The organism is Chryseobacterium sp. WX (assembly GCF_029542485.1).
Lineage (GTDB): Bacteria > Bacteroidota > Bacteroidia > Flavobacteriales > Weeksellaceae > Chryseobacterium > Chryseobacterium cucumeris.
In genome coordinates, this window is record NZ_CP120710.1 from 3,573,880 (window position 1) to 3,631,550 (window position 57,671).

General features: G+C 37.4%; 47 protein-coding genes (2 of these 47 only partly in view). 25 read left to right on the plus strand and 22 right to left on the minus strand.

Going from position 1 to position 57,671, the window contains the following annotated elements:
- Positions 1–388, plus strand: the final stretch of a protein-coding gene (locus PZ898_RS16140; RefSeq protein WP_120232453.1) for a Na+/H+ antiporter. Its footprint begins 1,196 nt before the window's first position; 388 of the gene's 1,584 nt are visible here — the last part of the coding sequence; the start codon falls outside the window, past its left edge; its stop codon occupies positions 386–388.
- Between the two features lie 91 nt (positions 389–479).
- Here PZ898_RS16140 and PZ898_RS16145 read toward each other — a convergent pair whose 3' ends face one another.
- Positions 480–1,268, minus strand: a complete 789-nt coding sequence (locus tag PZ898_RS16145; RefSeq protein WP_120232454.1) for a LexA family transcriptional regulator — start codon at positions 1,266–1,268, stop codon at positions 480–482.
- A gap of 61 nt (positions 1,269–1,329) precedes the next feature.
- Here PZ898_RS16145 and dinB point away from each other — a divergent pair, with 61 nt between their 5' ends.
- The 3 genes from dinB to PZ898_RS16160 all read left to right on the plus strand — a co-directional run bounded on the left by dinB (position 1,330) and on the right by PZ898_RS16160 (position 5,916).
- On the plus strand, positions 1,330–2,478 hold the full coding sequence (dinB, locus tag PZ898_RS16150; protein ID WP_277693757.1) for a DNA polymerase IV: 1,149 nt from the start codon (positions 1,330–1,332) through the stop codon (positions 2,476–2,478).
- Between the two features lie 18 nt (positions 2,479–2,496).
- Positions 2,497–5,553: a DNA polymerase III subunit alpha gene (gene dnaE / locus PZ898_RS16155; protein ID WP_277693758.1), complete on the plus strand. Its 3,057-nt coding sequence runs from the start codon at positions 2,497–2,499 to the stop codon at positions 5,551–5,553.
- Positions 5,554–5,640: 87 nt separating this feature from the next.
- Positions 5,641–5,916 carry a hypothetical protein gene (locus PZ898_RS16160; RefSeq protein ID WP_062673200.1) on the plus strand — a complete coding sequence of 92 codons (276 nt, stop codon included), beginning with the start codon at positions 5,641–5,643 and terminating at the stop codon, positions 5,914–5,916.
- A gap of 21 nt (positions 5,917–5,937) precedes the next feature.
- Here the strand turns inward: PZ898_RS16160 and PZ898_RS16165 are convergent, their stop codons facing one another.
- Together PZ898_RS16165 and PZ898_RS16170 are read right to left on the minus strand one after the other, a co-directional pair.
- Positions 5,938–6,549 (minus strand): YdeI/OmpD-associated family protein, encoded by a 612-nt coding sequence (locus PZ898_RS16165; protein WP_277693759.1) that lies wholly within the window; start codon positions 6,547–6,549, stop codon positions 5,938–5,940.
- A gap of 5 nt (positions 6,550–6,554) precedes the next feature.
- Entirely contained in the window at positions 6,555–7,688 is a 1,134-nt protein-coding gene (locus tag PZ898_RS16170) for a serine hydrolase (protein ID WP_277693760.1), read from the minus strand.
- Positions 7,689–7,787: 99 nt separating this feature from the next.
- Between PZ898_RS16170 and PZ898_RS16175 the strand changes: the two genes are divergently transcribed.
- Entirely contained in the window at positions 7,788–9,116 is a 1,329-nt protein-coding gene (locus PZ898_RS16175; protein ID WP_120232458.1) for a M48 family metalloprotease, read from the plus strand.
- Between the two features lie 204 nt (positions 9,117–9,320).
- The gene (locus PZ898_RS16180; protein WP_062673206.1) at positions 9,321–9,956 is read left to right on the plus strand and encodes a hypothetical protein; all 636 of its coding nucleotides are present in this window, start codon (positions 9,321–9,323) and stop codon (positions 9,954–9,956) included.
- 90 nt (positions 9,957–10,046) lie between these two features.
- Here PZ898_RS16180 and PZ898_RS16185 read toward each other — a convergent pair whose 3' ends face one another.
- The 3 genes from PZ898_RS16185 to PZ898_RS16195 all read right to left on the minus strand — a co-directional run bounded on the left by PZ898_RS16185 (position 10,047) and on the right by PZ898_RS16195 (position 14,168).
- Positions 10,047–11,576, minus strand: a complete 1,530-nt coding sequence (locus PZ898_RS16185) for a hypothetical protein (protein ID WP_277693761.1) — start codon at positions 11,574–11,576, stop codon at positions 10,047–10,049.
- A 108-nt stretch (positions 11,577–11,684) separates the two neighbouring features.
- Positions 11,685–12,518 carry a hypothetical protein gene (locus PZ898_RS16190; RefSeq protein ID WP_062673210.1) on the minus strand — a complete coding sequence of 278 codons (834 nt, stop codon included), beginning with the start codon at positions 12,516–12,518 and terminating at the stop codon, positions 11,685–11,687.
- 108 nt (positions 12,519–12,626) lie between these two features.
- On the minus strand, positions 12,627–14,168 hold the full coding sequence (locus PZ898_RS16195; RefSeq protein WP_277693762.1) for a glycine--tRNA ligase: 1,542 nt from the start codon (positions 14,166–14,168) through the stop codon (positions 12,627–12,629).
- A gap of 285 nt (positions 14,169–14,453) precedes the next feature.
- On the opposite strand from PZ898_RS16195, the gene PZ898_RS16200 reads away from it, so the two are divergent.
- Positions 14,454–15,161: a pseudouridine synthase gene (locus PZ898_RS16200; RefSeq protein WP_062673214.1), complete on the plus strand. Its 708-nt coding sequence runs from the start codon at positions 14,454–14,456 to the stop codon at positions 15,159–15,161.
- 332 nt (positions 15,162–15,493) lie between these two features.
- Positions 15,494–16,531 (plus strand): quinone-dependent dihydroorotate dehydrogenase, encoded by a 1,038-nt coding sequence (locus PZ898_RS16205; RefSeq protein WP_123278614.1) that lies wholly within the window; start codon positions 15,494–15,496, stop codon positions 16,529–16,531.
- Positions 16,532–16,561: 30 nt separating this feature from the next.
- Here PZ898_RS16205 and PZ898_RS16210 read toward each other — a convergent pair whose 3' ends face one another.
- Together PZ898_RS16210 and PZ898_RS16215 are read right to left on the minus strand one after the other, a co-directional pair.
- A complete protein-coding gene (locus PZ898_RS16210) occupies positions 16,562–17,452 on the minus strand; it encodes a hypothetical protein (RefSeq protein WP_277693763.1) in 891 nt (296 codons plus the stop codon).
- A gap of 29 nt (positions 17,453–17,481) precedes the next feature.
- Positions 17,482–18,726: a DUF445 domain-containing protein gene (locus tag PZ898_RS16215; protein ID WP_277693764.1), complete on the minus strand. Its 1,245-nt coding sequence runs from the start codon at positions 18,724–18,726 to the stop codon at positions 17,482–17,484.
- A gap of 142 nt (positions 18,727–18,868) precedes the next feature.
- On the opposite strand from PZ898_RS16215, the gene msrB reads away from it, so the two are divergent.
- Both msrB and PZ898_RS16225 read left to right on the plus strand, forming a co-directional pair.
- A complete protein-coding gene (gene msrB, locus PZ898_RS16220) occupies positions 18,869–19,315 on the plus strand; it encodes a peptide-methionine (R)-S-oxide reductase MsrB (RefSeq protein WP_238349664.1) in 447 nt (148 codons plus the stop codon).
- 127 nt (positions 19,316–19,442) lie between these two features.
- Positions 19,443–20,198 (plus strand): murein L,D-transpeptidase catalytic domain family protein, encoded by a 756-nt coding sequence (locus PZ898_RS16225; protein WP_120232464.1) that lies wholly within the window; start codon positions 19,443–19,445, stop codon positions 20,196–20,198.
- Positions 20,199–20,229: 31 nt separating this feature from the next.
- On the opposite strand, the gene PZ898_RS16230 is transcribed toward PZ898_RS16225, so the two are convergent.
- Together PZ898_RS16230 and PZ898_RS16235 are read right to left on the minus strand one after the other, a co-directional pair.
- Positions 20,230–21,603, minus strand: coding sequence for a HAMP domain-containing sensor histidine kinase (locus PZ898_RS16230; protein WP_277693765.1), 1,374 nt, complete (start codon positions 21,601–21,603; stop codon positions 20,230–20,232).
- Entirely contained in the window at positions 21,600–22,286 is a 687-nt protein-coding gene (locus PZ898_RS16235; protein ID WP_062673226.1) for a response regulator transcription factor, read from the minus strand. The genes PZ898_RS16230 and PZ898_RS16235 overlap by 4 nt, the downstream gene beginning before the upstream one ends.
- 237 nt (positions 22,287–22,523) lie before the next feature.
- Here PZ898_RS16235 and PZ898_RS16240 point away from each other — a divergent pair, with 237 nt between their 5' ends.
- From PZ898_RS16240 to PZ898_RS16250, 3 genes are read left to right on the plus strand one after another with little or no spacing between them, the layout of a single operon-like run.
- Positions 22,524–23,852 carry a porin gene (locus tag PZ898_RS16240; protein WP_277693766.1) on the plus strand — a complete coding sequence of 443 codons (1,329 nt, stop codon included), beginning with the start codon at positions 22,524–22,526 and terminating at the stop codon, positions 23,850–23,852.
- Positions 23,853–23,863: 11 nt separating this feature from the next.
- Complete coding sequence (locus PZ898_RS16245) at positions 23,864–24,283, plus strand: Dabb family protein (RefSeq protein ID WP_065119613.1); 420 nt, start codon at positions 23,864–23,866, stop codon at positions 24,281–24,283.
- Positions 24,284–24,304: 21 nt separating this feature from the next.
- Positions 24,305–24,784, plus strand: coding sequence for a hypothetical protein (locus tag PZ898_RS16250; RefSeq protein WP_228412054.1), 480 nt, complete (start codon positions 24,305–24,307; stop codon positions 24,782–24,784).
- A gap of 83 nt (positions 24,785–24,867) precedes the next feature.
- Here the strand turns inward: PZ898_RS16250 and PZ898_RS16255 are convergent, their stop codons facing one another.
- From PZ898_RS16255 to PZ898_RS16285, 7 genes are all read right to left on the minus strand, one after another.
- On the minus strand, positions 24,868–25,992 hold the full coding sequence (locus PZ898_RS16255; RefSeq protein ID WP_277693767.1) for a TlpA disulfide reductase family protein: 1,125 nt from the start codon (positions 25,990–25,992) through the stop codon (positions 24,868–24,870).
- 179 nt (positions 25,993–26,171) lie between these two features.
- Complete coding sequence (gene fabF, locus PZ898_RS16260; RefSeq protein ID WP_062673235.1) at positions 26,172–27,413, minus strand: beta-ketoacyl-ACP synthase II; 1,242 nt, start codon at positions 27,411–27,413, stop codon at positions 26,172–26,174.
- Positions 27,414–27,415: 2 nt separating this feature from the next.
- A complete protein-coding gene (locus PZ898_RS16265) occupies positions 27,416–27,841 on the minus strand; it encodes a PaaI family thioesterase (protein ID WP_277693768.1) in 426 nt (141 codons plus the stop codon).
- A 10-nt stretch (positions 27,842–27,851) separates the two neighbouring features.
- On the minus strand, positions 27,852–29,120 hold the full coding sequence (locus PZ898_RS16270; protein ID WP_216443495.1) for an acetyl-CoA C-acetyltransferase: 1,269 nt from the start codon (positions 29,118–29,120) through the stop codon (positions 27,852–27,854).
- A 10-nt stretch (positions 29,121–29,130) separates the two neighbouring features.
- A complete protein-coding gene (locus tag PZ898_RS16275) occupies positions 29,131–29,736 on the minus strand; it encodes a TetR/AcrR family transcriptional regulator (protein WP_120232470.1) in 606 nt (201 codons plus the stop codon).
- A gap of 178 nt (positions 29,737–29,914) precedes the next feature.
- On the minus strand, positions 29,915–30,334 hold the full coding sequence (locus PZ898_RS16280; protein ID WP_002982623.1) for an OsmC family protein: 420 nt from the start codon (positions 30,332–30,334) through the stop codon (positions 29,915–29,917).
- An 89-nt stretch (positions 30,335–30,423) separates the two neighbouring features.
- The gene (locus PZ898_RS16285) at positions 30,424–31,290 is read right to left on the minus strand and encodes an AraC family transcriptional regulator (protein ID WP_277693769.1); all 867 of its coding nucleotides are present in this window, start codon (positions 31,288–31,290) and stop codon (positions 30,424–30,426) included.
- 201 nt (positions 31,291–31,491) lie between these two features.
- Here PZ898_RS16285 and PZ898_RS16290 point away from each other — a divergent pair, with 201 nt between their 5' ends.
- The 12 genes from PZ898_RS16290 to PZ898_RS16345 all read left to right on the plus strand — a co-directional run bounded on the left by PZ898_RS16290 (position 31,492) and on the right by PZ898_RS16345 (position 52,209).
- Positions 31,492–32,370 carry an AraC family transcriptional regulator gene (locus PZ898_RS16290; RefSeq protein ID WP_062673244.1) on the plus strand — a complete coding sequence of 293 codons (879 nt, stop codon included), beginning with the start codon at positions 31,492–31,494 and terminating at the stop codon, positions 32,368–32,370.
- Between the two features lie 387 nt (positions 32,371–32,757).
- Complete coding sequence (locus PZ898_RS16295; RefSeq protein ID WP_277693770.1) at positions 32,758–35,724, plus strand: SusC/RagA family TonB-linked outer membrane protein; 2,967 nt, start codon at positions 32,758–32,760, stop codon at positions 35,722–35,724.
- A 17-nt stretch (positions 35,725–35,741) separates the two neighbouring features.
- Entirely contained in the window at positions 35,742–37,367 is a 1,626-nt protein-coding gene (locus tag PZ898_RS16300; RefSeq protein ID WP_277693771.1) for a SusD/RagB family nutrient-binding outer membrane lipoprotein, read from the plus strand.
- Positions 37,368–37,540: 173 nt separating this feature from the next.
- A complete protein-coding gene (locus PZ898_RS16305; protein ID WP_062673248.1) occupies positions 37,541–38,842 on the plus strand; it encodes an MFS transporter in 1,302 nt (433 codons plus the stop codon).
- A gap of 31 nt (positions 38,843–38,873) precedes the next feature.
- Positions 38,874–39,845 (plus strand): glycoside hydrolase family 130 protein, encoded by a 972-nt coding sequence (locus tag PZ898_RS16310; RefSeq protein WP_047376309.1) that lies wholly within the window; start codon positions 38,874–38,876, stop codon positions 39,843–39,845.
- Between the two features lie 128 nt (positions 39,846–39,973).
- Positions 39,974–42,205 (plus strand): GH92 family glycosyl hydrolase, encoded by a 2,232-nt coding sequence (locus PZ898_RS16315; RefSeq protein WP_277693772.1) that lies wholly within the window; start codon positions 39,974–39,976, stop codon positions 42,203–42,205.
- 31 nt (positions 42,206–42,236) lie between these two features.
- On the plus strand, positions 42,237–43,664 hold the full coding sequence (locus PZ898_RS16320) for a glycoside hydrolase family 125 protein (protein ID WP_277693773.1): 1,428 nt from the start codon (positions 42,237–42,239) through the stop codon (positions 43,662–43,664).
- 108 nt (positions 43,665–43,772) lie between these two features.
- The gene (locus PZ898_RS16325; protein ID WP_065119597.1) at positions 43,773–45,923 is read left to right on the plus strand and encodes an endo-beta-N-acetylglucosaminidase H; all 2,151 of its coding nucleotides are present in this window, start codon (positions 43,773–43,775) and stop codon (positions 45,921–45,923) included.
- Between the two features lie 58 nt (positions 45,924–45,981).
- Positions 45,982–48,390, plus strand: coding sequence for an endo-beta-N-acetylglucosaminidase H (locus PZ898_RS16330; RefSeq protein WP_277693774.1), 2,409 nt, complete (start codon positions 45,982–45,984; stop codon positions 48,388–48,390).
- A 132-nt stretch (positions 48,391–48,522) separates the two neighbouring features.
- Positions 48,523–49,383: an ROK family protein gene (locus PZ898_RS16335; protein WP_277693775.1), complete on the plus strand. Its 861-nt coding sequence runs from the start codon at positions 48,523–48,525 to the stop codon at positions 49,381–49,383.
- A 21-nt stretch (positions 49,384–49,404) separates the two neighbouring features.
- Entirely contained in the window at positions 49,405–51,687 is a 2,283-nt protein-coding gene (locus tag PZ898_RS16340) for a GH92 family glycosyl hydrolase (protein WP_277693776.1), read from the plus strand.
- Positions 51,688–51,711: 24 nt separating this feature from the next.
- Entirely contained in the window at positions 51,712–52,209 is a 498-nt protein-coding gene (locus PZ898_RS16345) for a phosphoheptose isomerase (protein WP_062673259.1), read from the plus strand.
- A gap of 163 nt (positions 52,210–52,372) precedes the next feature.
- Here PZ898_RS16345 and PZ898_RS16350 read toward each other — a convergent pair whose 3' ends face one another.
- The 5 genes from PZ898_RS16350 to PZ898_RS16370 form a co-directional block, all read right to left on the minus strand.
- Positions 52,373–55,078 carry a TonB-dependent receptor gene (locus tag PZ898_RS16350; RefSeq protein ID WP_277693777.1) on the minus strand — a complete coding sequence of 902 codons (2,706 nt, stop codon included), beginning with the start codon at positions 55,076–55,078 and terminating at the stop codon, positions 52,373–52,375.
- Between the two features lie 69 nt (positions 55,079–55,147).
- Positions 55,148–55,390 (minus strand): hypothetical protein, encoded by a 243-nt coding sequence (locus PZ898_RS16355; protein ID WP_277693778.1) that lies wholly within the window; start codon positions 55,388–55,390, stop codon positions 55,148–55,150.
- Positions 55,391–55,529: 139 nt separating this feature from the next.
- Positions 55,530–56,174, minus strand: a complete 645-nt coding sequence (locus tag PZ898_RS16360) for a hypothetical protein (protein WP_238590606.1) — start codon at positions 56,172–56,174, stop codon at positions 55,530–55,532.
- A gap of 78 nt (positions 56,175–56,252) precedes the next feature.
- Entirely contained in the window at positions 56,253–56,939 is a 687-nt protein-coding gene (locus PZ898_RS16365; protein ID WP_002982671.1) for a response regulator transcription factor, read from the minus strand.
- A gap of 162 nt (positions 56,940–57,101) precedes the next feature.
- Positions 57,102–57,671, minus strand: partial view of a HAMP domain-containing sensor histidine kinase gene (locus PZ898_RS16370; protein ID WP_123278598.1) — the end only. 975 nt of this gene lie beyond the right edge of the window; only the last 570 of its 1,545 coding nucleotides appear in the window; its start codon lies beyond the right edge, outside the window — the gene reads right to left on this strand; its stop codon occupies positions 57,102–57,104.

Sequence of the window (57,671 nt, forward strand, 5' to 3'; positions counted from 1 at the left end):
ACTCGTACAAGGACTTACCTTGCCATACTTCATCAAATATGGACATGTATTTGATGATTTTACAGATGAAGAGAAAGATAAAAAGGCAAGGGAAGAAATAAAACATCAACTGAAACAGCATGTTTATCATTTTCTTAAAAATAAGCATGAAAATGAACTGAACAGCCATGCAGGATTAGAAAGAATGCTCAAACAATGGGAGGAAAAAATCCAGGCCAATAATACTGAATGGATGAATGAAAAGACCAAAGATATTTTTTTTGAAATGCTGGAAAGCCAGAGACAGTTTCTTTCAGAATTGAATAAAGATATTTCCGTTAATGAAGAAATTATCCGCCATCAGCTCTATCAGCTCGACCTTGAGGAAGAACGGTTAAGAATGATTTAATCTATATCATAATTTGTTTTTTGAAAACAAAATTACAGCGCTAATGCGACAAAATATGTCGTATTATGAAATTTTATTCATTAAGAATCAACTACATTGTTTGATTTTTTATAATAAACACTTTATTTTCTAATTCCGTAATAGTATTTCTCAATTCTGAAAACATATCTTTAAGATTATAATTTTCAAAATTGGTTGAATCAAAATCTTCAGGAAAAATTCCTGATGCATATTGCCATATTTCTACAACTTCTCCCAATGGAATATCATAAGGTTGGTAAAATGAATTATCGGCAGCAACAGTTATTGATTTTTTGTTTCCAGATATGAATCGTTTATAAGAAATGCCATCATTCAAAGTCACAAAAACATAACTTTTATTCGGTTTCAGATCATCAATATTTTCAACATATTTCCCGATAATATAAGAGCCATCTTTAAAAGGCGGCATTGAATCTCCCTGGGCCGGAAAGGCACGGTACTTTCCATTGGTTAAAAAAGGAAGTGAGATTCTTTGCAGACTTTCAATATATTCCGGATCACTGTAGCCGGATAAATAACCCATTGATGCTTTTTGCGGAACGATTTCTATACTGTTATTTCCTAGTTGATCCACAATAACAGGTAAGACAATTCGATTGTCGGGAAGCTTCAGAATATCCTCCAGCGGATACTTCCGGATGTCAACAGATACAAGAAGGTCAATACTAAGATTGAAAAACTTAGAGATTTTGATTAATATTTCGATAGGCGGCTCTGATCTGCCATCTTCATAAGAAACGTATCTGGAACGGGTGAGTTTCAAAGTATTCGCTAACTCCTGTTGAGTTTTTTCTCTCTTGCCTCTTAAAAAGCGTATGTTGTCTGAAAAAATTGACATTGTTATAAATTGTAACAACAAAAATACGAATTTTGTTTAAAAACGTAACTAAATTTGTAACGTGAATCGTGCAATTGTACATATGGATTTGGATACATTTTTTGTGTCCTGCGAGAGACGTAATAACTCGCAGCTTCAGGGTATTCCTCTCATCATAGGAGGTGGAGACCGTGGAGTGGTAGCCTCATGTTCTTATGAAGCCAGAAAATTTGGGGTTCGCTCTGCAATGCCTATTCGTATGGCACTGAGACTTTGTCCTGATGCAAAAGTAATCCGGGGTGATTATGAAATGTATTCAAATTTATCTCATACTGTAACCGAAATTATACAGGGAAAAGTTCCGGTGATGGAGAAAGCAAGTATTGATGAATTTTATTTGGACTTATCAGGGATGGATAAGTTTTTTGGCTGCTATCAATGGACCAAAGAAATTGCTGAAACTGTTACTAAAGAGACAGGCCTTCCTATAAGCTTTGCACTGTCAACGAATAAGACCGTTTCAAAAATTGGTACGGGAGAAGCTAAACCTTTAGGGAGAATGGAAATCAAGGAACTGGAAGTACAGCCATTTTTAAATCCTTTATCCATCAAAAAAATTCCAATGGTAGGTGAAAAGACTTTCCAGTTGTTATCAAGAATCGGAATCCGGACCATTCATACCTTATCTGAAATGCCGGTACTTGTTCTGCAGCAAATGATCGGACTCAACGGAAAAGAACTTTGGAAAAAAGCCAATGGAATTGATGAGAATCCTGTGGTTCCTTATTCTGAAAGAAAGTCTATCTCAACCGAGAGAACCTTTACCAACGATACTATGGATATTATAGAATTAAAACGGCTGATATCGGGAATGGCAGAGCAATTGGCTTATCAACTGAGACAAGAAAAATGGCTTACTTCAACTGTGGTAGTAAAAATCCGATATGCCAATTTCGATACGGAAACTAAACAGTATAAAGTAGCTTATACTTCAGCTGACCATACACTTTCAAGAGTGGCATTGGAACTATTCAACCAGGTATATACAAGAAGAATGAGACTGAGATTGGTAGGATTACGGTTTACCGGACTCGTGCATGGCAACCATCAGATGAATCTGTTTGAAGATACAGAAGAACAGATGAGCCTATACCAGACAATGGATTATCTGAAGAACCGGTTTGGTGTTGATGCAGTTGGCAGGGCATCCGGTTTTGATTTTGGAAAATAATATATAAAACTTTTGATCATGTTTCTGAATTGTCATTCTTTCCACAGTCTTCGTTACGGTACCTTATCGGTAGAAGAATTGGTACGGCAGGCACATTCTTTGGGTATTAAAGAGTTGGCATTAACAGATATCAATACGATTACTGCTATTTATGATTTTAAGAAAGAATGTGAAAAGGCAGGCATTAAACCTATTGCCGGAATTGAGGTCAGAAAAGAAGACAGGCTGCTTTATATTGCTGTGGCAAAAGAGTTCTCCGGGATTGGTGAAGTTAATAAAATATTGACAGATCATAATTGTTATGGAGGTGAACTTTCTGAAGCAGCTCCTGTATTTAAAAATGTTTTTATTGTTTATCCGATAGATAACATTCCTTCAAAGCTAAAAGAAAATGAGTTTATTGGAATCCGGGAAGAAGAACTGAACTTATTGATCCGTCCTGAATTTAAAAGGTTGGTTCCGAAAATGGTGGTTCTTCATCCGGTTACATTCAGCACTAAAAAAGAATATAATCTTCATAAAATATTAAGGGCTATTGACAAAAATACCCTGTTGTCGAAACTGAATGAACAGGATGTTTGTGGGAAATCGGAATATTTTAAATCCGAAAATTTAATCATCAGTACTTTTCAAAGGTATCCTGAGATGATAAAGAATACCAGAAATTTGCTGGAAGCCTGCAGTTTTGAATTTGATTTTGAAAAAGTTAAGAACAAACAATACTATACTAAGTCCAAAGAATCTGACGTTAAACTTTTAAAAAGGTTAGCCTATTTAGGACTTGAAAAGCGTTATGGTAAAGATCATGAAATAGCAAAAATAAGAGTGGAAAAAGAACTGAAAGTAATTGATGAACTCAACTTCTGTTCTTATTTCCTCATTACCTGGGATATTGTACGATACAGTAACAGAATGGGGTTTATGCATGTAGGACGTGGAAGCGGAGCTAACTCCATTGTCAGTTATTGTATCGGTATTACAGATATATGTCCTTTGGAGCTTGACCTTTATTTTGAAAGATTTCTCAACCTTAACAGGAAAAGTCCTCCAGATTTTGATATCGACTGGAGCTGGCAGAACAGGGATGTAATCCTGGAATATATTTTTAACAGATATGGGAAAGATCACGTTGCTTTTTGTGGAACAAACGTTGAATTCAAATACAAATCGAGATTCAGAGAGGTCGGGAAAGCTTTTGGATTGCCTAAAGATGAGTTGGATGAACTGACGAAAAAGCCAATGGAAGTTCACGAAACGAATTCTGTCGTACAAACGATCCATAAATATGTCAGGCTGATGGAAAGGTTTCCCAATCAAAGGAGTATGCACGCCTGCGGAATTTTAATCTCGGAAGAACCTATTACAAACTATTCTGCCCTTGAAATGCCACCGAAGGGATTTCCAATTGTTCAATTTGATATGAATGTGGCAGAAGATGTTAAATTAGAGAAATTTGATATTCTGTCTCAAAGAGGTCTGGGAACAATAAAGGATACCGTAGATCTTATTAAAAAAACAAGAGGAATTGATGTTGATATCCGTGATACAAGCATTTCCAAAGATGAAGAAAAAGCCAATGAATATCTGGCCATAGGAAAAACGATCGGCTGCTTTTACATAGAATCTCCCGCCATGCGTGGGCTTTTAAGAAGATTACAATGTGACAATTACAGAATCCTCGTTGCTGCTTCTTCTATTATCAGACCTGGAGTAGCACAAAGTGGTATGATGCGGGAATACATTTTCAGGCATAATCATCCGGATCAGTTTGAATATTTTCATTCTGTTTTTGAGGAAAATCTAAAAGAAACGTATGGCATTATGGTATATCAGGAAGATGTAATTAAAATTGCACAATATTTCGGAGGACTTACTCATGCTGACGGTGATATTCTGCGTCGTGCGATGAGTGGAAAAGAGCGATCAATTGAAAAATTGAATGAAGTAAAGGCCAACTTCTTTAAATCCTGTCAAGAGCAGGGGCATTCTGAAGCGCTTACTGCTGAGGCTTTTCGTCAGATTGAGTCTTTTGCAGGGTATTCTTTCTGTAAAGCACATTCAGCTTCATATGCGGTGGAAAGCTACCAAAGTCTTTATCTGAAGGTATATTATCCATTGGAGTTTATGGTTTCTGTGATTAATAATCAGGGAGGATTTTACCGCACCGAAGTCTATATACATGAAGCAAAAATGTCAGGTGGAAACGTTCAGGTTCCTTGTGTGAATTCAAGTGAATTCCAGACTACGTTAAAAGGGAAAGATATCTTTTTGGGATTAATGCTTTTGGAAGGATTAGAAACAAGAATTGCCCACGGAATTGTGGAAGAACGCGAAAGAAATGGAGATTACAAATCTCTGGAAGATTTTATCAGACGAATTCCCATTGGTATTGAAACAATACAGATATTAATTTTTATTGGAGCATTCAGGTTTACGGGGAAACCTAAAAATGAATTGCTGGTGGAAGCCAGGCTGTTATTGGTCAATTTTAAACCGGAACAAAGAGGGCTTATGCTGATTGAAGAACCCGTTCATGAGTTTAAACTTCCGCAGTTAAAAAGAGAACAGTTTGAAGATGCTTTTGACGAAATTGAACTCATTGGCTTTCCTGTTTCATGTAGCCCCTTCGACTTGTTACAGACCCAATATAGAGGCTCTGTGTTTGTAAAAGATTTATTGAAATTTCATAAAAAGCAAGTGAAAATGTTGGCTTATCTGATTGCCAGAAAACATGTCCCAACGAAGAAAGGAGAAATGTATTTCGGGACGTGGATTGATGCAAATGGAGATTATTTTGATACCGCACATTTTCCGGACAGTCTGAAACAATATGGTTTTCAGGGAGGAGGATGCTATTTACTTTTGGGAACAGTAGAAGTAGATTATCATTTTCCCACAATTACTATCCATAAAATGGCCAAAATGCCGATGATTCCTGATCCGCGGTACTCTTATAATAAAGAAAGACAATATGATATCCATCAACAGATTAAGGAAGATGTAAGCATGACTCATAGGAAGCCTTATCCACAGGCCCATGAGATTGGACTGCCCAGACATCGGATAGTAAAATAGTATTTTTTATATTAACTTTAGATTTCATTGATGTTATTTTAATTCAAAAATTCTGCTTATTTTTCCCTTTTCACGATTTCTTGCCGAATGGAAAATAAATGTACTGATATCAATAATTTATTAGAAAAACTATCTCTGGAAGGTTTTTCCGGATATGAATTTGTAGATTACTGGGATGCAGATACTATGGCTGTAGGAATGAAGAAGGGGAATGTTCTCATCTATATTTCTGCATATGACTATTCTAAAACCAATGGCTATGATGTGATTATGGAGGAATTTGAAACAGGAATAATATTGAAATCAGAGTACAAGAGATCATACCATGAACTTATTAATGATCTTCTATATTTTTTGAAATAATTTTTTCTTAATTGGGTGTATTTATTTCCTTTCATACTTCCAGTTTCTTCCTTTACCTTCAGCAATCCATTCCAGAGCCTGATCCATTCTTTTATTTCGGGTAGTTTCTGTTTTAGCTTCTGCAATCCATGTAATATATTCTTTTCTAAAGGACGGAGAAGCCTTTAAAAATAGGTCAAGAGCTTTCTGATTGGCATTTAATGCATTCTGAAAATAATCAGGAATTTCCATTTCTGTTTTGGAAGGAGCCGCTTTTTTCATGGTAACGCCCATATCAGTAAGCTCCATCGCTTCTTTAATTGCTTTTTTCAGCTGTGGTTTGGAAGGAAGATCTCCGACCTGCGTAATTTTTCCTAAACTGAACATCGAGTTTTTCTCAATATTCTGAGTGATCTCCTGCATGGTTTTCATTTCTTTTTCCAGCCAGAACCCAAAAGTACAGTGCTGTTTGAAAGAAGCCATAGCACAAAGATTTTTCCCTTTATAGATAAAATGGGGAAAGCTCCACTTCATGGTTTCTTTAGCATCAGGGCAGAATTCATGAACGGTTTCACGGATATAATGCAGGATAGGTTTCGCAAAATCCTGTGATTTTTCAATATAGGCATCAATTTTGGGACTGTATTTCTCCATCGTTTTTATTGGAATAATTGTACAATTTCATTAACAAGAAATTTTACCTGATCAGGTCTTCCTCTGTCATTTTTAGGGTTGTTGGAATAGCTTCCGGTTTTTACAATAACCATATTGTGCTCCGGAACCATAATGATATATTGACCCTGTAATCCCAGGAAATAATAATGTTTGATGGGGTTGTCATGATTAATCCAAAGTCCCATTCCATAAATGTTTTCAGACTTTTCAGTAGGAGTTCTCATCTGTTCAATGAAATCTTGATTGAGGATTTGCAGGTCTCCCGCTTTTCCATCATCCAGAAAAAGCTGTCCAAGTTTGGCAAAATCTCTTGCATTGGAATGAATACAGCAATAGGCTTTTTCCATACCATGATTATCTGTAGTCCATTTAGCATTTTGCTCCATTCCCAAAGGAGCCCAGAACTTTTCTGATAAATAATTTGCCAATGGTTTATCCAGTGCTTTTCGAAGAGCAAAACCAAGAAGTTGTGTAGAACCGCTTTGATATTCAAATCTGACTCCTGGTTCTTCTTTGAATTTTCTTGTGAATACAGCTTTTACAAGGCTTTTTCCATAATAGGCTTTAGCATTGGGCAGAAAAGGATTGTTGTAGTCTTCATTCCAGTCCAGTCCGGCTTCCATTTGAGCTAAATTTTTAAGGGTAACCTTATTTCCAAAGGGTTTGTTTTTAAATTCAGAATAAAAATCTGAAAACTTTTCATCAATAGATGGAATAATTCCTTCTTCCAGTGCTTTACCCAAAAGCATCACAGTCACTGCTTTTGCCATAGAAAAAGAATTGGTTTGGGATAGCTGGTTATAGCCTTCCCAGTATTGTTCATGAAGAATTTTTCCGTTTCTTATCACTACCAAAGCTGCTGTTCTGGAGTGTTTTAAGTTTTCAACTAAGTATTTAGGTAAATCTTTTTTGTTGTAGTCAGGATCTTCTTCCCATAGCCTGGGCTCTTCCGTCGCAATAGGGTTGCTGGGGAAAAGATCTCCGTCGTCGATGTATGCACTTGATTTTCCTTTAAGGTAGGTTTTGGAAATACCACTAAATAAATAATCATATCCCAAAAAATAAGCCGCTGCTGCACCTGCTACAGCTCCACCTATCATATACTTTAGTATTCTCATTTTTTCACGAATGGGTCTTTAACAAATTTAGAATAATTTGGTTATAAAATTTAAAATGAATCAGCAAATAAGTTATTTTTGTTCTTATTGAAGAAAACTATGACCAGAAAACTTTTTGTATTGGGGTACTTCCTATTTTCAATTATGGGAATAGCCCAGATTTATAAACCAATAGATACCGCAGATTATATACAGAGAAAAGCGTTTTTAAAGAGTTTTGAAGGAAATAATGAAGCCACTGTAAAGAGATTAAAGTCCCAATATTCCGGAAAAACAGGTTCTGAATTATCCAAAATTTATAAAGAATTCGGAACTGATTTTGAAAAGCAGGTGAAGAATAAGGATTTTATCTTTAAATCTGAATTTGAAACCAGTATACAGTCTATGATTCTACGTCTTAAAAAGAATAATCCTACAATTCCTCAGGACCTGAAAATTCTGATTGCAAAAGACAACACACCCAATGCTTATTGTCTTGCTGATGGAACCTTTGTCATCAACATGGGGCTTTACAGCTGGCTGAATAATGAGGAACAGATTGCCGCGGTGATTGCCCATGAGCTGGGACATAAAATCGAGGAGCATTCCCTGAAGACTTTTTTGAAAATTATCGAACAGGATAAACAGGATAAAGTGGTGGTGCAGAACATAAAATCTACTACAACAAGCAGAAGTCAGGACCAGAACCAAAAGGCTTTCGATATTTTTAAAAATACAGCCTACAAGAAAGGAGTAGAAAGAAGGCAAAGCGAAATGCAGGCAGATTCTTTGGGATATGTTATTTTTAAAAACAGTGATTTCAAGAAAGCAGAATTCATCAATGCTCTTCAGAGATTGCAGGATTTTGATACCATTTCACCAAGAGAGTTGAAGGTAGAAACATATAAAAAACTATTTAATCTTCCCAAGCAGGCATTCAATGAAAAATGGATGAAGAAGGAAGATTTCTCTCTGTACAATTATAATTTCTATAAAGAAAAGCTGAACAAAGACTCTCTTGCTTCTCATCCTGAAGTTTCCAGAAGATTAGAAGTGCTTAAAAAGACATTTACAGAGCTTAAAACTCCTGTTAGTCCGGAAAAACCCTCAGATCTGTTTTTAACATTAAGAAAAACTGCAAGGATGGAGATTTTACCCAATTATTTCCATTCGGAAGATTATGGACTGGGAATCTATGCTGCCATGCAGTTTTTACAGGATGAAGAGGAGGAAAAATACTATAAAAGCTGGTTGGGAAGATGCTTTACCAAAATATATGAAGCAAGAAAAAATTATAATCTGAACCGGTATCTGGATAGAATAGAACCTAAAAATCAAAGTGAAAGTTATCAGCAGTTTCTGAACTTTATGTGGAACTTAAGCCTTGATGAAATAAAGAATATAGCAGATTTTTATCAGACGAATGAGACAATCGCTAAAATAGATTGATTAAGCAGATTAAAAAACTAATTACAGTTTTAGCTGTTAAACCTTAAATACAGCAAGTTATTACGTGTTTTCTGGTGATTATGGCGGCGATATAAATGGAATATTCCAAAAGATCGGAGTTCAAACCCTATTGTAAATACTGAAGTAAATTGATTCCCATGAAATAATAAAAAAAATAAATTTTTAATAATAAAGTAAAATACCATGAAAAAATTCATTTTAACTATCATAGTTTTATCTTCAGTTGTAACAAGTTGTTCTAAAGAAGAAGGTACAACAGAAAATGATAAAGTATTATCCAAATCATCCATTTTAAATAACAACAATTCATCTGGAAAGACAGCCGGAAAAGAGTATACGCAGCAATTGCCTTATCTTGATGCTCATACAGATTTTATGGTTTTCAATGTTGAAAATGATCTTGCCCATAAGATGAATGACCCCAAAGTTGACTGGAAAACCATCAATGCACTTTATAGTGCAGATTTAAGTACGGCTTCAAAACAATATCTGATTTATATATTATTTGCGAAAAAAGATTTACTGGGTATTCAAAATACTGCACCCACTACAGATCAAGCTAAATTAATAGCACAATATGCTCAGGAATTGGTCAATACAAAGTATCCTGGATATTGCCTTCTATATAATACATTATTAACCTTGAATTCTACGGAATATGCACCGTTATCGGAAACGCTTGCATCCCAAATTGTTTTCAACTCAAAAACGGAGGTTTTCCACTCAAATTTTCTGAACAGGCCAGAAGGAAGAGATCCTTATGTAGCAAAGGTTAAAGAAGATTATACCTACCTAGATAAAATTAAAACCGAATTTTAAATAAAAGAATTTAGAGTAAAGGAAATATTATTAGTGCTGTATTCAAAAGTCAAAGAAAAACCCTGATGTTTAGTCAGGGTTCTTTTTGTATTAATAATTTAATTTCTCCAGACGGATCTTGTTAAACTTTTCTTTTTCATTATACTCCCGAAGCAGAATGTAGCCTTCTTTTCCAACGTATGGCGTTACTGCATAATTATCTTTTTCAGAGATCGGAATAATCTCCTGTTTGAATTTTCCATCAATAATGGTATTGATAAACAAATTCCATCTTTTCTGCCTGGTTACTTCGTCTTTTTGATAGTCACGATAGAAAAACACTACGTCTTTTCCGCCGTTGAGGTATTGTGAGAAGAGATAATCACTGTTGACCCATTTTGATTTTTCCTTTTCAAAAACCTGAACATTTTTCACTTTGAAATCTTTATCTGTGTAGATATACACAAGATCTGTAGTCTTTGGAGCGTTGTATTGCCCTGCCGGTTTATATTTTTCGCATAAAATACCCACACTTCCATCGTTCATAAAGTACATATCTTTGGTCTGAAGCATATAACCGCTTTCTACCATTCCATATTTGTTGACCTTGGGAAGAAAAGCAGAAATATTGGGTTCATAATTGATCGCTTTCATATCTACCGAAAAATCAGATTTGTTGAGGATCATTCTTGCAAATCCTACTGATTCTGAATCATCATAGTTTCTTCCCAGCAGAACTATTTTATCATCAAAAGTTTTATCATTATCAAGCTTTCTGTAGTTGGAGTAGAATGATTCAATATTGTCTATTGTATCATCAGATAATCCGGTAATCGGTTTGTTGGATGTTTCTTTTCCGGTTTTCATGTCAAGAACCATCAGATTGAATGTCTTCTGTTTGTCATTCACTTTCTTCAGGATACAGTACATATAATTTTCGTCTCTTTCCAGAACGGATAAAGTCGTGTACAATTTTTTACTTCCGTCAGTGTTGTATTTGTATCTCCAGATTTCCTTTTTGTTGTCATCAAACCTCATGAGGCTGTTGCTGTTTTCATACTTCCCATAATCTTTGTATTCAACAGCAAAATAACCACCTTCTTTCAGTTCTCCTACCGCAGAAACGTAGTTGTAGCCTTTCTCTTTTTTCTCATCACGGTTTTCCTTACGTTGTTCCTTCCAGCTCTTCGGTTCGTTGATCTCTTTGAAAGTACCGTTTTCCAGATAATCATAATATATTTTTCGGGTAATAGAGTTGGTTTTCGGATCGATTACCATAGAAACCGGAGTAAAGACTTCTTTGCTCTTCACAAGAGAATAATCCATCATGGAAGGCTTTAAAATAATCTGACCTTTAAAATCAACATATCCCAAATAAGAAGCAGCCGTAATATCTCCTTCAAACTCTTTATTGGCAACAGGGTTGAGGTTTTTATCGAGGATAACATACTCAAACTTCTTGGTCTTATCACCGGATTTACCGTAAGAGTATAGAGAAACGTAGCCGTAAAGATTGTCTTTATCATCGAATAGAGCATTCATTCCCACGTGATCACCTGCAGCGAGAGTTGTCAGGTCCTGAGTTTGAGAAAATGTAAATGTCTGGATCAGTCCAAACATCATCAGCGTTATTTTTTTCATGGTTAAAATTTGAGCGATAAAAGTAATAAATTAACCCATATGTTGCGAAAAATAAAAAAGCCCTGGAAATATTTCCAAAGCTTATGATCTAAAAAGGCAGAACAATTACTAATAGTATTCGTAAAGCCAGTTATGAGTGCTTGTTCCATAACCCGAGCTTTCATAAGTGGTAACGGCTTTGGTAGGATAGTTATCTCCGTTAAGCGTGTAAACGGCTGTAATTTTGTTGGTTCCGTTAGATGAACCGGAATAACTCTCGGTTTGATTCAATAAATTATTATAACCTATTTGACCATCACTCACGTCAAATAAATTGATCTTAACAAAACCTTTAATCCCTTTCATAGGGCTATTGAAAGTGTCATAAGTATTGGTGATATTGTAGGTAACTCCGTTATAAGTATATTTAGCTGAAGCCACATTTCCGGCATTGGTTAAATTAACATCCACCTGTGCAAATACAAGATTGGAATATGTTCCTGTTGCAGGATTATAAGTTCCGCTTTTATACTCATCAAACTGAACATGGGTATCACTGAGATACTGATAGATTTTGGTATAGGTAAGCGTTCCCTGTTCTTTATCAGTAATTTTCTCCGTTGAAAGCCTTCCATTAGAATAGGTGAATTCTCTCATCAGAACCAGAGCGCCACCAATGAACTCTTCTGTTTTAGCAATATAATCTCCACTGTAAGTATAAACAACTCGATCATCATCCAGTGCATTATATGTTTCTACAAGTTTATCTCCATTATATTTGAATTCCACCACATAGGGCTGACCACCCGGGTTGACGTCTGTTGCTTTTTTTAAGAGATGAAAAGGCCCGTTATTATTGTTCTGAGAATTATTGCTGTTGTCTCTGTGGTCGGCCGGATTATCATTAGAAACACAACTTGAGAGCAATGCCACAGCAAGTGATGAAAACATCAGTTTTTTCATGGTTATTATTAGTTTAGTTTTTAGTCCGCTAAAAATAATCATTTTTGTGGTAGGTTGTTCCGGAATGTATGAAAAATAAAAAAGCCCTGAAAAAACAGGGCTTTTAAACTATAATTGAGAAAGTAAATTTCTGAAGTTCGTTTTTTCATCAATGATTCTTCTCAGCTCTGAAACAGGAACTCTTTCCTGCTGCATCGTATCTCTGTCTCTGATGGTTACCGTGTGATCTGTAAGAGAATCGTGATCCACAGTGATACAGTATGGAGTACCAATGGCATCCTGTCTTCTGTAACGTTTTCCGATCGCATCTTTCTCTTCGTAGAACAGATTGAAATCATATTTCAGATCATTGAAAATCTTTTCTGCATATTCTGCTAAACCATCTCTCTTCATCAATGGAAGAATAGCTGCTTTAATGGGTGCCAATGCCGGAGGTAACGATAAAACTGTTCTTTCTGAACCGTCTTCTAACGTTTCATCTCTTAAACAATGAGAGAATATGGAAAGGAATAATCTGTCTAAACCTACAGAAGTTTCCACTACATAAGGAACATAGTTTTCGTTTCTCTCAGGATCAAAGAACTGAAGTTTTCTTCCTGAGAATTCTTCATGCGCTTTTAAGTCGAAATCTGTTCTTGAGTGAATACCTTCCAGCTCTTTAAATCCGAATGGGAAGTTAAACTCAATATCAGCGGCAGCATTCGCATAGTGAGCAAGCTTTTCATGATCGTGGAATCTGTAGTTCTCATTCCCCAGACCTAAAGCTCTGTGCCAGTTCAGACGTTTCTGCTTCCACTGTTCGTAGAATTCGAGTTCTGTTCCCGGAGCTACGAAAAACTGCATTTCCATTTGTTCGAACTCACGCATTCTGAAAATGAACTGTCTCGCAACAATCTCATTTCTGAATGCTTTACCGATCTGCGCAATACCGAAAGGAAGCTTGTGACGTGAAGTTTTCTGTACGTTTAAGAAGTTAACGAAAATACCCTGAGCCGTTTCAGGTCTCAGATAAAGATCCATAGCACTGTCAGCAGAAGCTCCCAGCTTTGTCCCGAACATCAGGTTGAACTGTCTTACTTCAGTCCAGTTTTTAGAACCTGTATCAGGATCTGCAATTTCAAGCTCTTCAATCAAAGCTTTTACATCAGCAAGGTCTTCATTTTCCAGAGATTTTGCCAGTCTTGAAAGAATAGCCTCTCTTTTTGCTCTGTATTCAATAATTTTTGGATTGGTAGCTACAAACTGATCCTTATCGAAAGCATCCCCGAATCTTTTCGCTGCTTTTTCGATTTCTTTATTCTCTTTATCTTCAATTTTAGCACAATAATCTTCCACCAAAACGTCTGCTCTGAAACGTTTCTTAGAATCTTTATTATCAATCAATGGATCGTTGAAAGCGTCTACGTGGCCCGATGCCTTCCAGGTTGTTGGGTGCATAAGGATCGCCGAATCAATGCCGACAATATTTTCGTTAAGCTGTACCATAGCTTTCCACCAATATTGTTTGATATTATTTTTTAGTTCGGCACCGTTCTGTCCATAATCATAAACAGCGGATAAACCATCATAGATCTCACTCGATGGGAAAATAAAACCATATTCTTTAGCGTGAGAAATCACTTTCTTGAAAACATCTTCTTGCTTTGCCATAATTTTTTTACGTCTGAAATGCAAAAATAGCAATTTGGATCCAAAATCATGAGATTCAATAAAAAAAGCAGTTAATAAAGAGACAAATATTGACAATTTAATTTTTCAGGAGCCGGGAACCCGCTCTCCGTTGCAATTCCTTGCTCGGCGGCTCTGCTTCGCGCCGCCGCCTCGCTGCGGGATTTTCTCTCAGATCGGGGCTATTGATAAAGGAATGTCTAACCCTGTTAGGTTTACAAAGATGGTAGCATATAATATCAATCGAAAAATCTTTACTTTTGCCGGATGTTAGAAATTCTTTATCATGACGAGCATCTTATTGCCATCAACAAACCCAGCGGATTACTGGTTCATAAATCTTTTTATGCCGGAGAAGCTGATACCTATGCTATTCAGGAGTTGAAGAAACAGATCGGGCAAAAAGTGTATCCCGTACATCGGTTAGACCGGAAAACTTCGGGGGTTCTGCTTTTTACTCTGGATAAAGATACTCTTAGAATCATGAGCGAGCAGTTTGCATCACGCGATGTAGAGAAGAAATATCTGGCCATTCTTCGGGGTTGGACAAAAGAAGAAGAAACGATTGATTATGACTTGGTTAATGAAAATGAAGTTAAGCAAAATGCCGTTACAAACTATCGCCGTTTGCAGACTTCAGAAATAGATTTACCTTTTCTAAAGCATCAGACTTCGAGATATTCTTTGGTAGAAGCCATTCCTGAAACGGGAAGATTTCATCAGCTGAGAAAACATTTTAAACATATTCTCCATCCTATTTTAGGTTGCCGGAAACATGGTTGCAACAAACAAAATAAGTTGTGGCTTCAGACATTTGACATCAACAAAATGACGCTTCACGCACACCAGCTGATTTTTAATCATCCCATTTCTAACGAAAGAATTACAGTAAATGCTACTATAGATGAAGAGTTCAAAAGAGTAGGGGATATTCTGAAATTCGATCTGAGTGAGTACTCTTCATTAAAACCTTGACTTATCACAAGCATGGTGTTTCTAAGTATCTCAAAAGGTATTTAATAGTACTTTTCCCTGTGCCCATTGTTTTAAAGCAATGTTCGCAAAGTTTAATTATGTCTGCTTTTTATTTCCGATCGCAAGAGCACTTCGTTCCCCCTTGCGAACCAAAATGTTTTCAGGATAATCATCTTTCTTTGCGGTCGCCGCATTAAAAAAATCCCACTGAGTTGTTGAGTATACAGTTGTTTTCCAGTTTATAGATACTATAGATGAGCCATTTCGATAAAATATCATACATCAATCTAGCATTAATTTTAAAATGAGTAATTTTGTAAAACTTTTTTTCAATGTACAAATCGCTCATTCGTCCGATCCTTTTCAAATTTGATCCTGAAGAAGTTCATCATTTTACATTTTCAATGCTTAAAAATTTTGGATTTCTTACCAAACTGTTTTTACCAAAACCTATTGAAGACAAGCGTCTGGAAAGAGAAGTTTTCGGATTAAAATTTAAAAATCCTGTAGGACTGGCTGCGGGTTTTGATAAGAATGCAGTGTTATTTAACGAATTGGGAGATCTTGGTTTCGGATTTGTAGAAATCGGAACGGTAACTCCAAGAGCTCAGGCCGGAAATCCTAAGAAAAGATTGTTCCGTCTGATTGAAGATGGTGGGATCATCAACAGAATGGGATTCAACAACGATGGTCTTGAAGCTGCTATTGAAAAGCTGAAATCTAACAAAGGAAAAATAATCATCGGTGGAAACATCGGGAAAAATACAGATACAAGCCCGGAAAATTATACCCAGGATTATCTGGACTGTTTTGAAGGTCTTCATCCTCATGTAGATTACTTTGTCCTAAATGTAAGCTGCCCGAATGTTGGAAGCCACGCCAAGCTGGAAGACGTAGACTATCTGAAAGAGCTGATTACGGAAGTGAAAAAGATAAACCAGTCAAAATCTGTACAGAAACCTATATTACTGAAAATTGCACCGGATTTGAATAATAATCAATTGGATGAAATTATTGAACTGATTGCAGAAACAAAAATCGATGGAATTGTAGTGTCCAATACTTCTGTGAACAGAGAAGGGCTGAAAACCTCCCCCGAAGTTTTAGAACAGATAGGAAATGGTGGATTAAGTGGAAAGCCCATCCGTGAAAGAAGTACAAAAATGATCAAATACCTTTCTGATAAAAGCAACAGGGCATTTCCAATCATTGGAGTAGGAGGAATTCATTCTGCTAAAGATGCGATGGAGAAGCTGGATGCAGGAGCTGTATTGGTTCAGTTGTACACCGGATTTATTTATGAAGGCCCGCAACTGATCAACGACATCAATCAGGAATTACTAAAAAGAGCCAGCAGATTACCGAGATAAAATAAAAGAGAGTTGATATGACTCTCTTTTTTATTTTGACTTTACAACAGATGCGTTTTTAATATTTACTGTAAGCGTATGGGGCGGAGTGCTTTCGGATTTGCCTATTTTATAGGTAATTGTTTGTTTGTCTTTGGATTTCGTTTTGGTAACGTCATATATATTCTCCCGGCAGCTCTCAGTAAGGAATTCTTCATAGTTTTTATAATTCCAGTCTTTTGTGAAGTACAGTACTCTATAGCCTTTTTCTCCTTCACTTGCCCCGCACTGTCCACAGGCATTAAAATTCGATGTCTGCTCAAAGTACAATAAAACCCGGTTCCCGTTTTCTCCTGAAGAATAGGAAATTAGCTCGTTTCCGCCTGCTTTATTGATAAAATCATAGGTGTTGATTTTTTTATTATTCGGTAAGTACAGATAATTGTTGAGGCGGTAGATCATAGCATTGCCCGTAAATAATTTTGCAGGCAGAACTTTTTTCCCAAAATAAAAAGACCCCGTCACCGGATTTTTATCCGTATTGATCTTTTCAAATATAAGATATTCCTGCGGCGAAAGCTTTTGTGCCATCTCATCCGTTTTTTCAACTTTCTGCAGCGAGGTGATCTGCTCTTTCAGAAGCTTTGATTTCTGTTTTTGTTTCGTCCCAAAATTATACAGCGACAAACTTCCATAATAGTCATATATTCCGGTAAGCGGGATTTTCTTTTTGTATTTGTCATAATAATACCATCCATCCACATAATGCTGGTATTGATCACAATCGACAATGCCTGTGTAGCTAAGTTCAACAGTAATTGGTATTCCTCCGATTTCCCCGGTAAAAGTCTGGGAAGAATCTGTTACTTTCTTTAATTCAACTTTTTGACCGATAAAAAAAGTGAGGAAAAAGAAAAAGAAGACACTGAAAATTTTTTTCATGGTTGAGTTGTCGTGGATTTTAGTTTTTTTTAAATGAAGAAGTGTGCGATGGTATAGATGATCAATCCTACCAGCCCACCGACCAGCGTCCCGTTCACTCTGATAAACTGCAGATCTTTTCCCACTTCCAGTTCCAGCTTTTCACTGAGTTCTTTTCCCTGCCAGTTTCCAACGGTAGTACTGATGAGATTCCCGAATTGATGAGTGTTTTTCAGAATATATTTATAAGCTGTCACCCGAACCCAATGATCAATTTTGTTCTGAAGATTTTCATCTGTTTTTAAATTCTGGGCAAACTCATTCAAATTTTTAGTAAGATAGTTTTTCAAAGCCGAGTTTTCATCCTGAAGTTCTTTCATCAATGTTTTTTTTATGGAAACCCAGATATCATTGGAATATTCATCCAGTTTATCATTTTTTAGAAGACCGTTTTTAATGGTTTTAAACTCTTCATCCCACTTTGGATCTTCTTTCAGGTCAACTGAGAATTCATGAATTTTTTGGGTTATCAATGCTCTTACTTCATGTTGGGGATCTTCTTCTATTTCCTTGAAAAACTCAGAAAGCCCATCGGCAATTTTATCAGCGATTTTATTATCTACGAAAGATGGAATGAACGAATAACTGCCTTTTTTTACCCGATCCTGAATCATTTCATCGTTTTCAATGATGTATTCTTTGATCTGTTTTGAAAGATTGGTGATGATTCTCTGATGGTCATTTTTTTCCAATATGTAGCCAATTCCGTTTCCCACCACTTTGTTAAGCTTGATATCATCGGTCATTTCAGAAACCTTTTTGCTGATAAACTGGCTTACCGTAGAATCATCCAGTTTATTGAGGATATCAAGAACGATATCTGACAGGTTTTTAATCAAAATCTCCTGGCTCTTTTCCTTACCCAGCCATTCACCGACAAAGTTGGAAACTTTAAGTTTTTGGATATAAGGACGTATATTTTGAGGAGAAAGAAAGTTACCCACCACAAAACTTCCAAGGTTGTCTCCCAATCTCTGTTTACTGTTTTCAATCAGATTGGTGTGGGGAATGGGAAGGCCAAGAGGATGCCGGAATAATGCAGTGACCGCAAACCAGTCCGCAAGAGCACCCACCATTGCCGCTTCGGAAAAGGCCCGGACATAGCCAATCCAGTGAGAGTTATCAGACTTCTGTAAAATAGTGGTAACAATGAAAATAACAGCCATCAGGACAAATAATCCGGTGGCAAATGCTTTATATTTTCTAAGTTGTTTTCTTTTTGCTTCGTCATTCATATTCTCAAATTTACTAAATTTGGTTATGAAACCATTCGTGGTTAAAGAATTAAAATTTACTATGAAATTTTTAATTTCAATAACCCTATTAATTATTCTGCAGGCATGTACGCAGAAATATGAACCTATTAAAAAAACTCCTATGGAAAATACACAAGCAAAAAGCAATCCATATTACTCCAGAACAGATACTTCAAAACTCAATGTTTCCAATGAAGAATGGAAAAAAATCCTTGCTCCGGATCTATACGCAATAGCCAGAGAAGCGGCAACAGAAAGAGCTTTTACAGGAAAATATAACGAATTTGATGAGGTAGGAGAATATTATTGTGCGGTATGTGGAAATCATCTGTTCCGTTCGACATCAAAATTTTCCAGCAGCTGTGGCTGGCCGAGTTTCTTTGAAGCTGATAAAGAAGGAGTCTATTATGTAAGAGATCAGTCGTACGGTATGGATAGAGTAGAGGTACTTTGTAAAAGATGTGATTCCCATCTGGGACATGTTTTTGATGACGGTCCGAAGCCTACAGGATTAAGATATTGTATGAATTCTATAAGTCTGGAATTTGTTCCGGATTCTCAAAAATAACCACTTTAATTCACAAAATCAGGACGTTAAAGTTTCTTAAATAGCGTTAAACTTTGTAGAGTTATAACCCCTTGGTAATTATGTTTTTATAATTTTGCCTCACTAATTTGGATTTATATAGTATTGAATGAAAGGATTTTATAGCGTATTAGGCCTTGTTTACATGGTGACGACTTCATTCTACATTTCCCCAAAAGTGGTGGTGAAAAGTGAGAATGTGAAAACAACGAAAACTGAAAAAGTAGCTGAAACGAAATCTGAGAAGAACACTGCAGCAGTGTCTTCATCAGAAGCACTGTACCAATCTATTGCATTTGAGCCGGGGCATGAACTGAATTATGAAGTGTTCTCAAAAGCATTGACGGGCTATGAAAATTTAAAAAAAGCAGGATTGCTTACCCAGGATTCGCATTTATTAACTATCTGCGATTTTTCTATGTCTTCTAACACAAAAAGACTTTGGATTATTGACCTCGAAGACAAAAAAGTTCTGTTCAACTCATTGGTAGCACACGGAAAAAATACCGGCGAAGAATTTGCGACGAATTTTTCTAACAAGGAAAGTTCGCTGCAGAGTAGTCTTGGATTTTATATCACGGATGCAACCTATCAGGGTGATAACGGATACTCTCTGAAATTATTGGGAATGGATAAGGGCTTTAATGATGCTGCATACAGAAGAGCAATTGTAATGCATGGTGCGGATTATGTGAGTGATGCATTTGCTGCGATGCACAAAAGAATCGGAAGAAGCTGGGGATGCCCTGCCGTCCCAAGAGAACTGACGCAGTCTATAATCAACACGATTAAAGGAAAAAACTGTCTGTTCATCTATTATCCTGATCAGAATTATCTTTCTTCCTCAGAATGGTTGAAAGCGTAAGATTAAAAAAGCAGTCATTTTTGACTGCTTTTTAATTTTTGGAAGGAAATTCCACAGTAAATACACTTCCTTTGGATACTTCAGAATTGATAGTCAATTTTCCTTCGTGTATTTCTACAATTCTTTTTACAATGGAAAGACCGATTCCGTTTCCTTTTTCGAAACTCTTATTGGAACCGCGGTAAAAAAGATCAAAAATTTTTGAAAGATCCTTTTCTGAAATACCGATCCCATGATCAATAAAATGGATTTTGATATGTTCCTGTTGGGTTTCTATCTCAATATGACAGCTTTTGTCTGCCGAATATTTACAGGCATTCTCTATTAAGTTCGAAAAAGCAACCTGCAGCAGGTAAGGATTACCATAAAAATCATAATTGTTTTCATCATCATCTGAGGCATTGCTCATATAATTGATCCCGATTTTGAAGCCGGCATTTTTCTGCAGCAATGCAAGCTTAGCTTCTGCTAAAATCTCATCCAGACGTAGATTGGTAAAACTGATTTGTGATACATCATAGCTGGCTCTGGCAAAATCCAAAAGAGCAGAAGATAGTTCCGAAGCATCATTGGCATCCTGCAGGGCATTGTCAATAGAAAGCTTATAGTCATCCAGGGTCACGTTAAGTTCCTTGGCAAGCTCAAGCTCAGCAATTAAGGTAGAAAGAGGTGTCCGGAACTCATGGGAAATAGTGGTCACGAATTGCTTATGATTGTTGAAGGATTTTTCAAGCCTGTTGAAGGTAGAATTAAAAGTTTCCGTGAGTTCATAAATCTCATCTTTTGCCTTGGGAATATCCAGCCGTTTATTAAGGTTGTGCTCTGAAATATCACGGATCTGGAGAATGATATCCTTTAAAGGCTTAAGCGTATAATAGGAAAAAAGAAATCCTATAATAAAAATGATAACAATCGAACTGATGTAGATGATGATGATATCTTTTTTAAACTCAGAAATATGGGCCTTTCCCGTGACGTCTATCGCACTTCCAATAATATAATATTTTTCTCCGTTGGAGGAGAGCTGAATGGCAATATACTGACGATCACCCCGCTGCCAGAATATTCTGTTTTTATCGGATCTGATCATTTTATCCAGATATTTTTCATTGCTTTTGAGAGGAGGAAGATCTGTGAAGGTAAGTTCTTTTTTGCTGTTATAAACGCTGATGTCTGCTTCATTCAGAAGTTTTTGGTTACGCTGGTGGAGTTCACGGATTTTTTCATCACTGATTCTGGCATCAAATATAAATTCTGAACGCCAGATCACTTTGTATCCCAGCCGGTCATTGAATTCATCTTCTCTGTTTTTTTCAGAAACAAAATAAAGAACGTAAGCAAACAAAAATAAGATGCCTGCCGTAAGGATGGAATAAATGAGTGCTGTTCGGGTTGCTATTTTCATAATTGTGAAGCAAAAATAAATCCTACTCCGGGTTTGGTGTGAATCAGTTTATGATCAAAATTTTTATCAATCTTTTTCCGTAAATAAGCAATATAGACATCAATATAATTGGTTCCGGTGTCGAAATGATTCCCCCACACATTTTCGGCAATTTCTTCACGGGTAAGAATTCTTTCGGCATTGCTTACCAGAAATACCAGGAGTTTAAATTCTTTGGGAGTGAGTTCTATTTCCGCTCCGTTTCTGAAAACTCTGTTGAATTTCTTATCGATCTTCAGGTCATGATATTCGAGTTCGGTCAGATAAGCTTCTTTATTTTTATTTGATCTCCTCTGCAGAATAGCTTTGATTCTCACATAGAGCTCCCTAATCTCAAAAGGTTTCACCATATAGTCATCTGCTCCGGCGTCAAATCCTTCAATTTTTTCATCAATCGTTCCAAGAGCGGTAAGCATGATGATGGGAAGGTCAGGATATTGCTGTTTGATCAGTTTGGACAGATCAATACCACTCATTTTCGGGAGCATAATATCCGTAATGGCCAGATCAAATGTTATTTTATTCAGCAGGACAATCGCATCTTCTGCATCTTCCGAAATATAAACCTGATATTGCTGGCTTTCCAGCCCTCTTTTCAAAAGGCTTGAAACACGTGAGTTATCTTCTACAATTAAAATTTTCATAAAGAAATACGATGAATAGGGGTGTTGGTTTTCAAACGTTTTTTTGATTTTAAAAGCCTGACTTTCATTTATTCCCAAAGCACTGTGCAAAGGTATTTTATATTTTTCTTTTATCAGAAAACATTCCCCCTTTTAATAGTTTTCTATAAGGTTTCTAATAGATTTCTAATACCTGTCGGGCTTTTAGCAATCTAATTTTGTCCCGTTGAAATCAACAAAAGATAAGAATAGAAAAATATGAAGACTACCTCTTTCAAAACAGCAATTGCGTTGTTTTCCTTATTAGGACTTATGGGGAAATTAGAAGCCCAGAAAAAAAATGATTTTAATAATCCCGGATTGACTCATTATTTCAATGAAGATCACTCAAGATATATTTCCTTTAGCGGATATGCAGAATTGTGGGCCAGATATACCCAGCTTAACCCTGGAAGCCTTGTCAATAACGAAGCAAAATCAGACCTGTCTGACCTTTCGCTTAGAAGGGTTCGTGTAAAAATGACTTATAAGCCAACAGAAAAGCTGATGTTTGTATTGCAGGGTGGAACTACCAACGTGAATGTCAATGCAAAAGGAAGTAATTATTTTGACCTTCTGGATGCCTACGCTGAATATACTTTTAATGATAAAATTGCTTTTGGTGCAGGACGTTCTACATGGCGCGGCCTCTCAAGATTTACTACAGGACCTTTGAATACGCTGTTATACGACCTTCCAGCTTACGCAACCTCCAATGCGGGAACAACAGATTATACCGTAAGGGAATTGAGTGCCTATATTAAAGGACAGCTCGGAAGATTTGATTACCGTCTGGTAGTGGCTGATCCTTATACCATGGCAACTTCTGATCCGAAACTGAATGTAGCTTCCTTTAGTAAAAACTCCCCTGGAAAAGACTTCTCAGGATATTTCAGATATGCTTTTTTGGACAAGGAAAATATTTCCACTCCCTTTAATGCAGGAACTTATGTAGGGAAGAAGAATGTACTGAGTCTGGGAGCTGGGTTTGATTATATTCACAATGCATTATGGCATCTGGATTCCGGTAAAAATACAGTGAATGATGATATGAAAAGCTTTGCAGTAGATTTATTTTATGATGCACCACTGAATAAAGAAAAAGGGACGTCAATAAGCGCTTATGGGATGGCGATGCATAACGACTACGGACCCAATTATATCCGGTATGTTGGTACCAATAATCCTGCAACTTCTGTAGATGTTACACAAGCGAGTCTGAATGGAGCAGGAAATGCAATGCCTGTAATCGGAACCGGAAATACATATTATGTACAACTGGGAGGAACTCTGCCTTATCTGGATAAAGAAAAGAAAAGTCTTCAGCTTCAGCCTGCCGTAGGAATGCAGCTGTCAGATCTGAAAGGACTTCATGATAATGCTGTGATCTATGATGCAGGAATATCTCTGCTGATGAACGGAATGTCTTCCCGTTTAACCTTTGACGCTCAGAACAGACCTGTTTATACCAATGACCCTTCAAACAATGCCGTAGTTTCAGACCGGAAATGGCAGTTTGTCCTTAAATACAGAATAGATTTTAATTAAAATAAATAACAATGGAAAGAAGAAAATTTTTATTCCGCTCAGTCCAGGCTTCTGCTTTGCTGCTGATCTCAGGAAATATGTTTGCGTCTGCTTTACCCATGTTTAATCCTAAAAAAAAGAAAAAAGTGTACTTCCATTATTTGTTGTTCTGGCTTAGAAAAGACCTTTCCGGGCCTGAGGTAAAAGAATTTGAAAATTTTTTTGAAGGCCTTAAAAAGCTTCCTTATCAGAAGAATCTCCGTTACGGAAAACCGGCAGCTTCCAGCCCGAGAAGTGTTTTAGACAGCACATTTACTTATAATGCTTCTATGGAGTTCGATAGCCTGGAAGAACTTGAAGCTTATGGAAAACTTCCTGAGCATCTTGCTTTGGTTCAGAAATATAAACCATTCTTTGAAAGAATGCTGGTTTATGATACTGTTTATAATTAAAAATAAAAAATTAAATTTATAATGAAAAATATCATTAAGGGCTTAAGCCTTGTTTTAGTAGTAAGTACTGTAGGATTTATGAATGCACAACACAAAAACCATAAAAATGTAAGTGTCACTTCGGAGACCTCCACTGAGTTTATTCCTGCTATAAGATTAATCAACAATCCTGACGGATCATGTACTTTTGAGAAAGGGAAAATCCCCACTCTTAAACACATGAATACCACAACATTCTGGATGAGCAATAAAACGGAGGAGTGGGAAAAAAATGCTCATCCGGCTCCCAGAAGACAATATGTGATTACCATCAAGGGCAATATAAGATTTAAAGTAACGGATGGCTCCACTTTTATGATTAAACCGGGAGTAGTTCTTCTTGCAGAAGACCTTAAAGGAACCGGCCACAGCTGGGATATGGTGAAAAGCAAAGAATGGGAGAGACTCTATATTCCGATTGCTGAAAATGCCGATGATTTTTTTATTCCGGATGCTCAATAGTTACAAGTCAATCTCTTTATAAGGGGTATATAATTCGTTATGTTTGAAGCAGTCAGTTTTGACTGCTTTTTTCTTTTGAAGAATTATTGTAGAAATTCTTTAATAACAGCTCTGGCTTCCTCAATGCTATTGCTGATTCGGGCAATTATTTTTCCGTTTTCATCGATGATGAAATGAAGAGGATAGCTTGTAGCATTCACTTTTTTTTGGAAGTCTTTGTTTACATCAAAAAAGTTTATCCAATCCGCATTATTTTTCTTTAAAATATTCCTGGCAACCTCCATTCTATTGGGTTTTTGCTCGTCTGTAATTGTAATGAAGTTTACATTTTGACCTTTATATTCATGATACAGATTCACAATTTCAGGCATACTTTTTATGCAAGGGGCGCAAGTCGTTGACCAATAATCAATAAAGGTTAATTTATATTTCTTAAAATCTTCCGAAGTCAGTTTATTCCCGTTTTCAAAATAAATGTCAGGTATTTTTTGTCCAATGGATGTAGATTGTTCTGCGTTTAAACGAGCTTCAACACCTTTGTATAATGCGTTTTGTTTAAATTTTGCGGAAAATAAATGTAAGTTTTTCAAATAAGCAGGATGGTAATCGTTAAGAGTATAATCATTCACAATTTCCCATAATGCAACATACGAATTGGGATTTTTCCTGATGTATTCTCCTAAAAATTCCTGTTTTTTATCTATATTGATCAAGCTATCACCTTGATAGGGATTTTTTGATTTTATATAAAACGGTTCCAATGATTTTTGTAAAATCTTATATTCTCTGTTGGTAGGGGAGTCTATATTAAGTTCTACATTATTAAAGTCTTTGGGTAAATCAATTTTATATTTTCCTCCTTCTAAGAAAAATACTTTTGTACTATAACCCGCTTTACCGTTCTTTCCCATATAACCAAACGCTACTGGTTGAGGATATTCTGTAAAACCACTGGCAATATTTTTCTTTTGAATCTTAAAATAATAAATAGAATGTTTCATCCTGATCTTTTTTCCAAAATCAGAAATGTTGTTGTTGGTTTGTATTTTGAATGTATAAAGCTCTCCGAACCCGTTTCTGGTGGCTGGAGCTCCTAACATAAGGCTATCATTAATGTATGAATCTGAACTGAGATCAATTTCAAAATTATTCTGACAATAAAGAAAATTCGAAATAAGAATTAATAATGCATAGAAAAGTTTCTTCATAAAATATTTTGTGACGGAACGAACTTACAAAAACTTTTATATATAAAAAATCCCTGCGCTTTAAAAACACAAGGATTGTAATTATTTCCGTTAAATATTTTCAGAATTTTATTCTTCTGACTAAGGAAGAATGTATAATTCAATTTCAGATATGAAAATCTGTCGTAAGTTTATGATAATTAAGAGAATTTCTTAAAAACAACAGTTGCATTATGTCCTCCGAATCCAAAGGCATTACTCAGCGCAAAATTGATGTTTTTTTCTTTTGCTTCTCCGAAAACAATATTGATATCCTGAGGAATATTCTCATCAATACTGTGAAGATTGATTGTTGGAGGAATAATTCCATTCTGAATAGCCTTGATTGAAAGAATGGCTTCTACCGCTCCGGCAGCACCCAGCAAATGCCCGGTCATGGACTTTGTGGCACTGATATCAAGGTTTTTACTTCCCTTAAATGCTTTATTGATGGCTGTTAATTCAACCATATCTCCTAATGGAGTGGAAGTAGCATGAGGGTTAATATAATCAATGTCTTCCATGTTAGCTCCTGCTTCTTTCACGGCCAGTTGCATTGCTTTGATGGCTCCTGCTCCTTCCGGATGGGGTGCTGTCATATGATAAGCATCTGCCGTCATGGCGGCTCCGGCTAATTCTGCATAAATTTTTGCTCCTCTGGCGACAGCATGTTCGTATTCTTCAAGCACCAGTGCTCCTGCACCTTCACCCATTACAAAACCATCTCTGTCTGCATCATAAGGACGGCTCGCGCTAGCAAAGTCATCATTCCTTGTAGACATGGCTTTCATAATAGAGAATCCTCCGATGGATGCCGGAGTGATAGCAGCTTCGGAACCTCCACTGACAATTACTTTTGCTTTCCCGAGACGGATATAATTGAAAGCATCCATCAATGCTGTATTTCCCGTAGCACAGGCAGAAACTGTAGTATAATTGATTCCCTGAAGCCCATATTTCATAGAAATCATTCCTGAAGCCATATTGGCAATAAACTTCGGTACAAAGAACGGATTGAAACGTGGTGTTCCATCTCCAGCAGCGAAATCCATTACTTCTTTTTCAAAAGTCCACATTCCGCCCTGTCCTGTTCCCCAGATCACTCCTGTATCAAAAGGATCCATCTTTTCAAGTTCCAGGCCGGAATCCTGAATGGCTTCTGATGAGGCATACATGGCATATTGTGTAAACAAATCACTTCTCTTGATTTCGTTATGATTCAGATATACTTTAGGATCAAAGTCTTTTACCTCACAGGCAAAATGAACTTTAAACTTTTCCGTATCGAAATGGGTAATGAGTCCTGCTCCGCTGACTCCTTTAATACTGTTTTGCCAAAATTCTTCGACATTATTTCCCAAAGGCGTCACTGCGCCCAGACCTGTAATGACAACTCTCTTCATACTTAGTTATTGATTTTGAATAAATTAGAGGTTCCTCTTGCGATCAATCGTGTTTTGTCTGCGTTCCATATCTCGCATTGTGCATTTACGAATTGTTTACCTCTTTTAATGATTTTAGTTTCGGCTACAATATTATCATTTTCTTTTGCAGTTGAAAAATAATCGATGACATTATTTATCGTGGTAATGAAAGAATTTTCATTTAAAGAAAACATAGTAGCGCCAATGATATCGTATATAATGGCAGCGGTAACTCCACCGTGGAGGTTTCCGATAGGATTCAGCCATTCCGGTCTTATGGTATATTGAAATTCCAGCTGACCTTCTTCTGCAGAAAGAACAACAGGATTGAGCCATTTCATAAAAGGAGAAGGTGACTGGTCAAATTCTTTTCCGATGAATTGTTTTAATTGTGCTAATCTATCCATACGTGCGTTTTTATTTTTCTAAGATCATCGTTACTCCCTGTCCACGTGCTGCGCAAATGGATATAAATCCTTTTCCACTGCCTTTTTCATGGAGAAGTTTTGCCAGTGTTGCGATAATTCTTCCTCCCGTTGCTGCAAAAGGGTGGGCGGCGGCGAGACTTCCTCCTTTTATATTCAGTTTACTTCTGTCTATTTTCCCAAGAGCTTTTTCCAATCCGAATTTTTTGGCCAGCTCATCATTTTCCCAGATTTTTATTGTGGCTAAAACCTGCGCCGCAAATGCTTCGTGAATTTCATAATAATCAAAATCAGATAAATTCATGCCTGCTTTTTTAAGCATTCTCTCTGCTGCAAAAACAGGAGCAAGAAGTAAATCCTGTTTATTTTCAACATATTCTATTCCTGCCAGTTCTGAAAAAGTGATATAAGCTAAGACAGGAAGGTTATTAGCTTTTGCCCATTCTTCACTGGCCAGCAAAACTGCGGAAGCACCATCCGTAAATGGCGTTGAATTTCCTGCCGTTAAAGTTCCGTTCTGTTTATCAAAAGCGGGTTTCAGTTGTGAGAGCTTTTCAATACTGCTATCGCGTCTTAAGTTATTATCTTTCTCTAAACCAAAAGCAGGAGTAATCATATCATCAAAAAACCCTTCATCATAAGCTTTTGCCATATTCTGGTGGCTTTTTAAGGCTAGTTCATCCTGTTCTTCTCTGGAAATCTTGTAATATTTGGCGGTAATTTCTGTGTGTTCACCCATGACAAGACCTGTTTTGGGTTCCTGCCCTTTATAAGGAATGGGCATCCAGTCTTTGAGCTTCGGGCTTAGCAGTTGTTTTATTTTTCCAAACGCTGATTTCTCTTTATTGGCTTTTAACAGGGCTTTTCTTAACCTTGGTGAAGACTCAAATGGAATGTTGCTCATGGCTTCCACACCGCATGCAATACCACAGTCTATCTGACCCAGAGCAATTTTATTTCCGATATAAATAGCAGCTTCAATTCCTGTATCACATGCCTGCTGTAGATCACATGCAGGTGTTGCAGGGTCAAGAGTGGTATTCATCACTGTTTCTCTGATGAGGTTGCTCTCAGAAATATGTTTAATGACTGCACCACCCGCAACTTCTCCGAGTCGTTTTCCTTTTAAATGATAACGATCTATTAATCCGTTGAGAGAAGCAAGAAGAAGATCCTGATTGCCCTGCTCTGAATAAGCGGTATTCATTCTGGCAAAAGGAATTCTGTTGTATCCTACAATAGCCACTTTTTTTGTTTCCATATGGTATTATTTATGATGGAAGAATATTGAGTTCATGATCAATCATATGACTGACTTTATCTAAAGCGTGGTTGAGAAAACTTTGGTCACCCATTGTTTTTGAAAGTAGAATTCCACCTTCAATAAGCATGATGAATAAGGACGCATATTGCTCAGCATTCACTTTTTTATTAATTTCCCCTTTACTTTGTCCTTCAGCAATGGCATTTGATATTTTTGTCATCCATTGTTCAAAAGACCTTTTCACCTGTGCTTTTAAGGCAGGAAAAGAATCGTCAGCTTCGGTTGCAGCATTCATTAACGGACAGCCGCCGTTGGCAAAGACAAACTTCCAGTTTTTCCGGTAAAAATCTACAAAAGCATGCAGTTTATCCAATGAAGTTGGATACTCATTACCAAAAGAGCGGCTAAGTGTTTTGCCCAGTAATCCCGCATTGTATTTATAAACCTCAATGGCTACTTCATCCTTGTTTTCAAAATTTCCATAGATGCTGCCTTTCGTCAGTCCGGTTGCCTGAGTAATGTCAGACAGCGATGTGGAAATATAACCCTTGGTATTAAAAAGGTTTGCTGTTTTCTCGATAATATGCTGTTTCGTTTTTTCTGCCTTCGACATTATAAATGTTTAAATATGATGCAAATATACAAAAATATACCACTCGGTATATTTTATTTAAAAAAGTTTAATCAGGTAATATTCTAACTTTTAAGTTTTGGCTGAGGCTAATGGATTCTTTTTAAATTAAAAAACGGACTAAAAGCCCGTTTCTATTGATATTGAATGATTACTTAAATTAGTTTTCCAACGTAGCATTCAATGTGATTTCAAAGTTGAATGCTGCACTTACAGGGCATCCTTCTTCAGCAATCTTAGCAAATTTCTGGAATTCTTCTTCTGAGATTCCCGGAACTTTAGCAGTAAGAGTCAGTTCAGATTTTGTAATCTTACCAATATTGGGATCAAGGGTAATTACAGAAGTCGTCTTTAATTCTTCAGGATTATAGCCTGCCTGAGATAATTCTGCATCCAGTTTCATGGTGAAACATCCTGCGTGGGCTGCTGCCAGCAATTCTTCAGGGTTGGTACCTACACCATCCGCAAAACGGCTGTTGAAAGAATATTGAGTCTGGTTTAAAGTTGTACTCTGAGTTGTTAAATGTCCTTTTCCTTCTTTAATGGTACCGTTCCAAACGGCTGTTGCGTTACGTCTCATAATGTTTGTTTTTGTATTTAGTAATGTTGTTTGATTTTGATGTTACAAAGGTATATCTATGGCGGGGAGTATTCAATAGATAAAATGACTTAACTATTGTACTTTTTTCCCGTGATGTAATTTTTTTTAAAATTTACCGGTGTGCTTCCTGTTTTATTCGTGAAAAGGCGGTTGAAATAGGCGGGATCTTCATAACCCAGATCATAAGCAATTTCTTTGACAGGTTTATCCGTATAAAAAAGTAACCTTTTTGCTTCTAATAAAATTCTGTTAATAATAAACTGGTTGGGAGACTCCAGCTTTAAGTTTTTAAATTTATGAGTTAAAGTTTTCGGAGCGATGTGAAGAAGCTCTGCATAATCAGCAACATTATGTTTTTCTCTGAAATGAATTTCCAGATGCCTGCTGAAATCTCTGAAAATATCAAGCTCACTGCCTGGTATTTTGAGCGTATCATTATCCAGATTTTGTTTCTTCCACTTGCGGGTAGCCCTAATGATGATCTGTTTTACATAGGTTCTGATCATTTCCTCTGCCGAAGAATCCTTCCATTCAAGTTCATCCTGAATATTTTGAAACAAACTTTTTATAAGAGAAGTTTCTGAATCATCAAGTTCTACAAAAGGAATTTCAAATACATTATGAAAGAGAAGGCCGTCACAAGCCACTTCCTTATCATGGATCTGGATACAGTAGAAATCCCGGTTGTAGAAAAGAAGAATAGATTCATCTTTGCCTTTTTGGATACTCAAATGTTGGTTGGTGAGGAAGAAAAGTGAAGGTTTCTTTGTTTTATAATGATTAAAATCTACTGTAAGTTCATATCCTGAAGGAATAAAAAATACTTTAATATCTGAAGAGAATCGACTTCCGTTGAAATTCTCCAGATTTTCTTCTGAAAATACTTCCAGTCCGAGTCTTTTATAGTGATCTTCAAAAATAAGCTGTTGCGGCATACTTTAACTTTAGTTTAAAGATAAAAAAAAAGCATGATTTGAACTGTATTAAATTACTTAACCTATGATTTCTTATGTTGGATATAAAAAATTGAAATAAAATAAATTCAAAATATGTTTTTACATTGATATTATTTTATCATTTTTACAAAGATTTGTATTGTAACCTAAAAGTATTAACCTTTTTTCATAACTGCCTGTATGAGCGAATTAGAAAATATTCTGAGAGAAATAACTCCACTATCTCCTGAGGATAGTTTTCTCGTGTTTGACAGGATTAAAGCCTCATTTGACTTTCCATATCACTATCATCCGGAAATTGAAATCAACTTTATTTATAAAGGGAAAGGCTACCGAAGAATGATCGGAGACCATACCGGAGAGATCGGAAATATAGAGTTGGTACTGGTAGGACCCAATTTACCACACTGTTGGGCAAATTACAGATGTAAGAACAGAAAAACCCACGAAATCACCATACAATTTAATCAGGATTTCTTTCAACAGTCACTGATGGAGAAAAATATCCTGAAACCTATCAATAATCTGATGAAAGACTCCATCAGAGGAATTCTTTTTTCTACAGAAACGGCTGAGAAACTAAAAGATTCGTTTCTCAATCTTTCAAAGATGAACAGCTTTGAATCTTTTATAGAAATTATGAAAATTCTGAATGAACTTGCCGTTGCAGATAATAAAACACTTTTATCCTCATATAGTATTGAGCTTGAGTCTTTTGCAGATAATGATAAAATGAAGATTGTTCATGATTTTGTTCATAAAAATTTTGAGAACAAAATAACGCTGGATAATGTAGCATCATTGGTGAATATGAGCAATGTGACGTTTAACAGATTTATCAAAAAAAGAACAGGGAAAACTTTTGTTAATTATCTTAATGAAATTAGAATAAGTTATGCTGCGCGCTGGTTGATGGAAAAAAATCTTACTGTTTTTGAAATTGCTTTTGAGGCAGGTTTTAATAATATTGCGAACTTCAATAAGGTATTTAAATCCATCAAAAAGACAACTCCAACCGAATTTAAAGAACAATTTAAAGGAGTTAAAAAGATTGAATAATATGTATTAAAAATGTACAGCTTTCTGTTTTATATCTTATCTGACATCCTGTAATTCCGTCCAGAAATCTACTTATATTTTGTCCAAATATCAGAATAAATCCCCTTTTTTTAATTGTTCGGGAAGTGTTGTATTTTGTTGATATTTAGAGTGTTAATGGCTTTTGATTTTGATTGCTGAAAAAATAATATCGTTTTATGATAAAATAGTATTATATCAGACTGGCAACAAAATTTAGATTTGTGAATGTGAATTAAATCTTAACAAAACTTTAAATTATTTAATACTTAAACGGCAAAATTTTGTTGAAAAAACAATAATTTTTTTTGTATTAAAAAATAAAGTAATGTCACTGATTCTCAATTAAATCTAACGAATCTATACCTTATGAGAAAAGCAGTTATACCCGTTCTGTTCGTTTTTTCACTTACTGCGAATGCACAGGAGAAAAAAACAGCCGACACTACGAAGACAACCAGTATTGAGGAGGTCGTGGTCACCTCTTTGGGGATAAAAAGGCAGGCCCGCTCTTTGACGTATTCCAGTCAACAGATTGGCGGGGATGAGCTTACAGAAGTGAAAACTCCCAATCTATTAAATTCGATCAACGGAAAAGTTTCCAATGTGCAGATCAACAGAACCAATGGTGTAGGTAGCTCCGTAAGGGTGGTCATGAGAGGAGATAAATCTGTCAACAGTGCACAGCCACTGTATGTGATTGATGGTATTCCTATTATCAACGGAACAGGAAAATCAGCAGATATCGGACAGTATTCCAATATGCCGGATCCGGGGGATGTATTGAGCTCCATCAATCCTGATGATATTGAAAGCATCAACTTCCTGAAAGGAGCTTCTGCTTCTGCATTGTACGGTTCTGCCGGAGGTAACGGAGCTATCCTGATTACGACTAAAAAAGGACGTGCAGGGAAAAGTTCAATTACTTACAGCTCCAGCCTTACAGTGGACAGGGCTTATAGTCTTCCAAAACTACAGCACAGTTATCTGTCTTATGACCCTTCTGTATCGGGATCACAGCCGGGACAGTCGGTAGAAAGCTGGGGCGCAAAAGGATCTTCTAAAGATTATCTTAAAGACTTCCTTCAGACAGGAACAACTTGGGTAAATAGCCTTTCTTTTCAGTCAGGAAATGAGAGATCAACAAGTTATTTCTCAATCGGAAATACCACCAACAAAGGAGTGGTTCCCATGTCTTATTTTGATCAGTATAACGTTTCTTTCAGAAATTCAAGTAAGTTTCTGGATGATAAATTAACATTAGATGCCAACTTCATCGGTTCATTACAGGAAAGTAAGAACAGACAGACTCCCGGAGCATCTTTTTCTCCTTTGACGAGTTTGTACTGGTTGCCAAGAGGTGTAGATTTTGATCAGTATGGTCCAGATAATTACACTTACTTAAATAAAGAAAGATTTTTACCTGCTCAAAACTGGTGGGAGGTTAATCCCGATGGAAGTTTTAAAGGAAACCCTCCAACACAGAACCCTTATTGGATTTTAAACCGTAATCCGGTTACTGTAAGCAATAAAAATACCTATGGAGCGCTTTCATTATCTTACCAGATCAATCCCTGGTTAACGGCAAGAGTAAGAGGAAATTATAGCTGGAATATTTCAGACAGTCAGCGTGATATTGCTGCTTTTTCAGCACCTACTTTACTGGCTGTTAAGGAAGGAATTAATGGAAGAATTCTTAAGAATACCTATGAAAACTCTTCAACATATGGGGACGCGTTGCTTATCGGTAGTCCTAAAATTAGTGAGTCTTTCTCTTTAGATTTTACGTTAGGAGGAAGTATCAATACAACAAGAAATAAAATAGGACAAATTGATAACGCATATCTGACAAACCCTAACCTTTTCACTGTGAGTAATCTTGAATGGGGTAAAAAAAGATCCCCTGGTGATGGATATCATAATATCTATACCAATATGAAGAAGCAGGTACAATCTGTATTTGCAAGTGCTACAGTAGGGTATAAAAATATGTTTTATGTGGATATGACTTTTAGAAATGACTGGGATTCCAGTCTGGCCTTAACAGGGAGAACGGGATTTGACTATGAATCTGTAGGAGCTAATGCTGTATTATCTTCTGTTTTCAAACTTCCGGAAGTCATTAGTTTCTGGAAAGTAAGAGGATCTTATGCAACGGTAGGATTAGGGTTGCCTACCAATATTTCCAATGCTATGATTGAATATAATAAAGGATATACTGTTGGCGTAGATGCGGGAACACTTGTGTTTCCAAAGAGTTCATTCATTACTGATCCTAAGTATAAAGACCTGTTTCCGAAACCTGAATTTAATAAAACTTTTGAAGTTGGAACAGAGCTAAGGATGTTTAGTAATAAATTAAGTTTTGATATTACTTACTACAACTCCAATACGAGTAATCAATTGTTAGAAACAAAAATAGATTCTTATTTCGGAGGAATAGCTCCTGGATCATATTATATCAACGCAGGAAAAATCCGAAATACAGGTTTTGAATCTTCATTGTCATATAAGGTCTTCAGTTCAGAAAAATTTGGATGGACAACTACATTAAATGCATCGGCTAACAAAAATACTATTGTTGAATTATTTCCACCAAGCTTACCTATATCAGAAAACCAACTTTTCTCATTAACAGGTGGAGGGGAATACACTAAACTGAAATTAGGAGGATCTTTTGGTGATCTTTACGGAATTAAGTTCAAAAGAGATGATCAGGGACGTATTTTAGTGAATGAAAAAGGAATCCCATTAGCAGAAGGTACTCCTTCTTATCTGGGTAATCCGAACCCTAAGTTTATTATGGGATTCAATAACTCCTTTAACATTGGTAAGCTGGGAATCTCTTTCCTTATTGATGGTAAATTTGGAGGGAAGGTACTTTCCCTTACAGAAAAAGCAAACGATATCTATGGAGTTAGTCAGTCTACAGCTGATGCAAGAGATGCAGGCGGGGTATCTATTCCAAATGCAGTATATGCACCAGGAACACCAAATGCGGGACAGGCTTACACGGGTTTAACTAATGCAAAAGATTACTATAAAGCAGTAGGAACAACAGAAGGGTTTGGAAAAGGTATTGATGAAGCCTATCTGTACAGTGCTACAACAATACGTTTACGCCAGGCTTCCATTTCATATACTTTTGATATTCAATCTAAATATATGAGAAACGCAACCGTAAGCTTAGTAGGAACCAACTTATTTTTCTTCTACAAAAAAGCACCATTTGATCCTGAGCAGGTATCAGGAAATACACCTGGTGGAGTAGGGGTAGATTCATTCGGATTACCGGTTACCCGATCTATTGGATTATCATTAAAAGCTAACTTTTAACTTTTACAATTAAGAAAATGAAAATCAATCATATTAAAATATTGGCATTCGGAGCTGTACTGTTATTTTCTGCTTCAGGATGTACTAATGACTTTGAACAGTATAATCAGGAAAAAGCAGGAGGTCCTGAAAATTTTTACGCTGATTTCATCGCTGTTGTTGATCCCATGAAATCCATGCAGAGAGGATTACAGTCAGATTATCAGCTGTACCCTAACCTTAGTGCAGATATGTACAGTGGAATGTTCAGTACAGCAACACCATTTAACGGAGGGGTAAATAATCTAACCTATTCAATGATGGATGGATGGAATAACAGAATTATTGCCAGACAACAGGATATTTTCAATTACTCTCTTATTATTGATAATACGGCTAAGGAAATCTATAAAGGAGTAGATTTTACAGGAACATTTGCTGTAAAAAAGATTTTGAAAGTCATTACAGCCGCAAGAGTTTCAGACAGTCATGGCCCTGTAGTTTACAGCAAATATGAAAAACCCAATCCGAATGGAGTAACTGATTTTGATTCTCAACAGGAAGCCTACAACTATTTTATTGCTGATCTTACTGCAGCTATTAACGATTTGCAGAAAGTAATTGCCATGTCAGCAACACAGAATGTAGAAGATAAATCGGCATTGAAAAAAGCAGATTTAGTATATGGCGGAAATATGGCTCAATGGGCAAAATTTGCCAATTCATTAAAGCTGAGGTTAGCCATGAGAATGAGCTATGCTGATCCTGCAAAATCTAAACAATATGCAGAAGAAGCACTAGCTTCACCTGCAGGATTGATTACTGACAATGCAGATAATGCGTTGATCAGTGTAGGACAGTCAGAATTGAGTTTTATTATTTACTCATGGGGAGATTGTCTGATCGGAGCCCCTTTGATGGCATATATGAACGGATACAATGACCCAAGACTTCCGGCATATGCTATTCCTGCATCTGACCCAAGCTTACAGGGAAAATATATAGGAATACGTCAGGGTATTGATTTATTAAATGGTAAATCAACATACGGAGGGTTCTCGCAGCCACAGGCAAAATCTGCCAGCGGAGATTATTTTTCCGGTACCGATGGTAAAATGAAATTATTCACCGCTGCAGAAACATGGTTCCTTAGAGCTGAAGCTGCTTTGAGAGGATATGCAGGAGCAGGAGATATTCAAACCAACTATACAACCGGAGTTCAGCAGTCTTTCGGGGAATGGGGGAAAAGTGCTAATGTTGCTGCTTATCTTGCCGATAATACTTCTACTGAAGCACCTTATATTGATCCGAAAAATGCAGACAATAACGTACTTGTTGGAAACCCCCAGTTAAGTACTATTACGATTGCGTGGAATAACGGCGATACCAACGAAAGAAAATTAGAAAGAATTATTACCCAAAAATGGCTTTCTCTTTATCCAAACGGACCGGAAGCATGGGCTGAGCAGAGAAGAACAGGATATCCGGTTCTTTTCAAGGTAAGAAAAAATGATAGCGGCGGAGCCATCAGTACAGAAGCAATGATAAGGAGAATTCCTTTTACTATTGATACCAAAACGTCATTATATAATTACCAGCAAGCTGCTCAAATGCTGAACGGTCCTGATACCGGAGGTACAAAACTTTGGTGGGATAAGAAATAAAAAATATTCAGAATCACTCATTAATAAAGAGACATCTCAAGATCAGATTTTTATTTGATGCATTCATTAAGGCGGGAGAATAGAGTAGAATCTCCAAAAAATTTATAGTTTCGTTTTTTTAGCCTGAATGTATTTTTGAGATGTTCTCTTTTATTTAGAATCTTATTTTAAATATGGGAAAAAACAACTCCGGAACCCGTCGGATTCAGCCGATTCTTTGGATTTCAACATTATATTTTGCAATGGGAGTGCCCTTTGTAACCATTAATGCGGTTTCAGGAATCATGTATAAAGATATGGGGGTTTCGGACTCGCAGATTACTTTCTGGACTGCCCTTATCATGTTCTCCTGGACATTAAAACCTCTTTGGAGCCCTTTTCTGGAGATCTATAAAACCAAAAAATTCTTCGTTGTTTTTACTCAGTTTGCGATAGGAATTCTGTTTGCATTAGTGGCCTTAAGCCTGCCAATGCATGCTTTTTTCAAATACAGTATTGCCCTTTTTGCGATAGTTGCATTTTGCGGAGCTACCCATGATGTGGTAGCAGACGGAACGTATATTGGGTTTTTGACCAATAAAGAGCAGGCAAAGTATATTGGATGGCAAGGTGCTTTTTACAACCTGGCGAAGATTATCAGCAGTGGAGCACTCGTTTATTTTGCCGGGGTTTTAGAAAAGACAAAAGGGGTAACCCATGCCTGGATGATCATTATGGTGATCTATGCATTACTCTTTTTTGTACTGGCTATTTACCACTATTTCATTCTGCCGAAGGAAAACAAAGAAGAACGGAAAGATGGAAAGACTGCCGGAAATGTTCGTCAGGAACTATTGGAAGTGATTACCTCTTTCTTCACCAAAAAGAAAATTCTATGGTGTATCCTCTTTATAATTCTGTACCGTTTTGCAGAAGGATTTGCGATCAAAATTGCGCCTTTATTTTTTAAAGCTCCAAGAACATTAGGAGGATTAGGATTATCTACTTCCGATATCGGGCTTATTTATGGGACATATGGTTCTGCAGCATTCATCCTGGGGTCCGTATTGGCAGGGTATTTTATCTCAGCCCGCGGATTGAAAAGATCTTTGATATGGCTATGCTGTGCATTCAATATTCCATTTGTGGTCTATGCATTACTGGCTTATTATCAGCCGGCAGATCTTTTACCGGTAGGAATTGCGGTGGTAGTGGAATATTTCGGTTACGGATTTGGTTTTGTGGGACTAATGCTCTACATGATGCAGCAGATTGCACCCGGAAAACACAAAACGGCACATTACGCATTTGCAACAGGGATTATGAATCTTGGCGTAATGATTCCCGGAATGATCAGTGGAACGATCAGTGACTGGATCGGATACAAAATTTTCTTTATCTGGGTCTTGATTGCTACCATTCCTGCATTTTTGGTCACTTTATTTGTTCCTTTTCCTCATCCGGAAAATCAGAAAGAACAACAAATCAATTCATAATAATTAAAAATAAAAAAGTAAAAAATACTTTATGACAGCTCAATCAGTAATGATCCCTTGGCAGGATCGCCCGGAAGGTTGTAATGATATCATGTGGAGGTTTTCCGAAAACCCGATCATTAACAGATACGCTATACCAACATCCAACAGTATATTCAACAGTGCCGTAATTCCTTTTGAGGACGGATTTGCCGGAGTGTTCCGTTGCGACAACAAGGCAGTACAGATGAATATTTTTGCTGGTTTCAGTAAAGACGGAATCAATTGGGATATCAATCATGACCCTATTGAAATGCAGGCAGGAAATACGGATATGATTGAATCCGATTACAAATACGATCCACGTGTAACTTTTATTGAAGACCGCTACTGGATCACCTGGTGCAACGGATACAATGGACCTACCATCGGAATTGGGTATACTTTTGATTTTAAAGAATTTTTTCAGTGTGAAAATGCCTTTCTTCCATTCAACAGAAATGGTGTTTTATTCCCTGAGAAAATCAATGGTAAATATGCCATGTTGAGCCGTCCGAGTGATAATGGACATACACCTTTCGGAGATATTTATATCAGCTATAGCCCTGATATGAAATACTGGGGTGAACACCGTTGCGTGATGAAAGTAACGCCTTTCGAAGACAGTGCATGGCAGTGTACTAAAATCGGAGGAGGGCCGGTTCCTATCAAAACAGAGGAAGGATGGCTGCTTTTCTATCATGGCGTGATCAATACCTGCAGAGGATTCAGATATTCAATGGGAGCTGCTTTGCTTGATCTTGAAGATCCTACAAAAGTGTTGTACAGAACGAAGCCTTATTTATTGGCTCCGGCTGAATTGTATGAACTGACAGGAGATGTACCCAATGTGGTTTTCCCTTGTGCAGCATTGACTGAAGGAGACAAAGTAACAGTATATTATGGTGCTGCTGATACCGTAGTTGCGATTGCCTTTGGATATATCTCAGAAATCATTGATTTTATGAAAAAGAATTCAATTTAATACAGTAATATAAAGTTTAGGAAAATAGGTTAATCATCTTAATTTTTCCGTTTGCTGGGAATTTTATAATGGTTTTCCTATTTTTAAACCAACTTTTAAATAAAAAAATCTCCGATACCTCTCTTATCATGAAAAAAGAACTGTTAATCTGCTTTTTTACCACCCTGATTTCTGTAGCTAGTGCCCAGCAAAATAAAAACGATGTTTTATCCTGGGTAGATCCTTTCATAGGCACAGGAGGACATGGGCATACTTTTCCTGGGGCAACCACGCCATTTGGAATGATACAGCTGAGTCCGGATCAGAATACAAAAAGTGGCGACTGGGACTGGTGCTCAGGATACCACTACAGCAGCAAAACGATTATGGGATTCAGCCATAACCATTTGAGTGGAACGGGTTGGGCAGACCTTGGAGATATTCTGGTAATGCCTACCGTAGGGCAGATTAAAATGGTTCCAGGATCAGAAGATAAACCGGAAACAGGATACCGTTCAAAATTTACGCACGATAAAGAAATAGCGTCTCCGGGGTATTATTCTGTAATGCTGGACAGCTATGGAATCAAAGCAGAGCTGACCGCTTCTCCAAGAGTCGGATTTCATAAATATACTTTCCCGAAAAGTAGTGAAGCTAATATCATTATTGATCCTACCAACAAAATCTTCGGAAATATCTACCATACTTTAGTAAGTGTGGAAGGCAATAATAAAATCAAAGGATACTGCTACAGCAATGGCTGGGGAGGTAAACGGTTTGCTTACTTCGTGATGGAGTTTTCCAAACCGTTTAAGTCTTACGGTGTTTATGCTGACGGAAAAATCAAAAATGATGAAAAAATTGCCCTTGCCAAAGATGCGAAAGCTTTTGTGAGATTTTCCACAGAAGATCAGGAAAGCATTGAAGTAAAAGTATCTCTATCTCCGGTGAGTACAGAAAATGCACAGGAAAATTTTGATACGGAAGCAACAAATGTTGATTTTGCCAAAGCAAAAGAAACAGCCCAAAAAACCTGGAGAGATCTGATCGGCAGATTTCAGGTGACAGGAGGAACGGATAGCCAGAGAAAAATTTTCTATACCGGAGTTTACCATACCTTCATTGCACCGAATTTATATATGGACGTGAATGGAGATTATGTTGCCGCTCAGGAAAACATGAATGCCAAATGGTTTACCAACTACAGTACGTATTCTTACTGGGATGGATTCAGGGCAACACATCCATTATTGACTATTATGGATCAAAAACATACAAAAGAATTTGCCAATTCCCTGATCAGCAGATATACAGATCGTAAAGATCACATGCCGATCTGGGAGCTTTGCGGATATGATAACTTCTGTATGTTAGGATATCACAGTACCTCGGTAATCTGGGATGCCATTTCAAAAGGAGTTCCGGGTATTGATGCAGAAAAAGCATTTGCCGCGATGAAAGATGCTTCTTTAACAGATAAAATGAGCAGCAGCGATGGTGGTGGCGGTCTTAATGATTATATCAAATTAGGCTATACTCCATCAGAAAACGGAGCTTCAGTTTCTGCAACATTAGAATATTCATATGATGACTGGTGTATTCAGCAGCTTGCAGAAAAATTAGGTAAAAAAGAAGAATCGGAAGTATATAAAAAACGTTCTATGAACTTCCTGAATACCTTCAATAAAGAAAATAATCACTTCTGGCCAAGACAAAAAGACGGTAAATTCTTAGCAGATTTTACTCTTAACGATTGGAAAAAACTTCAGCCACACTGGGTTTCCGGAAACATCTGGGCGTACGACTTCTTTGTTCCTCATCAGATTGATGAAATGATGAATCTGTACGGAGGGAAAAAAGGATTTGAAGAAAAACTGGATAAAACCTTCACAGAAGCACTTCATATGGAAGGAGAACAACATGTTGATATCTCAGGATTCATCGGATCTTTAGGATTCGGGGATGAGCCTGGTCATCATGTTCCATACCTGTACAACTATGCAGGAAGTCCTTACAAGACTCAGAAAATGGTAAAATATATCCGCGACAATATGTACGCGGCGAAACCAGACGGAATTGTCAATAATGAAGACTGCGGCCAGATGTCAGCATGGTATATCTTCTCATCATTAGGATTCTATCCTGTGACACCGGGGAAACCTGTTTATGCCATCGGTGCACCACAATTCCCGAAAGCATCATTAAAATTAGAAAATGGAAAAACTTTTACCGTGATCGCTGACAAGATATCCGACAAGAATATCTATGTACAGAAAATGTTCCTGAACGGTAAAGAATACAAAAGCTGGGAGCTGAATCACAGTGATATCATGAACGGTGGTGAATTGAGATTCGTAATGGGAAGCAAACCAGTAAAATAAGACTCATAAAAATAAACGAAACAAAATATCAATGGAAAGGAGAAATTTTATTAAAACAAGTGCATTGGCAGGAGCCGGATTGCTGTTTACTCAAAATGTTTTTGCTAAAAATTTAGTGCTGGACGATTTTCCTGTTGTCCGTGTTCCTAAAGATAAAAGACATTTTACCAGCGAATCCGTAGAAAGTGCTATTGCCGCGTTTAAAAAGAAAGTGAAAAACAAAGAGCTGAGCTGGCTTTTTGAAAACTGCTTCCCGAATACATTGGATACTACTGTTTATTATACGGAAACCGGAGGAATACCGGATACCTATGTGATCACCGGGGATATTGATGCCATGTGGCTTCGTGACAGTTCCGCACAGGTTTTTCCTTATCTGCAGTTTTCAAAAAAAGACGAAAAACTACATAAGCTGATCTCAGGAGTAATCCACAAACAGACTACTTTCATCCTGAAAGATCCTTATGCCAATGCTTTCTATAACGATGATCAGAAGATCAGTAAATGGAAAGAATATGACCATACCGATATGAAGCCGGGCACCCATGAAAGAAAATGGGAAATCGACTCGCTTTGCTATCCTATCCGTTTGGCCTACCACTTCTGGAAAACTACAGGAGATACAAAACCTTTTGATGCGAACTGGCTGAAAGGAATCAAACTTACCCTGCAGACCTTTACAGAACAGCAGAGAAAACACGATTTAGGACCTTACAAATTCGAGCGTACAACGGCTTGGGCAACAGACGGAGTTCCTATGGGGGGATATGGTTATCCAACGAAACCTGTAGGATTGATCAGCTCTATGTTCCGTCCAAGTGATGATGCTACCATCTACGGATTCCTGATCCCTTCCAACTTATTTGCGGTGGTAAGCTTACGCCAGGCTGCGGAAATGGTTGCTCAGATTAAAAATGAAAAAACGTTGGCTCAACAATTGAACAGCCTTGCTGATGAGGTAGAAACAGCCATCAAAAAATATGGAATTTACAATCATCCTGAATTTGGAAAAATATATGCTTTTGAAGTAAATGGCTTTGGAAGCTATAACCTGATGGATGATGCGAACTGTCCAAGCCTGCTGGGACTACCTTATCTGGATGCGGTGAAAGCTGATGACCCTGTGTATTTGAATACAAGAAAATTTGTGTGGTCAGAAAACAACCCGTTCTTCTTCAAAGGTAAGCTGGCAGAAGGAATAGGAGGTCCGCATATCGGACTTGACATGATCTGGCCAATGAGTATCATAATGAAGGCACTCACTACCAAAGACAAAAGTGAGATCAGATGGTGCATAGATACCTTACAGAAAACGCACGGAGGAACAGGCTTTATGCATGAATCCTTCCATAAAGACGACTCTAAAAAGTTCACCAGAGAATGGTTTGCATGGGCCAATACCTTATTTGGAGAATTGTTATGGAAAACCTTTAACGAAAACCCAGAGCTACTGACATAGCACACCCTTTTATATGGCTTTTTATCATTGATTCCTTCCCGAAAAAGAAGGAATAAGGGGATTGCTATATAAAATTCAGACACCAAAACACCTTAAAAAAATTATACAATGAAAAAAAAATCCATCTTTACCGCACTGATTGCCATGATGCTTCAGTCTGGTTCTCTGATTAACGCACAACAGCTTAATCCTACCGGAATATGCTATGTGGAAGTGAATAATAACAACCTCCTGAATGCGGGAGCGTATAAACTGCAGACATCGAACAGCTACCTGTTTAATGTGGTGAATATTTTTGCGGCCAATATTAATTATGATACCAGCCGTGGTAGAGCATATCTGTATTCCAATAATAACGTAACCAAGGTTCTTACTAATGCAGATACTTACATAAAGCCACTTCAGCAAAAGGGAATGAAAGTAGTACTGACTATTTTAGGGAATCACCAAGGGGCCGGGATCTGTAATTTTCCTACCCGTGAAGCCGCAAAAGACTTTGCTCTGCAGCTTGCCAATACAGTGAATACCTACGGTCTTGATGGAATTGATTTTGATGATGAATATTCTGAATACGGAAATAACGGAACAGGACAGCCTAATGACAGCTCTTTTGTAATGCTTGTTCAGGAGCTTAGAGCGTTATTGCCGAATAAGATTATTTCATTCTATTACTACGGCCCTGCTGCTTCAAGACTTTCCTGGAACGGAGCCAGAGTAGGAGATAATGTCAATTACAGCTGGAATGCCATGTACGGAACATTTTCTGCTCCAAATGTACCACCTCTTACCAAAGCACAAATCTCTCCTGCTGCCGTATGGATGGGAAATACTTCCAATTCTACCACCACCAGCCTGGCAACTCAAACAAAAAATGGCGGTTATGGAGTATTCATGTGGTATGATTTACATGGAACTAATGAAACATCACAGCTTTCAGCAGGAACTCAGACATTATATGGAGAACCAACCGTTTTAAGCGGTACTTTACAATCCTGGACACAAGGAACCAATTGTGATGCCCCTATCGGATTGTACACAAGCAATCTTACAGGAACAAGCGCAAAACTAAACTGGTCAGCCGTAGGAACCAATACTTATGATATTGATTATAAACCTGCTTCTTCAACAACATGGACGAATGCAGTAACAGCAACGAGCTCCACTTCCGTAACCATTTCCGGATTAACAGCCAATACTGAATATGACTGGAGAATCAGAACCAACTGCAGTGTGAAAAGCGCCTATATGTTTGCTCCAAGATTTACAAGCACTTCAGGAACAACTCCTACAGGATCCTATGCTCTGTCTTTGGATGGAAGTACTGAATCAGGAGCGGCCGGAAGTATGAATCTAAGTGGGTCTGCACTATCTTTTGAAGGATGGATAAAACCTTCATCATTCAAATCTGCGTCACCATATATTTCTTCTATCATGGGAACAGAAGTAAGCGACAGCAATTCTGCATTCTTACGATTAGGAGATGCCAGTCTGGCGAATAATAAACTCCAGTTTGTGGTAAGTATTAATAATGTACAGCAAAAACTGGCTTCTGCTACTGCTTTGAATGCCAATACCTGGTATCATGTAGCAGCTACTTACGATGGATCCAATATGAAAATTTATATCAACGGTGTTCTGGATGCCACTAAAGCACAAACAGGAAGTGTGAATTCAACTGGTGCATTTAACGTAGGATATTTATATAATACTTCCAGAAATTTCAATGGTAAAATAGATGAAGTAAGAGTTTGGAAGCGCGCATTGAGCCAAACCGAAATCAGTCAGAATATGTGTAATGTATCCGTTCCGGCAACTTCACTGGCTGCGTATTGGAAGTTTAACGAAGGAAGTGGTTCTACAGTTCAGGATACTTCAGGAAATGGTGTGACTTTAACGTTAACGGGAGTTGATTCTTCTAACTGGGGAACAGATCTGCCATGTACAACAGGAAGTTCAGCATTAGCAAGAACTGCAGGGCAAAAGGCGGTCAATGTCGGAGAGACAAGCATTAAAAATCAAATCAAATTATATCCTAATCCGGCAAGCAAATCTTCATTACTGACAGTTTCTGTTCCTGATGAATACAGCAAAGGAAAATTGACAATTTATGATTTTAACGGAAGAATCGTAGACACAAAATCACTGAACTCAGGAGATAATCAATATGAATTGAGCAGAATTCCGGCAGGAAACTACATTGTTCAGTTTGAATCTCATGATGGAAGCCTGAAACAATCCGAAAAACTAATTGTAAAATAATAACCCCCGTCATTGGGCTTCGGCCCAATGATTTTTTCTACTACAAAATTGATATACTATGAGAAAAAAATCCTTTTTTATTCCCTTAATGGCCTTGATGCTTCAATCAGCTCCGGCACTCAAGGCACAGCAGCTTAATCCTTTGGGAGTCTGTTATGTGGAAGTGAACAACAACAATATGCTGAATGCAGGCTCGTATACTCTGCAGAATACCAACAGACAGCTTTTTGATGTTGCTATTATTTTTGCAGCGAATATCAACTATGATGTTTCTAAAAACCGTGCTTATATCTCAAATAATAACAACGTTACCAAAGTTCTGAATGATGTCAATACCTACGTAAAACCTTTACAGCAAAAAGGAATAAAAGTATTGCTGGATCTTTTAGGAAACCACCAGGGAGCTGGAATTTCCAATTTCCCTAACCGTGAAGCGGCTAAAGATTTCGCTCTGCAGGTTGCTCATACCGTTTACACCTACGGCCTGGATGGAGTAGACCTTGATGATGAATATGCAGGATACGGAAATAACGGAACAGGACAGCCTAATAACAGTTCTTTTGTTATGTTATTACAGGAGCTTAAAGCTGCAATGCCGGATAAACTGATTACATTCTACTACTACGGTCCGGCTACAACCAGACAAACGTATAATGGAGATTTAGCAGGAAATTATATCAATTACACCTGGAACGCCATGTACAGTACTTACAATGCGCCTGTTGTTCCACCTCTTGATAAATCTAAAATCTCTGCAGCGGCAACCTGGATACAGAACTCGAATCCAAGTTCAACTTCTGCCACTACACTGGCAAGCTTAGCGAACAGTACAAAGAATGATCAATACGGCGTGTTTATGTGGTACGATCTGCCGGGAACCAATGTAGCCAGCTACCTGAGTACAGGATCCAATATTCTTTATAATGAAAATACACTCTTAAGTGGTCAGTTGTATTCATGGTCACAGGGACAGGCTTGTGATCCGCCATTGGGGCTTGATGTCTCCAACGTGACAGGAACTTCAGCTCAACTGAACTGGACTTCCAATGCTTCTCAGTCTTACAATATTGATTATAAACCAGCGAATTCAACGGTATGGACAAACGTTGCCAACAATTATTCAGGAAATAATATTGTCATCAGCAACCTTACCCTGAATACCAATTACGATTGGAGAATCCAGTCTAACTGCTCACCGACATTAACAAGTACTTATATTTTTGCACCAAGGTTTAACTCCGGAAGTGGCTGCACTACGCCATCAGGATTGACTTCCGGAAGTTTCCTTGGTAATACGGCTCAGTTATCATGGGATGCCGGAAATGCAACTTCATATACATTACAGTATAAAACTGCTGCTGCCACAACCTGGACTGAAATTCCAAATATTACAACCAATTCCTATTCATTACAAAACCTGACACCTAATACAAGTTATGTATGGAAAGTACAGGCTTCATGTACAGGAGGAACTACAAGTACTTATTCAGGAGAAGGATCATTCAACAGTGGTTTCGCTCCGGTTACAAGTCCGGGTGCAAGATCTCTTGCTTTCAACGGAAGCACGCATTATCTTAACGCAGGACAATTTAACCTGAGTGGAAACGCGGTGACCTTTGAAGGTTGGGTAAAAGTAAACTCATTTAAATCTGCTTTCCCTTACATCTCATCGGTAATGGGCGTTGAAGTAGGAGATAATAACTCGGCGATGCTTCGTTTCGGAGACGGAAACCTTGCGAATAATAAGCTGCAGTTTATATTAAGTTTTGGTTCGTCACAGGTGAAATTGAATACGAATACTTCATTCAACACCAATACATGGTATCATATAGCAGCTACTTATGACGGAACAGCCATGAAAATTTATGTCAATGGTAATCTTGATGCTACTTTTGCAGTAACGGGTAACTTTACGGCAAACGGAATTCTTTATCTGGGAAGAAACTATGACAATTCCCGTACACTCAACGGCTTTCTTGATGAATTCAGAGTTTGGAAAAAGGCATTAACACCACAGGAAATTTTAAGTAACAGCTGTAATGTTCCTGCCAATTCTACAGGTCTTGAAGCGAACTGGAAAATGGATGAAGGAAGTGGAATGGGAGCTTTGGATGCTACGGCCAACACTCATTTTGCAACCCTGATCAATATGACAGATGCCAACTGGAGAACAGATGTTGCCTGTGCTTCTAATCTTGCAGTGAAAGATGTTGAATCTGTGAAAGACAACAGCGCAGTTTATCCGAACCCTGTGAAACGAGGAAATGATCTTCACTTTGCTATCAGTGACAACTCTGCAAGTGAAGTGGCATTGTATGATGCTTCAGGAAAATTGATCAAAAAACAGAATATTAATCAAAATAATAATGCAGTCAATACGCAGGATTTAATCAGTGGTACTTATATTTACAAGATTACATCTGCGAACAGTAAAGTAATATCAACCGGTAAAATTATTGTGAAGTAAAATTCAGATAATGAAATAGTTATCGGAACTAATAAAATAGCGTCTGAAATACAAAGCAGACAGACAGAAGTGGACTTCTGTTTGTCTGTTTTTTCAGTCACAGGAAGGACCTTGAATTTAAAATAAAAAATAATGCAGAATATAGTAGGAATTGATATCGGAGGGTCGCACATTACGCTGGCTCAGGTAGATGCTGGAAAACGTGAAATCATTTCATCAACCTATGTAAGAGAACATGTAGATGCTTTCGAAAACAAAGAAGTTATTTTCAAAGCTTGGATTTCAGCCATTAATAAGGTGGCTCATGATCTGGTAAAAGAAGATCTTTTAATCGGTATCGCAATGCCGGGACCTTTCGATTATGAAAATGGAATATCTCTTATGCGGCAGGGAAAATTTATTGATATCTATCAGGTCAATATTAAAGAAGAACTGGCAAAAAGGCTGGCCATTTCTCAGAAGCAGATTCATTTTGTAAATGATGCGGCTGCGTTTATGGAAGGAGAAGTATTCGGAGGATGTGCCCAAGGTTTCAACAGTGCTTTTGGAGTGACTCTTGGAACAGGATTGGGAACTACTTTCTTCAATGGAGATTTTGCTGCCGATGAAGACTTATGGGATTCTCCCTTCAGAGATTCCATCAGTGAAGACTATCTGGCGACACGCTGGTTTGTGAATCATTATAAAGAACTGACCGGAGAAGAAATCTCAGGAACGAAAGATCTTCTGGATAAACCTACAGAGATACAGACTCAAATGTTTAACGATTATGCAGACTCCTTTTCTGAGTTTATTGTCAGATATGTAGATCATTACAAACCGGAGGTTTTAGTTATAGGAGGAAATATTGCCAAGGCTTATCCTCATTTTGAGCAAAGATTTATTCAGAACTTAACCAAGAATAATATTAACTTGCAGGTTAAAATTTCTGCTATATTTGAAGATGCGGCCATTCTTGGAGCTGCCAGCTATGCATTAAAAAAGCGTATATAAATTAACAAACGAAAAGATACAATGAAGTTTATATTTTCTACTTGCTTACTGTTATTACAGGCCTGGGCTTTAGGTCAGAATGTATCTCCCGTAGACTATGTGAATCCTTTGATGGGAACCCAATCCAAACCTTCATTATCCAATGGAAATACCTATCCGGCAGTCGGACTTCCATGGGGAATGAATATCTGGACACCCCAGACCGGTAAAATGGGCGATGGATGGGCATATACCTACGATGCAGATAAAATAAAAGGATTTAAACAAACCCACCAGCCGTCTCCCTGGATGAACGATTATGGCGCATTTGCCATCATGCCTGGAGTTGGAAAAGTGAAGTTTAAAGAAGACGAAAGAGCAAGCTGGTTCAGCCATAAAGCTGAGGTTACCACACCTTATTTCTATAGCGTTTATCTTGCTGATATCAATGTCACAACAGAATTTACACCTACTGAAAGAGCCTCTTATTTTAAATTTGATTTTCCAAAGACAGACAGCGCTTACGTAGTGGTTGATGCTTTGAACAAAGGATCTTATATCAAAATTTTACCAAAAGAAAGAAAAATCCTCGGATATACTACAAGATATTCTACCGGGAAATACGAAAACTTTAAAAACTACTTTGTTATTCAGTTTGATAAAGATTTTGAACTCACAAAAACCTGGAAAGATGATAAACTGGTGAATGATCAGTTAGAAATTACCAGTGATCACACCGGAGCTGTGGTAGGATTTAAGCTTAAAAATAAAGAAACGGTTTACGCAAAAGTAGCTTCTTCATTCATCAGCTTTGAACAGGCAGAACTGAATCTTAAAAGAGAAATCGGAAACAGAAATTTTGAACAGGTCAAGACCGACGCTAAAAATATCTGGAATAAGACATTAGGAAAAATAGAAATAAAAGGAGGGACAGATCAGCAGATGAGAACCTTTTATTCCTCTTTATACAGAACTTTATTCTTCCCGCAAAAGTTATATGAGATTGATGCTCAAAATAAAATAAAACATTGGAGTCCATACAATGGCAAAATTGTAGACGGAAGAATGTTTGCAGGAACCGGTTTTTGGGATACTTTCCGTGCTCTATATCCTTTCCTGAATCTGGTGTATCCAAGCATTAATGTGGAAATGCAGGAGGGACTGGCCAACGCTTATAAAGAAGGTGGTTTCTTACCAGAGTGGAGCAGTCCGGGATATTCTGATATTATGATTGGAAACAATTCCGCATCCGTAGTAGCAGATGCTTACATCAAAGGACTTCGCGGATATGACACAGAAGCGCTGTGGCAGGCTGTAAAACACGGAGCAAACAATGAAGGTCCTATAGAAGCTGTAGGCCGCGCAGGAGTAAAGTATTATAATGAACTGGGGTATGTTCCTTACGATGTAAAGATCAATGAAAATGCAGCAAGAACATTGGAGTATGCTTATGATGATTTTTCAATCTATCAATTAGGAAAAGCACTAGGTAAACCTGCTTCAGAAATTGATATTTATAAGAAAAGAGCTTACAATTACAAAAATGTATTCGACAAGGAGACAGGCCTTATGCGTGGTAAAAATAAAGATGGTAACTTCCAGAAACCTTTCAATCCTTTCAAATGGGGAGATGCTTTCACAGAAGGAAACAGCTGGCATTACACATGGTCCGTTTTCCAGGATATCGACGGTCTGGCAGAACTGATGGGTGGAAAGAAGAAGTTTGAAGCCAAATTGGATGAAGTCTTTTCTCTGCCTCCTGTTTTTGATGACAGTTATTATGGAGGCGTGATCCACGAGATCAGAGAAATGCAGATCATGAACATGGGACAGTACGCCCATGGAAACCAACCTATCCAACACATGATCTATCTATATAATTATGCAGGAGCACCTTACAAAACTCAATATTGGGCAAGACAGGTGATGAATAAACTGTATCATGCAACTCCTGATGGATATTGCGGTGACGAAGATAACGGACAGACTTCCGCATGGTATATTTTCTCAGCCCTTGGGTTTTATCCGGTAACACCAGCAACGGATCAGTATGTGTTGGGAGCACCATTATTTAAAGAAGCCACCATTCACCTTGAAAATGGTAAGAAAATTGAAATAAAAGCTCCTGAAAACAATGCGGAAAATTTATATGTAAAATCTTTGAATGTAAACCAACAGCCTTATTCCAAAAACTGGCTAAGCCACAAGGAATTGATGAAAGGTGCTGTGTTAGACTTTAAAATGGATAGCAAACCTAATAAAGAAAGAGGTACACAGGAAAAAGATTTCCCATATTCAATGTCAAAAGAAGAATCAAATAAATAATTTTTAAATTAAAAATATAGCTGCATGAGTACAGAAAAAAAAGAAATATTCGAGAGAGTAGAGAATATGCTGCAGACACAAGGTTTTACTATTGCTGCAAAAGATGATACAAGACCATGGGGAGGATTTTTTGTGATTGATGAAACACAGGCACAGGATTTTGCCAACCAGTATTTTGACGGGATTGATGTAGACAGCCTGAGAATAGGAGGGAAGCTAAGCCCTAAAATTCTTATCGTGGCTCCGGAAGCAAGATTAAGCTGGCAGTATCACCACAGAAGAGCCGAAATCTGGCAGGTAGTAGAAGGAACTGTAGGCATCAAAAGAAGCAATACCGATGAAGAGGGAGAATTGAAAGAATATGGTCCGAAAGATCAGGTGAAACTTCAGCAGGGGGAAAGACACAGATTAATTGGTCTTGCAGGCTGGGGAATCGTTGCCGAAATCTGGCAGCATACCGATGCTTCCAATCCTTCAGATGAAGATGATATCGTAAGAGTACAGGATGACTTTGGAAGATAAATAAAAAGAATCCGCTTCATTGAAGCGGATTTTTTATTGATAAGGAAGCCTGAGGCTGTAAGAGGGGAGTTACTGGAGGTTTTTAAAGCTGTTGGATTTACTTCGTTATTACCGGTGAATTTTACTAGCAGTACTCCAGCTTCATTCCTCCAACTTCCTGCTTTTAAAACGTCACATCCAGTCCCAAATAGAAGTTGGCCTTCATAATTGGTGCATATACCATTCCTCCGTCAAAATAGCTTCCGAAAGGATTTTTAAAATCTACAATCGCATTTTTCTGATAATAAGAAGTCAGGTTTTCTCCTCCTACATAAGCTCTGATTTTTTTATTGAAATTTCTTGAGATCTGAGCATTAAGAACTGCATATGATTCCGAATAAGTTGGGAGCTGAAATTCTGCCGGATTCGTTGACGTATCAGGAAGTCTTTGCTTTCCGACCCAGTTTAAAGTCGTATCAAAACTCCAGAATCCTCCTTTATCACTTTTATTGGTCGAATAGGCCAGATTCACGAATCCTCTGTGCTTCGCCATAAAAGGAACTTCTCTTCTTCCACCGATATAATCAGCCTGCACATCATAATATTTATATGCCAATCTTACTTCAAGATTTTTTACAGGCATGAAATCCCATTGAGTCTGGAATGAATTGGCAAAAGATTTTCCATCCAGATTATAGAATGTCAGCTGTTGAGGAGATCTGTCCAGATCTACCAATACCTGATCCTGGAAATCTGTTCTGAAGAAGTCTGCAATGATGCTTGATTTTCTTCCGAATAACTTAAATTCCTGTTGTAAACTGGCTCCATAATTCCATGCGATTTCAGGTCTTAATCCATAAATATTTCCTCCATTAGGTAGAATATTAATCGCTCTGTTTGATGCAAAATACTGCTGGCTTTCCGCAAATACATTTGCTGTTCTGAAACCTCTTCCCGCAGAAAGTCTTAAAATTGTTTGAGGTGTGAAGTCATATTTAAAGTTCAATCTTGGCGTAAACTGTGTTCCTGCCAGGTTGTGGAAATCAACTCTTGAACCTGCTACTAAAGTATATTTTAAACCAGTTAAAGTATATTCAGCAAAAATGCCCGGTACAATTTCATTTCTTCTCATATCATCCAGCAAATACGTTTCTTTATAACCATCATATAAGAAACTTGCACCAGCCTTGTACTTGTGGTTGGTATTTCCGATGATGCTTTCAAAAATTAAATTGGAATAGTATGTATGCTGCTGTCCCGCATAATTTCTCAATCCAAAAAAGCTGTCCTGCTGATGGTAAACATACTGGTTCATCCATCCGATACTCTGGTAAGGTTTTCCTTTAAAAACATACCCAGTTTTATTCCAGACCTGGAATCTTGAAATATCGATTCCAACCCCATAAAAAGGCTGTTTGTCCTGACCCAGTTTTTTATCAAAACCAATCTGTCCTGCTGTTCTTTCATCTCTGATAAAATTAATTCCAAAATGAGACCCGAACCCCGACTTTTCAAGATCGTTATAGTTCAGCAAATATGCTGCATTAATCTGTGTTCCTTTCGGTCTATCCAGAAAACCATCATGGTTCATATCTGTATTTCCAAACGTTCCGTTTCCGTGAAGAAGGAAAGTTTGCGACCATTTATCGTTGATCGGAGAAACATTGGTGATATTGATTTCTGCTCTTCCATTGAAGTCAGAAAAAAGGTTCAGTGACGTTTCAGGCGTCTTGGCATTTTTTAAAAGCTCAGTATTGATCTGTCCTGTGATACTTTCATAACCGTTGGTTACCGTACTTCCTCCTTTGGTAAGCTGAATACTTTCGATCCATCTTCCCGGGATAAAATTTAATCCATAAGCAGAAGCCAATCCTCTGATTTCAGGGAGTTGTTCCTTCGTTAAGCTGGTATATTTCTGATCCAGCCCAAGCATTTTCAGCTGTTTTGTTCCCGTAACTGCATTGCTGAAAGAAACATCTACCGTTGCATTGGTTTCGAAACTTTCAGATAAATTACAACAAGCAGCCTTTAAAAGTTCTTTTTTATCAATATTAAAAACAAGTCCGGCTTCTTTTTTACTTAAAGCTGTTGCTGCCTTAGAACCCGTTACCACAACACCATCAATATTTTTTTCATGTTGAGAATGATCCTCTTTAGCTAATGAAGTCTCATTGTCTTTATGATCTTCATGCTTTGTTGCTTCTTCGTAATGAACCTTTGGATTAGGCTGCCCAAAAGTAAACTCTCTGTCATACAGGCAGCATCCCGGAAGTCCGTTGTAAACAGCATCAGAAGCTTTGTATTTTTCATTATCATGACCTGCATCAGCAATAGCCTTTAAAATCTTATCCGATGAGGTTTTTGAAGGGTCAAAATTCAAAGTAACCGTTTGTTTCTCTGCATTCCATTCCGCAGTATCAGCCCCCGCATCTTTTGATGCTTTTTCAATTCTGGCTTTACAAGAAGCACAGTTTCCTCTTACATAGAATTCATTCTCTTTTTTAGTGGAAATAGTAGCCTCTGCATGATGCTCATGATTGGTTTCTGCCTGTGAAGACTTTGCATCTCTGTCGTAATGACAACATCCCGGAAGTCCTTCATAGGTTGTGTCAGGAGCTTTGAATTTTTCGTTATCATGACCTGCTTCTGCTACTTTTTTCAGAATATCATCGGCGGATGCTTTGTCTGTTTCAAAGGTTAAGGTTTGAAGATCAATAGAGTATACTGCTGTTTTTGCACCCGCTTTTTTAGCGGCACTTTCAATTCTTGTTTTGCACATTTCACAGTTCCCTTTTACCTTGAACTGATTTTTTGAAAGTGTTTGAGCAGCTATAAATTGTGTAAATAGGAATAATCCACCAAGTATCAACCTGGAAATATATAATTTCATTTTGTTTAAAAGTTTAAATTAATTAAAAAATAGTTCACTATAAGACATAATGAACCCTTGATGTTTTAATTAACCTATCTTGGGCGGTTGCCAGATTTCCTTTAAACGGTCTGAAAGATAAGGATCAGCATACTGAAACTGAGGATTCTTATTCGATTTATAATAAGACAGTTCCAGACGTAGATTTTTTGAAAAAGGGGTTTCAATAAAAGTATAGCAGGCAATGCATGATGAGCAGCAGTCATCTTTACATGATTTTGTTTTATCATGGTTGCTGTCTTTTTTTGAAGAATGATTTTTACAGCAATCCATTTTTTTTGAAGACTCTGCTTTACAGCATGTTTCCTGTGCCTCTTGCGCATAGAAATTATCCTTGGGAATCAGAAAGACTCCCAGGCAAAACACTATGGCAAGTATGTGAAACAGCTTCATCTCTGCAAAAATACAAAATTTATGGCAAAGGATCACCAACTTTTAGAGAACAGCTGTGCCAAGGTTCTCCGTGTGCCGGATTCAGTTTTGGTTTTTCACCCATCGCCAGATTCTGTGCAGCAGGTGCAGGAGCCGGACTTGGAGAAGGCTGAACTACATTTTGTGCTGGCTGTGGTGTGGGTGCGGGCTTACTGTTTAATGGCTGGCCTACCGGAATATCACATCGGTGTCCAGGCTGCCCGTGGGGAGGATTCATTCCTGGAGCGGTTTTTACCTGTTTTCCATTGTTATCAAGGGAAATTTTCCCTGGTGATACAGCATTCGGATCAATCTGGATGGTATTGCCTCCGTTCACGTTTACATTTTGCGTAGCGGGAGTAGCTGCAGCAGGTTGACCATTTAAAGGTTGTCCTACCGGAATATCGCATCGGTGTCCAGGTTGCCCGTGTGGAGGATTCATTCCCGGAACGGTAGCCATAGGAGCAGGAGCAACGTTAGACTGGATGCCTGCCTGTTCCATCAGAGCGGTTTTTGAGGTTGTATTTAGGGCTACGTTGGGCTGGCCAGCGTTGGCTTCTTCTTTTAAGTAAGTAGCTCTCTCATCCTTTTTACAGGATGCAGCTAAGAGTGATACGGCGATCAAACCTATAAATGTATTCTTCATATCCATGGGTATGAAACAAAATTAGCAAAACATTTTCAATTGTTTTGCTAATTTTATACTTATAATTTGATTTTTGGATTAATTTTTTACCAAAAGTCTAAATCCTTCTCCGTGAACGTTGATGATTTCCAATCCTTCGTCGTCTTTTAATAACTTACGAAGCTTGGCAATATAAACGTCCATACTTCTTGCTGTAAAGTAATTTTCCTTTTTCCAGATCTTTCTTAAAGCAAGGTCTCTCGGCATGAAATCATTTCTGTGGATGCAAAGAAGTTTTAATAATTCATTTTCTTTAGGCGAAAGTTTGTATTCTTTATCACCTACTTTCAGCTGTCTCAGCATAGAATCAAAGAAGATATTGCTGATCTTGAACTGCTCCTGTTCTTCATTTTCCAGGGTAGAACTTCTCTGAAGAATTGCTTTTATTTTGTATAATAGAAGCTCAGTATCAAAAGGTTTTGTAATATAATCATCAGCACCTAACTGATATCCCTTCAGGATATCTTCTCTCATGTTTCTTGCAGTAAGGAAAATGATCGGTGTATTTTTATCAATCTTTTTTACGTCTTCCGCTAATGAAAATCCGTCTTTTTTAGGCATCATTACGTCAAATATGCAGATATCGAATTCATTTTCCGTAAATTCTTTAAGTCCCTGCTCCCCGTCAGTGGCAAGAGTTACTTCAAAATTATTGATGGTCAAATAATCTTTAAGCACCGCCCCGAAACTCTGATCGTCCTCTACTAATAATATTCTGTTGCTCATAATTTTAATAATTAAAAATTAACAATTAAGAATGAACTTCCTCACTCTATCTTCTATATTTTGATATTTGGTTACACTTTTTATAATTGATGAATGATCATTGATAATTGATGTGATGGAGAAGTTTTATCATTTATCGATTATCATCTATCACTTATTTTTCTAGCTCATCGGTAGTTTTATCGTGAAGGTACTTCCTTTTCCTTTATGAGATTCTACGATAATCTGTCCTTTGTGCAGTTCTACAATTTTCTTCACGTAAGAAAGACCTAATCCCTGGCCTTTTACGTTGTGAATATTTCCGGTTTCTTCTCTAAAGAATTTTTCGAAAATTTTGGTTTTATTCTGCGTATCCATCCCCATTCCTTTATCGGAAATTTCAATTACATACCAGTGTCCTTCATTTCTTGTTTCTACATGTATTTCCGGTGCTTCAGGAGAATATTTATTGGCATTATCCAGTAAGTTGACCAGCATATTGGAGATGTGGAATTCATCTATTTTAAAATTATACTGAGTGGCCGTAAACTTCTGCGTAAGGGTTCCATTCCTTTGTTGTACAATCAGGTTGAAAGATTCTGTCGTTTTTTTGATCAGCTCTCTTACGTTGGTCTCTTTTAAAAATAATTCCACTTCATTTCGCTCAAGCTTGGACATGTTAAGTACATTTTCCACCTGCTTTTTCATCCTTAAGTTCTCCTGCTTGATCAGTTCGGAATAGTATTTTACCTT

Bases quoted from the DNA above. Each gene is read 5' to 3' on its own strand.
- PZ898_RS16145 (WP_120232454.1), bottom strand. From the start codon at position 1,268: ATGTCAATTTTTTCAGACAACATACGCTTTTTAAGAGGCAAGAGAGAA.
- fabF (WP_062673235.1), bottom strand. From the start codon at position 27,413: ATGAAGAGAGTTGTCATTACAGGTCTGGGCGCAGTGACGCCTTTGGGA.
- PZ898_RS16235 (WP_062673226.1), bottom strand. From the start codon at position 22,286: ATGAAAATTTTAATTGTAGAAGATAACTCACGTGTTTCAAGCCTTTTG.
- PZ898_RS16225 (WP_120232464.1), top strand. From the start codon at position 19,443: ATGAAAGGATTTTATAGCGTATTAGGCCTTGTTTACATGGTGACGACT.
- PZ898_RS16165 (WP_277693759.1), bottom strand. From the start codon at position 6,549: ATGGAGAAATACAGTCCCAAAATTGATGCCTATATTGAAAAATCACAG.
- PZ898_RS16340 (WP_277693776.1), top strand. From the start codon at position 49,405: ATGAAGTTTATATTTTCTACTTGCTTACTGTTATTACAGGCCTGGGCT.
- PZ898_RS16175 (WP_120232458.1), top strand. From the start codon at position 7,788: ATGACCAGAAAACTTTTTGTATTGGGGTACTTCCTATTTTCAATTATG.
- PZ898_RS16275 (WP_120232470.1), bottom strand. From the start codon at position 29,736: ATGTCGAAGGCAGAAAAAACGAAACAGCATATTATCGAGAAAACAGCA.
- PZ898_RS16365 (WP_002982671.1), bottom strand. From the start codon at position 56,939: ATGAGCAACAGAATATTATTAGTAGAGGACGATCAGAGTTTCGGGGCG.
- PZ898_RS16335 (WP_277693775.1), top strand. From the start codon at position 48,523: ATGCAGAATATAGTAGGAATTGATATCGGAGGGTCGCACATTACGCTG.
- PZ898_RS16300 (WP_277693771.1), top strand. From the start codon at position 35,742: ATGAAAATCAATCATATTAAAATATTGGCATTCGGAGCTGTACTGTTA.
- PZ898_RS16170 (WP_277693760.1), bottom strand. From the start codon at position 7,688: ATGAGAATACTAAAGTATATGATAGGTGGAGCTGTAGCAGGTGCAGCA.
- PZ898_RS16240 (WP_277693766.1), top strand. From the start codon at position 22,524: ATGAAGACTACCTCTTTCAAAACAGCAATTGCGTTGTTTTCCTTATTA.
- PZ898_RS16195 (WP_277693762.1), bottom strand. From the start codon at position 14,168: ATGGCAAAGCAAGAAGATGTTTTCAAGAAAGTGATTTCTCACGCTAAA.
- PZ898_RS16250 (WP_228412054.1), top strand. From the start codon at position 24,305: ATGAAAAATATCATTAAGGGCTTAAGCCTTGTTTTAGTAGTAAGTACT.
- PZ898_RS16215 (WP_277693764.1), bottom strand. From the start codon at position 18,726: ATGAATGACGAAGCAAAAAGAAAACAACTTAGAAAATATAAAGCATTT.
- PZ898_RS16310 (WP_047376309.1), top strand. From the start codon at position 38,874: ATGACAGCTCAATCAGTAATGATCCCTTGGCAGGATCGCCCGGAAGGT.
- PZ898_RS16345 (WP_062673259.1), top strand. From the start codon at position 51,712: ATGAGTACAGAAAAAAAAGAAATATTCGAGAGAGTAGAGAATATGCTG.
- PZ898_RS16255 (WP_277693767.1), bottom strand. From the start codon at position 25,992: ATGAAGAAACTTTTCTATGCATTATTAATTCTTATTTCGAATTTTCTT.
- PZ898_RS16315 (WP_277693772.1), top strand. From the start codon at position 39,974: ATGAAAAAAGAACTGTTAATCTGCTTTTTTACCACCCTGATTTCTGTA.
- PZ898_RS16325 (WP_065119597.1), top strand. From the start codon at position 43,773: ATGAAAAAAAAATCCATCTTTACCGCACTGATTGCCATGATGCTTCAG.
- PZ898_RS16330 (WP_277693774.1), top strand. From the start codon at position 45,982: ATGAGAAAAAAATCCTTTTTTATTCCCTTAATGGCCTTGATGCTTCAA.
- PZ898_RS16205 (WP_123278614.1), top strand. From the start codon at position 15,494: ATGTACAAATCGCTCATTCGTCCGATCCTTTTCAAATTTGATCCTGAA.
- PZ898_RS16160 (WP_062673200.1), top strand. From the start codon at position 5,641: ATGGAAAATAAATGTACTGATATCAATAATTTATTAGAAAAACTATCT.
- PZ898_RS16320 (WP_277693773.1), top strand. From the start codon at position 42,237: ATGGAAAGGAGAAATTTTATTAAAACAAGTGCATTGGCAGGAGCCGGA.
- PZ898_RS16360 (WP_238590606.1), bottom strand. From the start codon at position 56,174: ATGAAGAATACATTTATAGGTTTGATCGCCGTATCACTCTTAGCTGCA.
- PZ898_RS16295 (WP_277693770.1), top strand. From the start codon at position 32,758: ATGAGAAAAGCAGTTATACCCGTTCTGTTCGTTTTTTCACTTACTGCG.
- PZ898_RS16355 (WP_277693778.1), bottom strand. From the start codon at position 55,390: ATGGATTGCTGTAAAAATCATTCTTCAAAAAAAGACAGCAACCATGAT.
- PZ898_RS16280 (WP_002982623.1), bottom strand. From the start codon at position 30,334: ATGAGACGTAACGCAACAGCCGTTTGGAACGGTACCATTAAAGAAGGA.
- PZ898_RS16230 (WP_277693765.1), bottom strand. From the start codon at position 21,603: ATGAAAATAGCAACCCGAACAGCACTCATTTATTCCATCCTTACGGCA.
- PZ898_RS16290 (WP_062673244.1), top strand. From the start codon at position 31,492: ATGAGCGAATTAGAAAATATTCTGAGAGAAATAACTCCACTATCTCCT.
- PZ898_RS16210 (WP_277693763.1), bottom strand. From the start codon at position 17,452: ATGAAAAAAATTTTCAGTGTCTTCTTTTTCTTTTTCCTCACTTTTTTT.
- PZ898_RS16200 (WP_062673214.1), top strand. From the start codon at position 14,454: ATGTTAGAAATTCTTTATCATGACGAGCATCTTATTGCCATCAACAAA.
- dnaE (WP_277693758.1), top strand. From the start codon at position 2,497: ATGTTTCTGAATTGTCATTCTTTCCACAGTCTTCGTTACGGTACCTTA.
- PZ898_RS16350 (WP_277693777.1), bottom strand. From the start codon at position 55,078: ATGAAATTATATATTTCCAGGTTGATACTTGGTGGATTATTCCTATTT.
- PZ898_RS16270 (WP_216443495.1), bottom strand. From the start codon at position 29,120: ATGGAAACAAAAAAAGTGGCTATTGTAGGATACAACAGAATTCCTTTT.
- PZ898_RS16180 (WP_062673206.1), top strand. From the start codon at position 9,321: ATGAAAAAATTCATTTTAACTATCATAGTTTTATCTTCAGTTGTAACA.
- PZ898_RS16265 (WP_277693768.1), bottom strand. From the start codon at position 27,841: ATGGATAGATTAGCACAATTAAAACAATTCATCGGAAAAGAATTTGAC.
- PZ898_RS16305 (WP_062673248.1), top strand. From the start codon at position 37,541: ATGGGAAAAAACAACTCCGGAACCCGTCGGATTCAGCCGATTCTTTGG.
- msrB (WP_238349664.1), top strand. From the start codon at position 18,869: ATGGAAAATACACAAGCAAAAAGCAATCCATATTACTCCAGAACAGAT.
- PZ898_RS16185 (WP_277693761.1), bottom strand. From the start codon at position 11,576: ATGAAAAAAATAACGCTGATGATGTTTGGACTGATCCAGACATTTACA.
- PZ898_RS16190 (WP_062673210.1), bottom strand. From the start codon at position 12,518: ATGAAAAAACTGATGTTTTCATCACTTGCTGTGGCATTGCTCTCAAGT.
- PZ898_RS16285 (WP_277693769.1), bottom strand. From the start codon at position 31,290: ATGCCGCAACAGCTTATTTTTGAAGATCACTATAAAAGACTCGGACTG.
- PZ898_RS16245 (WP_065119613.1), top strand. From the start codon at position 23,864: ATGGAAAGAAGAAAATTTTTATTCCGCTCAGTCCAGGCTTCTGCTTTG.